This window comes from Kitasatospora sp. NPDC127035 (genome assembly GCF_042726075.1).
Lineage (GTDB): Bacteria > Actinomycetota > Actinomycetes > Streptomycetales > Streptomycetaceae > Kitasatospora.
This window is the reverse complement of the sequence record NZ_JBHXDN010000072.1, coordinates 1-48,213: the sequence shown is the minus strand read 5'-3', so window position 1 is coordinate 48,213 and position 48,213 is coordinate 1. Positions and strand designations below refer to the sequence as shown.

General features: G+C 74.9%; 44 protein-coding genes and 1 pseudogene. 19 read left to right on the top strand and 26 right to left on the bottom strand.

The genetic code is table 11. The features are described from left to right. Window positions 1-66: 66 nt before the first annotated feature. The 5 genes from ACFWIC_RS34055 to ACFWIC_RS34035 all read right to left on the bottom strand — a co-directional run bounded on the left by ACFWIC_RS34055 (window position 67) and on the right by ACFWIC_RS34035 (window position 5,684). Complete coding sequence (locus ACFWIC_RS34055) at window positions 67-1,038, bottom strand: TolB family protein (RefSeq protein WP_380520780.1); 972 nt, start codon at window positions 1,036-1,038, stop codon at window positions 67-69. Continuing rightward, a complete protein-coding gene (locus tag ACFWIC_RS34050) occupies window positions 1,035-2,294 on the bottom strand; it encodes an MFS transporter (protein ID WP_380520782.1) in 1,260 nt (419 codons plus the stop codon). Before ACFWIC_RS34050 ends, ACFWIC_RS34055 begins: the two co-directional genes overlap by 4 nt. A 2-nt stretch (window positions 2,295-2,296) precedes the next feature. Further along, window positions 2,297-3,571: a discoidin domain-containing protein gene (locus ACFWIC_RS34045; protein WP_380362680.1), complete on the bottom strand. Its 1,275-nt coding sequence runs from the start codon at window positions 3,569-3,571 to the stop codon at window positions 2,297-2,299. Window positions 3,572-3,985: 414 nt separating this feature from the next. Then, window positions 3,986-4,195 (bottom strand): cold-shock protein, encoded by a 210-nt coding sequence (locus tag ACFWIC_RS34040; RefSeq protein WP_329951161.1) that lies wholly within the window; start codon window positions 4,193-4,195, stop codon window positions 3,986-3,988. A gap of 178 nt (window positions 4,196-4,373) precedes the next feature. After that, window positions 4,374-5,684, bottom strand: a complete 1,311-nt coding sequence (locus tag ACFWIC_RS34035) for a cytochrome P450 (RefSeq protein WP_380520779.1) — start codon at window positions 5,682-5,684, stop codon at window positions 4,374-4,376. 180 nt (window positions 5,685-5,864) lie between these two features. Between ACFWIC_RS34035 and ACFWIC_RS34030 the strand changes: the two genes are divergently transcribed. The 4 genes from ACFWIC_RS34030 to ACFWIC_RS34015 all read left to right on the top strand — a co-directional run bounded on the left by ACFWIC_RS34030 (window position 5,865) and on the right by ACFWIC_RS34015 (window position 8,187). Continuing rightward, window positions 5,865-6,458, top strand: coding sequence for a DUF4291 domain-containing protein (locus tag ACFWIC_RS34030; RefSeq protein WP_355404144.1), 594 nt, complete (start codon window positions 5,865-5,867; stop codon window positions 6,456-6,458). A gap of 73 nt (window positions 6,459-6,531) precedes the next feature. Continuing rightward, window positions 6,532-6,915: a hypothetical protein gene (locus ACFWIC_RS34025; RefSeq protein ID WP_380520778.1), complete on the top strand. Its 384-nt coding sequence runs from the start codon at window positions 6,532-6,534 to the stop codon at window positions 6,913-6,915. 30 nt (window positions 6,916-6,945) lie between these two features. Further along, window positions 6,946-7,602: a rhomboid-like protein gene (locus ACFWIC_RS34020; RefSeq protein WP_380362687.1), complete on the top strand. Its 657-nt coding sequence runs from the start codon at window positions 6,946-6,948 to the stop codon at window positions 7,600-7,602. Window positions 7,603-7,779: 177 nt separating this feature from the next. Further along, window positions 7,780-8,187 carry an SgcJ/EcaC family oxidoreductase gene (locus tag ACFWIC_RS34015; RefSeq protein ID WP_329881742.1) on the top strand — a complete coding sequence of 136 codons (408 nt, stop codon included), beginning with the start codon at window positions 7,780-7,782 and terminating at the stop codon, window positions 8,185-8,187. Between the two features lie 79 nt (window positions 8,188-8,266). Here the strand turns inward: ACFWIC_RS34015 and ACFWIC_RS34010 are convergent, their stop codons facing one another. Beyond that, window positions 8,267-8,791: a hypothetical protein gene (locus ACFWIC_RS34010; protein ID WP_380362689.1), complete on the bottom strand. Its 525-nt coding sequence runs from the start codon at window positions 8,789-8,791 to the stop codon at window positions 8,267-8,269. A 181-nt stretch (window positions 8,792-8,972) separates the two neighbouring features. Between ACFWIC_RS34010 and ACFWIC_RS34005 the strand changes: the two genes are divergently transcribed. From ACFWIC_RS34005 to ACFWIC_RS33990, 4 genes are all read left to right on the top strand, one after another. Then, the gene (locus ACFWIC_RS34005; RefSeq protein ID WP_329881741.1) at window positions 8,973-9,965 is read left to right on the top strand and encodes a DJ-1/PfpI family protein; all 993 of its coding nucleotides are present in this window, start codon (window positions 8,973-8,975) and stop codon (window positions 9,963-9,965) included. 195 nt (window positions 9,966-10,160) lie between these two features. Beyond that, window positions 10,161-10,796: an isochorismatase family protein gene (locus ACFWIC_RS34000; protein WP_355409110.1), complete on the top strand. Its 636-nt coding sequence runs from the start codon at window positions 10,161-10,163 to the stop codon at window positions 10,794-10,796. Between the two features lie 211 nt (window positions 10,797-11,007). Then, window positions 11,008-11,727 carry a hypothetical protein gene (locus tag ACFWIC_RS33995; RefSeq protein ID WP_355409111.1) on the top strand — a complete coding sequence of 240 codons (720 nt, stop codon included), beginning with the start codon at window positions 11,008-11,010 and terminating at the stop codon, window positions 11,725-11,727. 119 nt (window positions 11,728-11,846) lie between these two features. Beyond that, window positions 11,847-15,203 (top strand): BTAD domain-containing putative transcriptional regulator, encoded by a 3,357-nt coding sequence (locus ACFWIC_RS33990; RefSeq protein WP_380520777.1) that lies wholly within the window; start codon window positions 11,847-11,849, stop codon window positions 15,201-15,203. Here ACFWIC_RS33990 and ACFWIC_RS33985 read toward each other — a convergent pair. After that, window positions 15,191-16,579 (bottom strand): serine hydrolase domain-containing protein, encoded by a 1,389-nt coding sequence (locus tag ACFWIC_RS33985; RefSeq protein WP_380520776.1) that lies wholly within the window; start codon window positions 16,577-16,579, stop codon window positions 15,191-15,193. The two genes, ACFWIC_RS33990 and ACFWIC_RS33985, sit on opposite strands and share 13 nt — an antisense overlap. Window positions 16,580-16,862: 283 nt before the next feature. Here ACFWIC_RS33985 and ACFWIC_RS33980 point away from each other — a divergent pair, with 283 nt between their 5' ends. The 5 genes from ACFWIC_RS33980 to ACFWIC_RS33960 all read left to right on the top strand — a co-directional run bounded on the left by ACFWIC_RS33980 (window position 16,863) and on the right by ACFWIC_RS33960 (window position 22,502). After that, window positions 16,863-17,474 (top strand): TIGR03086 family metal-binding protein, encoded by a 612-nt coding sequence (locus tag ACFWIC_RS33980; protein WP_380364731.1) that lies wholly within the window; start codon window positions 16,863-16,865, stop codon window positions 17,472-17,474. A 631-nt stretch (window positions 17,475-18,105) separates the two neighbouring features. Further along, on the top strand, window positions 18,106-18,498 hold the full coding sequence (locus tag ACFWIC_RS33975) for a transglycosylase family protein (protein WP_380520775.1): 393 nt from the start codon (window positions 18,106-18,108) through the stop codon (window positions 18,496-18,498). A 200-nt stretch (window positions 18,499-18,698) separates the two neighbouring features. Continuing rightward, complete coding sequence (locus ACFWIC_RS33970) at window positions 18,699-19,115, top strand: SHOCT domain-containing protein (RefSeq protein ID WP_355405293.1); 417 nt, start codon at window positions 18,699-18,701, stop codon at window positions 19,113-19,115. Between the two features lie 150 nt (window positions 19,116-19,265). Next, window positions 19,266-20,894: a ricin-type beta-trefoil lectin domain protein gene (locus ACFWIC_RS33965; RefSeq protein WP_329947667.1), complete on the top strand. Its 1,629-nt coding sequence runs from the start codon at window positions 19,266-19,268 to the stop codon at window positions 20,892-20,894. Between the two features lie 369 nt (window positions 20,895-21,263). Continuing rightward, window positions 21,264-22,502, top strand: coding sequence for an oxygenase MpaB family protein (locus ACFWIC_RS33960; RefSeq protein ID WP_380520774.1), 1,239 nt, complete (start codon window positions 21,264-21,266; stop codon window positions 22,500-22,502). Between the two features lie 87 nt (window positions 22,503-22,589). Here the strand turns inward: ACFWIC_RS33960 and ACFWIC_RS33955 are convergent, their stop codons facing one another. Together ACFWIC_RS33955 and ACFWIC_RS33950 are read right to left on the bottom strand one after the other, a co-directional pair. Next, window positions 22,590-23,780 (bottom strand): agmatine/peptidylarginine deiminase, encoded by a 1,191-nt coding sequence (locus ACFWIC_RS33955; RefSeq protein WP_380520781.1) that lies wholly within the window; start codon window positions 23,778-23,780, stop codon window positions 22,590-22,592. Between the two features lie 363 nt (window positions 23,781-24,143). Further along, the gene (locus tag ACFWIC_RS33950; RefSeq protein WP_380361292.1) at window positions 24,144-24,698 is read right to left on the bottom strand and encodes a TetR/AcrR family transcriptional regulator; all 555 of its coding nucleotides are present in this window, start codon (window positions 24,696-24,698) and stop codon (window positions 24,144-24,146) included. A gap of 170 nt (window positions 24,699-24,868) precedes the next feature. Here ACFWIC_RS33950 and ACFWIC_RS33945 point away from each other — a divergent pair. Continuing rightward, window positions 24,869-25,114: pseudogene (locus tag ACFWIC_RS33945) on the top strand (serine/threonine protein kinase); the annotation flags it as partial. A 131-nt stretch (window positions 25,115-25,245) separates the two neighbouring features. Here the strand turns inward: ACFWIC_RS33945 and ACFWIC_RS33940 are convergent. The 4 genes from ACFWIC_RS33940 to ACFWIC_RS33925 all read right to left on the bottom strand — a co-directional run bounded on the left by ACFWIC_RS33940 (window position 25,246) and on the right by ACFWIC_RS33925 (window position 29,195). Beyond that, window positions 25,246-25,731 (bottom strand): ATP-binding protein, encoded by a 486-nt coding sequence (locus ACFWIC_RS33940; RefSeq protein ID WP_380361287.1) that lies wholly within the window; start codon window positions 25,729-25,731, stop codon window positions 25,246-25,248. Between the two features lie 75 nt (window positions 25,732-25,806). Next, on the bottom strand, window positions 25,807-26,328 hold the full coding sequence (locus ACFWIC_RS33935; RefSeq protein WP_380520773.1) for a hypothetical protein: 522 nt from the start codon (window positions 26,326-26,328) through the stop codon (window positions 25,807-25,809). A gap of 117 nt (window positions 26,329-26,445) precedes the next feature. Continuing rightward, window positions 26,446-28,833, bottom strand: coding sequence for a SpoIIE family protein phosphatase (locus ACFWIC_RS33930; protein ID WP_380520772.1), 2,388 nt, complete (start codon window positions 28,831-28,833; stop codon window positions 26,446-26,448). Continuing rightward, entirely contained in the window at window positions 28,830-29,195 is a 366-nt protein-coding gene (locus ACFWIC_RS33925) for a response regulator (protein WP_380520771.1), read from the bottom strand. The genes ACFWIC_RS33930 and ACFWIC_RS33925 overlap by 4 nt, the downstream gene beginning before the upstream one ends. A gap of 217 nt (window positions 29,196-29,412) precedes the next feature. Between ACFWIC_RS33925 and ACFWIC_RS33920 the strand changes: the two genes are divergently transcribed. Continuing rightward, a complete protein-coding gene (locus ACFWIC_RS33920; RefSeq protein ID WP_380520770.1) occupies window positions 29,413-29,736 on the top strand; it encodes a plasmid stabilization protein in 324 nt (107 codons plus the stop codon). Window positions 29,737-29,804: 68 nt separating this feature from the next. Here the strand turns inward: ACFWIC_RS33920 and ACFWIC_RS33915 are convergent, their stop codons facing one another. From ACFWIC_RS33915 to ACFWIC_RS33905, 3 genes are all read right to left on the bottom strand, one after another. Beyond that, complete coding sequence (locus ACFWIC_RS33915) at window positions 29,805-30,296, bottom strand: ATP-binding protein (protein WP_329879849.1); 492 nt, start codon at window positions 30,294-30,296, stop codon at window positions 29,805-29,807. A gap of 11 nt (window positions 30,297-30,307) precedes the next feature. After that, window positions 30,308-30,745 (bottom strand): STAS domain-containing protein, encoded by a 438-nt coding sequence (locus ACFWIC_RS33910; RefSeq protein WP_380520769.1) that lies wholly within the window; start codon window positions 30,743-30,745, stop codon window positions 30,308-30,310. A 354-nt stretch (window positions 30,746-31,099) separates the two neighbouring features. After that, window positions 31,100-32,101: a SigB/SigF/SigG family RNA polymerase sigma factor gene (locus ACFWIC_RS33905; RefSeq protein WP_380361281.1), complete on the bottom strand. Its 1,002-nt coding sequence runs from the start codon at window positions 32,099-32,101 to the stop codon at window positions 31,100-31,102. 329 nt (window positions 32,102-32,430) lie between these two features. Here ACFWIC_RS33905 and ACFWIC_RS33900 point away from each other — a divergent pair, with 329 nt between their 5' ends. Then, window positions 32,431-32,784, top strand: a complete 354-nt coding sequence (locus tag ACFWIC_RS33900) for a cupin domain-containing protein (protein ID WP_329879845.1) — start codon at window positions 32,431-32,433, stop codon at window positions 32,782-32,784. A 152-nt stretch (window positions 32,785-32,936) separates the two neighbouring features. Here ACFWIC_RS33900 and ACFWIC_RS33895 read toward each other — a convergent pair whose 3' ends face one another. The 9 genes from ACFWIC_RS33895 to ACFWIC_RS33855 all read right to left on the bottom strand — a co-directional run bounded on the left by ACFWIC_RS33895 (window position 32,937) and on the right by ACFWIC_RS33855 (window position 43,502). Further along, window positions 32,937-33,458: a hypothetical protein gene (locus ACFWIC_RS33895; RefSeq protein ID WP_380361280.1), complete on the bottom strand. Its 522-nt coding sequence runs from the start codon at window positions 33,456-33,458 to the stop codon at window positions 32,937-32,939. A gap of 102 nt (window positions 33,459-33,560) precedes the next feature. Continuing rightward, window positions 33,561-35,264, bottom strand: coding sequence for an amidohydrolase (locus tag ACFWIC_RS33890; RefSeq protein ID WP_380520768.1), 1,704 nt, complete (start codon window positions 35,262-35,264; stop codon window positions 33,561-33,563). A 75-nt stretch (window positions 35,265-35,339) separates the two neighbouring features. Further along, a complete protein-coding gene (locus tag ACFWIC_RS33885) occupies window positions 35,340-36,296 on the bottom strand; it encodes an aldo/keto reductase (RefSeq protein ID WP_329947654.1) in 957 nt (318 codons plus the stop codon). A gap of 263 nt (window positions 36,297-36,559) precedes the next feature. Further along, a complete protein-coding gene (locus ACFWIC_RS33880) occupies window positions 36,560-37,669 on the bottom strand; it encodes a zinc-binding dehydrogenase (protein WP_329947653.1) in 1,110 nt (369 codons plus the stop codon). Window positions 37,670-37,724: 55 nt separating this feature from the next. Further along, window positions 37,725-38,597 (bottom strand): branched-chain amino acid ABC transporter permease, encoded by an 873-nt coding sequence (locus ACFWIC_RS33875; protein WP_329947652.1) that lies wholly within the window; start codon window positions 38,595-38,597, stop codon window positions 37,725-37,727. Between the two features lie 103 nt (window positions 38,598-38,700). After that, window positions 38,701-39,861, bottom strand: a complete 1,161-nt coding sequence (locus ACFWIC_RS33870; protein WP_329947651.1) for an ABC transporter substrate-binding protein — start codon at window positions 39,859-39,861, stop codon at window positions 38,701-38,703. Between the two features lie 145 nt (window positions 39,862-40,006). Further along, the gene (locus tag ACFWIC_RS33865) at window positions 40,007-41,791 is read right to left on the bottom strand and encodes an ATP-binding cassette domain-containing protein (RefSeq protein ID WP_380520767.1); all 1,785 of its coding nucleotides are present in this window, start codon (window positions 41,789-41,791) and stop codon (window positions 40,007-40,009) included. After that, window positions 41,788-42,555, bottom strand: a complete 768-nt coding sequence (locus ACFWIC_RS33860) for an ABC transporter ATP-binding protein (RefSeq protein ID WP_329879835.1) — start codon at window positions 42,553-42,555, stop codon at window positions 41,788-41,790. The genes ACFWIC_RS33865 and ACFWIC_RS33860 overlap by 4 nt, the downstream gene beginning before the upstream one ends. Further along, window positions 42,555-43,502: an alpha/beta hydrolase gene (locus ACFWIC_RS33855; RefSeq protein ID WP_329879833.1), complete on the bottom strand. Its 948-nt coding sequence runs from the start codon at window positions 43,500-43,502 to the stop codon at window positions 42,555-42,557. The genes ACFWIC_RS33860 and ACFWIC_RS33855 overlap by 1 nt, the downstream gene beginning before the upstream one ends. Window positions 43,503-43,617: 115 nt before the next feature. Here ACFWIC_RS33855 and ACFWIC_RS33850 point away from each other — a divergent pair, with 115 nt between their 5' ends. Continuing rightward, a complete protein-coding gene (locus tag ACFWIC_RS33850) occupies window positions 43,618-45,087 on the top strand; it encodes an amidohydrolase (protein WP_380520766.1) in 1,470 nt (489 codons plus the stop codon). 148 nt (window positions 45,088-45,235) lie between these two features. On the opposite strand, the gene ACFWIC_RS33845 is transcribed toward ACFWIC_RS33850, so the two are convergent. Beyond that, a complete protein-coding gene (locus ACFWIC_RS33845) occupies window positions 45,236-46,279 on the bottom strand; it encodes an aldo/keto reductase (RefSeq protein ID WP_380520765.1) in 1,044 nt (347 codons plus the stop codon). 96 nt (window positions 46,280-46,375) lie between these two features. Between ACFWIC_RS33845 and ACFWIC_RS33840 the strand changes: the two genes are divergently transcribed. Together ACFWIC_RS33840 and ACFWIC_RS33835 are read left to right on the top strand one after the other, a co-directional pair. After that, entirely contained in the window at window positions 46,376-47,377 is a 1,002-nt protein-coding gene (locus ACFWIC_RS33840; protein WP_329947647.1) for a methyltransferase, read from the top strand. Then, the gene (locus ACFWIC_RS33835) at window positions 47,374-48,120 is read left to right on the top strand and encodes an SDR family NAD(P)-dependent oxidoreductase (RefSeq protein ID WP_329879829.1); all 747 of its coding nucleotides are present in this window, start codon (window positions 47,374-47,376) and stop codon (window positions 48,118-48,120) included. The genes ACFWIC_RS33840 and ACFWIC_RS33835 overlap by 4 nt, the downstream gene beginning before the upstream one ends. Window positions 48,121-48,213: the final 93 nt, after the last annotated feature.

The following is a 48,213-nucleotide window of genomic DNA, read 5'->3' as shown; positions in this document are numbered from 1 at the left end:
CCACCGATCAGGGTGGCCACCGCCCGTCCGCGTACCGCCGCTCCGCCGTACCGCCGGTCCGGCGGGTCAGCCCGGCGCCGCCGGCACGGCCACCGGCGACGAGCCGCCGGGCACCAGCAGGTGCGGCGCCCCGCCGCCGTCCGCCGGGACGGCCCAGACGTCGGTGCCCTTCCCGTCCCGGCCCGGCAGCGCGTAGCCGAGCGTCTCCCCGTCGAGCCAGGCCGCCTGATCGTCCACGCTGCGCGACTCGGCCAGCGGGTGCTCGCGCATCCCGTCGAGTTCCAGGACGTGGAGCCGCCAGGGCGCGGCCGGGTCGGCCGAGACCTTCTTCTTGAAGGCGATCCGGGTGCCGTCCGGCGACAGCGACGGGCACTCGACGTTCTCCCGCAGCGTCCGGGCCGTCCACGCCCGGAGGTCGCCCTCGACCAGGTGGGTCCGGCCGCCGGTCGAGACGGTGGCGTAGAAGCGGTTGTCGTCGGCGGCGAAGGTGACGCCCCAGTAGTTGACGTCGGCGGCGTGGTAACGGGTGCCGCCGACGGTCAGCGGGACGGACTCGATCGACTTGACCAGGTAGCCGGTGCGCAGGTCCAGGATCGACGTCCGGGTGGAGAAGGTGCCCGCCGCGTACGAGTCCCCCACGGCGAAGGTGGTCCAGGAGAGCAGCTGTCCGGAGGCCGACACCCGGGCCCGGTTCGGGATGCCGGGCACCGTCACCGTCTGGAGCTCGGTGAACCGCCGGTCGTACACCACCGCCTGGGTCCGCGCCGGGACACCGGGCAGCGCCCGCAGGCACAGTGCCCGGTCCCCCGCGGCGTAGAACCGGGCGCAGGACGGCCCGTCCGGCGCCCCCTGGCTGCGGGCGACCCGGCCGGTGGCGGTGTCCCGGTAGTAGAGTCCGGGTTCGTTCAGGCTGAACGAGCTCTCGGCCGCGACGAGTTGGGGCCCGCCGCCACGCTGCCTGGCATGCAGGACGTACCCGAGCGAGCCGCCCAGCAGCACCAGGACGGCGAGGACCAGCACCGTCGAACGCGCTTTCACGCGACCTCCCTTCCCGGCAGGATCCGCCAGGCGGCGGCGAGTGCGGCGGCCAGCGCGAGTGCGCTCACCGCCAGGGCCGGACGCGGACCCCACCACGTCCAGGCCGCGCCGAACCCGGCCGCGCCGACCAGCCGGGCCAGCGCCTGGCCGGTCTGCAGGACGGCGAGCCCGCCGGCCCGTCCCTCCGGCGGCAGCACCGGCCCGGCGAGCGCCATCAGGACGCCGTCCGTGGCCGCGTAGAAGACGCCCAGGAGCACCAGGGTGAGCACCGCGGCCGGCCACCCCGGCGCCAGCATCAGGGTGAGGTAGGCCGCGAGCAGGGCGCCGTGCCCGCAGAGGAACGGGACGCGCCGCCCGGCCCGGTCGGCGATCCGGCCCGCCGGTACGGCCAGCAGCAGGTAGCACGCCGCCGCGCCGAGCGGCAGCAGCGGGAAGAGCACGGGCGGCAGGTCCAGACCCCGCTGGAGCAGCAGGTAGACGAAGGAGTCGCCGATGGTCGCGGCCCCCAGCAGTGCGGCGGCCGTGACCACCCGCCGGAACACCGGATCGCGCAGTGCCCCGCCCCTCCTCCGGGCGGGCTTCGTCCGGGCGGGCTTCGGGACGACCGCAGGCACCGCAGGCACCGCCGCCCCGGCCGGGACGAACAGCACCAGCACCAGCACGCCGAGCAGTCCGACGGCGAAGCTGACCACGAACACCGCGTCGTACGCGTCCGCCGTCGCCCACAGCACCACGAACGCGACGAGCGGTCCGAGCATCGCCCCGGTGGTGTCCATCGCCCGGTGCACGCCGAACGCCCGGCCGAGGGCCTCCGGCGGTGCGCTGAGCGAGATCAGCGCGTCCCGCGGGGCCGTCCGGACGCCCTTGCCGAGCCGGTCGGCGGTCAGCGCGGCGGCGATCCCGCCCGCCGCACCACCGGCCAGCAGCAGCCCGAGCCGGGAGAGTGCGGAGAGCAGGTAGCCGACCCCGGCGACGGTCCGGTGCCGGCCGCCGCCCCGGTCCGCGAGCCTGCCGCCGAGCAACCGGACCAGCGCCGTGGCCCCGTTGAACAACCCGTCGAGGAAACCGAACTGGAGTGGTGAGAGGCCGAGCCCCAGCACCAGGTAGAGCGGCAGCACGGCGGTGACCATCTCCGAGGAGACGTCCGTGACCAGGCTGACCGCTCCGAGCGCGATGACCGTGCCGGGGACGCGCCGCCCCACCCCCGCGGGGCGGGGCGGCGCGTCCGGACGGCGGCCGGTGGTGGCCAGGTACATCATCAGTGGCAGCTGTACTTCGGGCTGCTGTCCTTGACCTGGCCGTCGGTTCCGACGTAGCTCCAGCCGTACCCGGAGTCGGTGAAGTCCAGCTTCAGCACGCCGTAGTCACCGCTGATCCGCTTCTGGCTGTTCGGCTGGACCTGCTCGATCGGGTACGGTTCGGCACCGCCCATCCCGCCGACGATCTCGACGATCCCGTCCGCGGTGGCCTTCCCGTCCGGGTCCTGCGGGGCGAACCGCTCGTAGTGGTGGTCGTGCCCGTTCAGCACCAGGTCGGCCCTGGCGCCGTAGAGGATCTTCCACACCGGCCGGGAGACCGGGTCGTTGCCGTGCCCGCCCGAGGAGTACAGCGGGTGGTGGAAGTAGGCGGCGACGCACTTCTTCGCGTTGGCCGCCAGGTCCGCCTTCAGCCAGTCGATCTGGGCGCTCTGGTCGAAGGCGTTGGAGTCCAGCGCGACGAAGTGCCAGTTGCCCTCGTCGAAGCTGTACCAGCTCTTCCCCTGCGGGTAGGCGATGCTGCCGAAGTAGGACTTGTACCCGGCGAGCGAACCGGCCGGGTCGTAGGTCTCGTGGTTGCCCGGCACCGGGCGGGTCTTCGCCTTGAAGGCCCCCCAGGTCTTGTCGTAGTAGTTCCGGAAGTCCGACAGCCGGGCGTCGTCGTACTGGTTGTCACCCATCGTCAGGTAGAACTTCGGGTTGATCTGCTGGGCGAGCGCGGCCGTCTTCGGGTGCGCGCAGCCGCTGTCCGAGGCGGTGCACTGCGCGGCGATGTCACCCGCCGCGACCACGGTGAACGCCCCGCCCGGCGGCGGCCCGCCGTCCAGCACCCCGTAGACCTCCATCTCGAACAGCGAGTACCCGTAGGACGTCCCGCGCGCCGTTCCGTGGATCCGGACGTAGCGGCCCTTGGCCGCCAGCCCCGTCCACTCGTCCGTCCCGCCGTTGCCGGCCTTCTCCTCGGCCACCGTCGTCCAGGTCACCCCGTCCGACGACACCTCCAGCCGGTACGCCTTCGCGTACGCGGCCTCCCAACTCAGCTTCACGCGGCCGACGCCGGCGTTCCCGCCGAGGTCCACCTGCAGCCACTGCGGGTCCTTCCCCTCCACGCTCGCCCACCGCGTGGTGGCACTCCCGTCGAACGCCTTCCCCGCCGCGTACGACGACCCCTCCGTGGACGAGGCCGTCGCGGGCTTCCCCTGCGAGATCAGCGGATCGGCCGCCGCTCCCGCCCGCCCGGACCAGCCGAGCAACAGGCCGCCGAGCAACGTGAGCACGGCGGCGAACACTCCGACACGAACAGGCCTTGCCGAGACACCCAGACGCATCCCTGGACTCCCTGACCTTGAGAAACGGTGAGAGCTGGACACCGGCGCGCACCACACACGACGCCACCGGCCAAGCGGCAACCGCACCACCGCGGCGGCCGGGACAGAGCTCTCACTGAGCGCGTCACGCCCCGTCCGGCAGGGGCGCCGCGCCAAGCCGCCAGCCGACAGCGTAGTAGAAAGTAAAGTTTCCTACCAATAGTCGAGGAGCACCGAACTTCCGTACGATTCAGCAGCGTTGGCACCCCGCCGGCTCGCCCGGCCCCTCCTGCCCCTCCGGTCCCACGGGTCCGTCGGTGACCGCCACCCCCACCCGGCCGGCCACCCCGCCGGTCGGCGGGTGACGGCGGGCCGGTCGGCGGGCTATTCCGGCCGGACCTCGCCCGCCTGGAGCCCCTTCTCGCCCTCGACCGCCACGAACGTCACCTGCTGGCCCTCGAACAGGGACTTGAAGCCCTCCGCCTGGATCGCCCGGAAGTGAACGAACAGGTCCGGTCCGGACTCCGGAGTGATGAAGCCGTAGCCCTTCTCGTCGTTGAACCACTTCACCGTGCCGTTCTGCCGCTCTGCCACAGCCACTCCACTCCACTCAGAAGATCCACCGAACCCGACACGGCGATGATGGCAGAGCCCGGGTTCACCGCGAGGCTGCGACGCAGGGCCGGCAACCCCTTCGGCGGGCGGCTGCCCGGACCGGTGGCGCGCCGACGGCCGGCCACCCCGGGGGCCGGCCGGCGTCCGGACGCCGCCGTCAGTCGCGCAGGTGCCACCGGACCGGCAGCTGCTTGAGACCGTTCTGGAAGTTCGACACCAGACGGGCCGGCGCCGCACCGGGGACCAGCGCCAGGCCGGGCAGTTCGGTGAGGACCTGACGGAGCAGCGCCGTCATCTGCAGGCGCGCCAGCTGCGCGCCGACGCAGAAGTGCGGGCCGTGACCGAAGCTGACGTGGTCGTTCGGGGTGCGGGTGACGTCGAAGCGGTCCGGGTCCGGGAAGACCGCCTCGTCGCGGTTGGCGGACGCGTGGTAGACCACCACCTTGTCGCCGCGGCGGATCCGCCGGCCGCCCATCCCGACGTCCCGGGTGGCGGTGCGCCGGAAGTCCACCACGGGCGGCCAGTAGCGCAGCATCTCCTCGACCGCCGAGGCGGTCAACTCCGGTCGGCTCACCAGCAGTCGGTACTGCTCGGGGTGGCTGAGCAGCGCGTGCACACCGCCCGGCAGCCCGTTGCGCACCGTCTCGTTGCCGGCCACCGCGAACAGGAAGAACATGGTCTCGAACTCCGCGACGCCGAGCCCGCCCTCCCGCATCCGGGCCAACAGGCTTCCCGGACGCGGCCGTTCGGCGAGGGCGTGGGCGTAGGCGAACATGTCGGCGAGGGCGGCACGCGAACGCGGGTCGACCGGGCGCCCGTCCGGGGCGGTCCGGCCGACGGGGCGGTGGGCGAGCGCCGCCCGGCCGAGGTCGGTGAGCGTCTCCGGGTCGACCGTACGGGAGTCGGCGTAGTCGGCGTCCTGGTAGCCGATCACCCGGTTCGCCCAGTCCTGCAACAGCTGCCGGTCCTGCTCCGGGACACCCATGACCCGGGCCAGCGTCCGCACCGGCAGGTCGGCCGCGAGCCGGACGAAGTCCGTCCCGCCCCGGGCGCGCACCTGCCGGACGGCGTCCGCGGCGTGCCGCTCGATGTCGGCGGCCAGCTCGCGGAGGGTACGCGGGGTGAACGCTCCCGCGACGATGCGGCGCAGCCGGGAGTGGTCGGGCGGGTCCTGGTTGAGCATCATCGTCCGGGCGAAGTCGAGGTCCGCCGCCGTACCCGGATCCCGGATCTGCGTCGCGCCCAGGTGCGAGGAGAACACGTCCGGGCTGCGGAGCACGTGCTTCACGTCCGCGTGCCGCAGCACCGCCCAGTACCCGGGGCCCGACGGCCACGCCCCCACCGCCGGCTCCTCGACCCACCACACGGACCCCTGCGCGCGCAGCTCCCGGAAGAGCTCGTACGGCACGCCGTCGGCGTAGGTCCCGGGGAGGAAGATCCGGTTCACGTGTGCCTGGTCGGGGGTCACACCGACCGACCGTACGGCAGCCCCGGCCCGCCCGCCAGGACGCCGTGCGCGCCCGGTCCGGCGGGCCCCCGGTCCGCCGGGCGGAGGCGTCCGGGGCTCCCGCCGGCCCCCGGTGGCGGCGGGCCGCGCGCCCGGTAATTCGCTGGCACCCGGCACGGCGGCGCCGCCAGGGTGGGTGCCATGGCAGAACCCCCGTACCGGATCCGCGCCGCCCACACGGCGTCCACCGTCACCGTCTACCAGGCGTACCCGCCGGAGATCGGCCTCCCGGCGGCCCGCGACGGCCGCTTCCCCGCCCAGTGGAAACGGGACCGCATGACGTGGGTCAAGCCCTCCTTCCTCTGGATGATGTACCGCTCGGGGTGGGGGACGAAGGAGGGCCAGGAGACCGTCCTCGCCGTCGAGATCGGCCGCGAGGGGTTCGAGTGGGCGCTGGAGCACGCCTGCCCGACGCACTACGAACGCGGGCTGCACCCGGACCGCGCCACCTGGAAGAGCCTGCTGCGGCGTGCGCCCGCCCGGGTCCAGTGGGATCCCGAACGTGATCTGGACCTGCAACCGCTGCCGTACCGTTCGCTCCAGCTCGGCCTCGCCGGGATCGCCGCCCACCGGTACGCGGAGGAGTGGACGGTCGCCGTCACCGACGTGACGGCGCTCGCCCACCGGATCCGGCAGTGCGTACGCGACGGCGATCCGGAGGGCGCTCGCCGGCTCCTGCCGGTGGAACGCCCCTACCCCGTCCCCGCCGGGGCCCTGGCCCACCTGCACCGGTGACCCCGGCAACCGGGAGGGCCGCGCCCGACCCGCCGTCATGACGGCGCGTGGAACGGCGGCATACGATCGGCGAATGTCGCAACGCAACGCATCCTCGCCCCCGGTCACGGCACCGGTCACGGCACCGGCGGCCCGCTCGGCGCGCCGGCCCAGGGGCTCCGTGCTGTCCGTCGGCTCGGTGGGCTCGGTCCTCTCGATCGGCTCGGTCGGGTCCGTGCTGTCGATCGGCTCGGTCGGCAGCGTGCTGTCCGTCGGTTCGGCCGGCTCGGCACTGTCCGCGCTCTCGGCCGGGTCATGGCTGAGCCTCGGCTCGCTGCTGTCGGCCGGCTCCCGCTGGTCGGTGCTGTCCTGGCGCTCCCGGCGCGGGCTGATGGCCTCCGGCGCGGTGGCGGTCTGCGCGGTCACCGCCGGGGCGGCCGTGGCCGTCGGCGGCCGGCCGCGGCGGCGTGCCCGCTAGCCGGGCGGCCGGGCGGGGAGTGAGGCCGTCGTGATCCGCCGGATCGTTCGCAATCCCGGGGCCTGGTACGTGGCCGCCCTGTCCGTCATGTGCCCCGTCCTGGTGCTGCTGCCGCCCGATCGGGTGCTGGCGCTGCGGGAATGGGCGTCGACCAATCTGGCGAACCTGCACCCCTGGCCGTCCGGCCATCCGGTCGAGTCGCTGGTGGTGTCGGCGTTCGTGCCGCAGGACAGCCCCTGGGTGTGGCCGGTGTTCGCGCTGTCCGTGTGCACGGTCGTCTCGGCGCTCGGCGCCCGCCGCGCGGTGGTGTCGCTGGCGCTCGCGCAGGTCGGTGCGACCCTGCTGACGGAGGCGCTGGTCTGGTGGCGCATCGACCACGGCGCGCTGCCCGCCTCCGAGGCCCACACGCTGGACACCGGCCCGTCCTACGTCGTGGTCGCGGCGATGACGGTGGCTGTCCTCCGGGCCCGTCCGGTGTGGTGGCGGGCGGTGTGGCTGGTGATGCTGCTCGTGGCCGCCCCCGCCCTGCTCGACGGGCTCGGCGAGGGAGCGGTGGCGGCCGTCGGCCACGTGCTCGCCTTCGCCGCCGGACTCGTGATAGCGGCCGTGCACCGGTTCCGCCACTCGCCTCCGGCCCGCCCCGCACCGGAGGCCGTCCCCTCGCCCCCGGCCCCGGCCCGCACCTGACCGCGCGCCCCGGTCCGACCGTTCCGGGGCCGTACCGCACGCCCCCGCGGTGCGGCCCGACGCGGTACGGCGCGGGCCGGGGCGGTACGGCGCGGGGCGGTCGGACCGGCAGCGGGAACCGGCAGGCGGCTCCCGCTGCCGTTGCGGGCCGACCGCGCGGGGCGCAGCATCCTGACCATGACGACCGAGGAAGACCGGATCAGGGCGCTGGTGCAGGACTGGGCCTCGGCGGTCCACCGGGGCGATCTCCCGGGCGTCCTCGCGGACCACGCCCGGGACATCGTGATGTTCGACGTGCCGCCGCCGTACGAGGGTGTCCGGGGCATCGACGCGTACCGCGACACCTGGCCGCCGTTCTTCGAGTGGCAGGCCCAGGGAGCCGCGTTCGAGATCGAGGCGCTCGACGTCACGGCCGGCGCGGACGTCGCCTTCGCCCACGCCCTGCTGCGCTGCGGCACACCGGCGGACCTCGCCGAACGGCCCGCGCAGCGCCTGCGGCTCACCCTGGGCCTGCGCAAGGAGGACGGCCGCTGGGTCGTCGCGCACGAACACCACTCCTTCCCGGACGCCACCGGAGCGGAGTAGCGCCGGCCCTGCGTCGGCCCGGCGCAGCCGGACCGGGGCCGGGGCGGCCGGGGAGCGGTGAGCGGCGCACCGACCTCGCTCAGCCGGTGATCAGCGGTTCGTAGGAGGTGCCCTCCGACGTGAGGATCAGGACGAAGTCGCCGCCCGCCCCGGTGGCCACCTCGCGGAGACGGGCCAGGACCTCGGTCTCGCCCGGAAGGTCGAGGCCGAGCGCCGCAGCCGCGTCGTCCCGGCGCGCCGCCAGGTCCGGCAGGTCCGCCAGGTACTCGGCGGCCGACTCCGCGCTCTCCTCCGCGGTGAACGAGGGGCAGTCGCGCCACCAGGGAGCGACCAGGAGGAGCTTCAGCAGCTCGGGCAGGCCGATCGCGACCAGCGCCGCACCGCCTTCGGAATCCGCGTAGAGCACCGGACGTTCCTCCCCGCCGGTCCCGCAGAAGAAGTACGTGCCGCCGGCGCCGTCGCCCGCGAAACCCTCCAGGGCCGCGCCCGACGCGAGGTGGACGTCCTCGACGTGGTCCCTCCGGTCGAGCTCGAAGTCGCCCGGCCAGGCCAGGAAGCGGGCGGCCTCGTCGTGCTCACGGACGGCGTCGATCAGCGATGGCATGAACGGCACCCTAGCGGCCGGGCACGACAGCCACCCCCGGCCGGACGCCCCTGGCCGGACGTCGGCGGCCGGACGCCCCTGGTCTGCGGGGAGGGGCGGAGGGGCGGCGGCGCGGACCGTGTCCGAATGTGACAGGGAACCGTCATTGCCGCCACCGGCCGCACCGGGCGAGGATGAACGCATGCCCACTCCGCACCGTGTCGTCATCGCGGTCTTCCCCGACGTCGACCTCCTCGACGTCACCGGCCCGGCCGAGGTCTTCGCGCTGGCCAACCGGGAGACCGCGGGCCGCGCCGGCTACCGGGTCCGCCTCGCCGGGCCGACCGTCGGTGCGGTGCGCACGTCGGCGGGAGTGCGGCTGCTGACCGACGTGGCCTTCGAGGACGTCGGCGGGCAGGTGGACACCCTGCTGGTGCCGGGCGCGGTCGACATGACCGACGACGGCCCGCGCGCCCGGATCGACGACGCCGTCGTGTCCTGGGTCAGGGAGACCGCCCCGCACGCCCGGCGGGTGGCGTCGGTCTGCGTGGGCGCGCACCTGCTGGCGGCGGCCGGCCTGCTGGACGGGAGGACCGCCACCACCCACTGGTCGACCGCCGACCAGCTCGCCGCCGACCACCCGGACGTCACGGTCGACCCGGACCCGATCTTCGTCCGCACCGACCGCGGCCGGCTGTGGACCGGGGCCGGGATCAGCGCCTGCCTGGACCTCTCGCTGGCCCTGGTGGCCGAGGACCTGGGCGAGCAGGCCGCCCTGGCGGTGGCCCGGCAGCTGGTGGTGTACCTGAAGCGGCAGGGCGGGCAGAGCCAGTTCTCCGTCCCGCTCAGCCGCCCTCCCGCCGGCCGGCGGGACATCGACGAGCTGTGCCTCTGGATCGCCGACCATCTCGACGAGGAGCTGTCCGCGCCGGCGCTGGCCGCCCGGATGTGCCTCAGCGAGCGGCACTTCGCCCGCGTCTTCAAACAGGAGACGGGCACCACTCCCGGCGCGTACGTCGAAGCGGCCCGCGTCGAGGCGGCCCGGCGCGCGCTGGAGGCCACCGACGATCCGCTCGACCTGGTCGCGTCCGCGTCCGGGCTCGGCTCCGCCGAGACGCTGCACCGGGCGTTCCGGCGGCAGCTCGCCACCACCCCGGCGGCCTACCGCCGCAGCTTCCGCACCCGGACGGTCTGACCACCGGCCCGTCCGACCACCACGCCGGCCACCGCCCCGTCCGCCCCCGCGCCGGCCTGACGCGCGGCGGGCCGGCCCGCCATGTCCCCCTCCGGGAAGGCCCGTCTCCGGGCCTGCCCCCACCCGGCCTGCCCCTTCCCCGGGCGCACCCGCGCCCGGCCCCTCGTATCCACTCGTCCGACGAAAGGCCCCACGATGACCACCGGCACCCCCGCCACGACCCCCTCCACGACCCTGCGCGACGTGATCGGCCTGGACAACCGGCCGCCGCGGCTGGGCGAATCGGCCCTGATCATGATCGATTTCCAGAACACCTACCGCACCGGCGTCATGGCGCTGGAGGGCGCCGAGGAGGCCCTCGCAGCCGCCGCCCGCCTGCTGGAGCGCGCCCGCGCCGCCGGCACACCGGTCGTCCACATCGTCAACGACGGCGGCGAGGGCACCCCCTACGACATCCGCGCCGACATCGGTTCCCTCAGCGACGAGGTCGCCCCGGTCGACGGCGAGCCGGTCGTGGTCAAGCAGTTCCCCGACGCGTTCCACGCCACCACGCTGGAGGAGACCCTCACCGACCTGGGCTTCGCCCCGGGCGGCGGGAAGGACCTCGTCCTGGCCGGGTTCATGACCCACATGTGCGTCACCTTCACCGCCCAGGGCGCCTTCCACCGCGGCTACCGGCCCACCGTCGTCGCCGCGGCCACCGCCACCCGCGCGCTGACCGGTCCGGACGGCACCGTGCTGCCGGCCGCGGCGCTCCGGTCCGCCGCCCTGACCACCGTCACCGACCTGTTCGGACTCAGCGTCCCCACCGCCGAGGACCTCCCCGCCTGACCCCGCCCGGACCCGGACGCGGCCGTGCGGGCGGGCGGGCCTCCCGCACGGCCGCGTTCATGTCACATTTCCGGCCACAATGGGCACTCCACTCCATGAGCACACCACAGGCACAGGATCTCCGCGTAGGGTGAGGCCGTTCCACCGCCCGGTTTCCCGACCAACGAGCCGTATCGAGCGTGCTCTTCGACAGGACTGGAGTGAATTGACCATGCACGAGCGTCAATTGTGGAAGCGTCTGGCGACCTCGACCCTCCGCGGGATCGCCCGCCGGGGACTCGGCGCCACCCTGGGCGTCCTCGCGCTCATGGCCGCCTTCGTCCTCGCCGGCACCACCACCGGGGTGTCGAGCGCGGCGGCCCAGACGTCGGCGGCCTCCGGCAGGTGGGCCTGCTCCGGCGAGGCCATCACCCCCGGATGGGTCGTCACCGCGTGGGAGCGCGGCGGCTGCAGCGGCCGCGGCTCCTGGTACCAGGAGCCCGCCAAGGACGGGATCTGGACCTGTTCGGGCTCGCCGGTCGTCACCGGGTACGTCACCACCGACCACACGCAGAGCGGCTGCAACGGCATCGGGAACTGGCGCCACAACCTCGTCCGCGAGGGGATCTGGACCTGCGGCGGCTCGCCGGTCGTCACCGGGTACGTGATCACCGACCACATCCGCAACGGCTGCGCCGGCGTGGGCTCCTGGCGCCACAACCTCGCCAAGGACGGGATCTGGACGTGCGGCGGCTCGCCGGTCGTCGCCGGGTACGTCAGCACCGACTACATCCAGAACGGCTGCTCCGGCGCCGGATCGTGGCGCCACAACATCGCGCGCGTCGGCCTGTGGACCTGCCCGGGCTCGCCCATCCCGCCCGGCTTCCGCTCCACCTCCTACCAGGCGTCCGGCTGCGGCGGCCTCGGCGCGTGGGTCCTCGCGCGCGCCTGACCCGATCGAAGGCCCGGAGGCACCGCACCCACGGCGGTGCCTCCGTCCCGTTCGCACGGATCCGGCCGCCCACCGGACCGGCTTGACCGTCGAACAGGCGCTGCTGCGATAGTGGGCGCGTGCGTGTCGATCTCCTCGGACCTCTGGTGCTGGACCTCGGCGCCGGCCCGACACCGGTCGGCGGTCCCCGGCTACGGGCACTCCTGGCACGGCTCGCGCTGGACGCCGGGCGCGGCGTCCGGCCGGAGACCCTCGTCGAGTCCCTGTGGGCCGGGGAGCCGCCCGCGGACCGGGCGAACGCGCTGCAGTCGCTGGTGTCCCGGTTGCGTCGCGTCCTGGGTGATCCCGCGCTGCTCACCGCGGGGCCGGCCGGCTACCGGCTCACCGTCGAACCGGACGCGGTGGACGCCGTCCGGTTCGAGCGGCTGGCGCGTTCCGGGCGGCAGTCACTCGCCCAGGACCGGCCCGCCGAGGCCGTCGCGACGCTGCGGGAGGCCCTGGGGCTGTGGAGCGGCCCGGCCCTCGCGGACGTCCGCGAGGCACCGTTCGGCGACACCGAGGCCGCACGGCTGGAACGGGTGCGGCTGGCCGCCACGGAGGACCGGATCGAGGCCGAACTCGCGCTCGGCCCCGGCCCCGACCTGGTCGCCGAGCTGGAGTCGCTGACGGCGGGCCACCCGCTCCACGAACGGCTGCACGCCCAGCTGATCCGCGCGCTCGCCGCCGCAGGCCGACCCGCCGAAGCCCTGGCCGCCTACCAGCGGCTGCGCGACCGGCTCGCCGACACCTTCGGCAGCGACCCCGGGCCCCGGCTCCAGGCGGCCCACCTCGCCGTGCTGCGCGGCGAGGTCCCCCCGCAGCGACAGCGCCCGGACGCGCACCGGCCGTTCCGCCGATCGCGGGTCCACGGGAACCTGGACGCTCCGCTGACCAGCTTCATCGGCCGTCAGGAGGACGTCCGCCGGGTCGTCGACCTGCTCGACCGGACCAGGCTGGTCACCCTGGTCGGTCCCGGGGGCTCCGGCAAGACCCGGCTCGCCGGCGCCGCCGGACACCGGCTCACGCCGTCCTGCGGCGTGTGGTTCGTCGCCCTGGCGCCGGTCGGCCCGGACGGGGTGGCGCGCGCCGCACTCGACACCCTCCGGGCGCGCGACGTCGACCCGCCCGAACGCCCTCCGGCCCCGGACCGGCCGTCCGGGGCGTCCCCGGACACCGGTCCGGGCTCGCCCGGGGAGATCCTGGACCGCCTGGCCGAGACCGTGGCGGACGACGACCTGGTCCTCGTCCTCGACAACTGCGAGCACGTGATCGAGACCGCGGCCGCGCTGGCCGGCTCCCTGCTCGGCCGCTGCCCCCGGCTGCGGATCCTGGCCACCAGCCGCGAACCGCTGCGGATCGACGGCGAGACCCTCCACCCGGTGCTCCCCCTGGACCTGCCCGAACCGGGTGCGCCGGCCCCGCAGGCCCGGGCCTGTGCGGCGATCCGGTTGTTCCAGGACCGGGCCGGCGCGGTCCGCCCCGGCTTCACCGTGGACGACGACCTGCCCGCGGTGATCGAGATCTGCCGCCGCCTGGACGGCCTGCCGCTGGCGATCGAGCTGGCGGCGGCCCGGCTGCGGACCCTGCCGATCGAGGTCGTCACGGCCCGCCTGGACGACCGGTTCCGGCTGCTCACCGGGGGCAGCCGCACCGCGCTGCCCCGCCACCGGACCCTGCGCGCCGTGGTGGCCTGGAGCTGGGACCTGCTGGCCGACGACGAGCGGGCGCTCCTGGAGCGGCTCGCGGTGGTCCCCGGCAGCTTCGCCGAGGACGCGGCGCGGGCGGTCTTCGGGTCCGACCCCCATCGGGCGGACGACGTCGAGGAGTTGCTGTCGGGTCTCGCCGACAAGTCGCTGCTCCACCCGGTCTGGTCCGCCGACACCGGCGAGCTGCGCCACCGGATGCCGGAGACCGTCCGGGAGTACGGTCTGGAACAGCTCGCCGGGCGCGGGGAGACCGGCGCCGTCCGCGCACGCCTCACCGGATTCCTCCTCGACCTGGTCGAACGGGCCGAGCCCCGGCTGCGCACCCGCGACCAACTGCGCCTGCTGGCACGGCTGTCGGCCGAGCGGGACAACCTGTTCACCGCCGTGCGCCGGACGGTCGAGGCCGGGGACGCCGCCACGGCCGTCCGGTTCGGCGCCGCACTGTGCTGGTACTGGACCATGCGGGGCAACCCGCCCGAGTCGCTGGACCTGCTCGGCCAGGTGCTCGCGATGCCCGGGCCGGCCGATCCGGTGGCCAGGGCACTGGTGGTCGTGACGCACACGCTGGGCACCGAGGCCGTCGGCCCGCCCCACGAGGCCGAGGCCGCCTTCCACCGGATGGTGCGCGCGGTGGAGGGCATCGACCCCGGTGTCCATCCCCTGCTGGAGATGGCCCGGTCGGCCGTCGCCGCCGCCCGGCCGGCACCGCCCCCGGGCCCGGCGGGCGGCCCGGACGCCGCGGACGCAGGGTGCTCCTCCCGTCCGCCGGCGGAGGGGGGAGGGGCTGGAGGGGACCCCTGGAGCCGGGCGTTCGGGCTGATGGTCCGGGGCCTGCTGGCCATGCGCACCGGCGACCTCGCCGGCGCGACGGAGCTGCTTGCCCGCGCACGGACCGGTTTCGAGGAGCTCGGGGAACGGTGGGGCGCGGCGACCACGCTGAGCACCCTGGGGTCGATCCGGCAGCGGTCCGGCGACCCGTCCGGCGCACTGGCCCTGAACGAGGAGGCGGCCCGGTACTTCCAGGAGCTCGACATCCGGGAGTACTCGATCGAGAACGACGTGCAGACCGGGCTGGCGATCGCCCAGGCCGGGGACGTGGAGGGCGGGCGGCGACTCCTGGAGGGCCTGCTCGACGAGGTGACACGGGCCGGGGCGGCCGAGCCGCGGGCGCACGTCCGGCTGGGCCTGGCCCGGCTGGAGTGGCTGGCCGGACGGCCGGGGCCGGCCCGCGAACACGCGCGGATCGCGCTGGCCGAGTCCCCCGACGGCCGGGCGGTCCCGTCGCACCTCACCGCCCTGCTGCTGGCGGTCCTCGCCCAGGCGGACACGGCGGAGGGCCGCCCGGAGGACGCCGCCCGACGGCTCGACCACCCGGCGGTGCACCTGATGCTGGCCCGGGACACCCCGGCCGCGGCCGGGATCGTGGCCGCGGTCGCCGGGATCGAGCTCGGCCGCGACCGGCCGGCGAGCGCGGCCCGGCTGCTCGGGGCCGCCGCCGTGCTGCGGGGCCCGGACGACCTGGGCGACGCCGTCGTCCGCGGGGTCGAGCGGCGGGCCGCCGCCGCGTTGGGCGACGGGTTCGCGGCGGCGCGCGCCGCGGGCGCGGCGATGCCGCGGACCGAGGCCAGGGGCCTCGCGTCGGCGGTCGTCGCCGCGCCCGGAGCCCGCCCGGGGCTGACCGGTCGGGCCGGTCGGCCCGGGCAGTCCGGTCGGCCGGATCAGCCCGTCTGAGTCACGCCCGTGACGGACGGCACCGCACCCGCCGGGGTCTCGGCCGCGGCCCCGGCCTGGGCCTGGGCCGGAACCGGCTTGCCGAACATCGTGCAGATCACCGCCGTCCGGAGCGCCCGGTCGGCCTCCAGCAGCCGCTGATCGGCACCGAACTCGAACAGGAACTCCGTCGGGACGAGCACGGTGGAGGTGCGCCCACCGGTCCCGTCGGTGAGGTTGCCGCTGCTGTACCCGGTGATCCCCCCGCCGTGGCCCCAGACCGTGCCGCACGGGGTGGCCCCCGTCTCGATGCCCAGCCCGTACCCGGCTCCCTCCGGATCCTCCGGATCCATCGGCACGGTGGTGCGCAGCTCGTCGAGCTGGGCCGCCGGCAGGAGCCTGCCGGACATCAGCGCCGTGTAGAAGCGGGACCAGTCCTGCGCCGTGGAGACCACCGCCCCGGCGGCTCCGCCCCAGCTCGGGTTGTTGCCGGAGGTGTCGACGTGGCCGTCCCGGCCCGGCCCGGCGACCACCCGGAACTCGGCGGGCACGCCGGCCGGCATGTGGGCGGCGTCCGGTTCGTACCCGCGGGCGTACCGGCCGCGCCAGCGGGAGTCCGTGGCGAGGTAGGTGTGCCACAGGCCCAGCGGCCGGGCGATCCGGTCACGGATCAGGTCGGCCGGGCTCGCGCCGGTGACCGCTTCGAGGACGGCGCCGACCGCGGCGTAGTTCGTGTTGCTGTAGGACCACTTCGCGCCGGGGGCGAACAGCGGCTCGTGCCGTACGCCCAGGGCGAGCAGTTCCGTGGAGGTCCACCGCCGCCGGTCCTGGCCGAGGATCGAGCCCAGGACGGCGCCGTCCTCGGTGTAGTCGAAGAGGCCGCTGGTGTGGTTCAGCAGCATCCGCAGCGTGATCGCCGCGCCGTTCGGGACCCGGCCCGGCAGCCACTTCTCCACCGGGTCGGTCAGGGCGAGCCTGCTCTCGGCGACCAGTTGCAGCACGATCGTGGCGATCATGGTCTTGGTGTTGGAGCCCATCCGGAACTCGTCGCCGGCCCTGAGCCGCTGGTCCCGCGCGGCCCACGGGGCCTGCTCGACGATCTCGACGGGCCGGCCGCGGCCGTCGTCCACCCGGACGATCACCCCCGGCGCTCCCGCCGCCACGAGCTGCCGCGCCAGTTCCGTCAACCGGGCCCGCTGCGACTCGGCGCCCTCCTCGACCACCACCGGTGCCGGTGCGGGAGCCGCGACCGCGGGCGCCGCCAACCCCATGGCCAGACCCGACACCGTCACCACCGCCGGCACCGTCCGCCGCCAGCGCGACCACGCCGTTCTCCCCGCCGGGGCCGGACGCCCCGGCGGGGACGCCTGCCGGGACACCGAGTGCTGCTGGGACATGGAACCGTCCTCCTCGTTCTGGCTCTGCTGGAACGGCCCCAGCCTCCGCCCGGCCGCTGGCAAGCCGCGCACAACACGCTGGCAGGCGGCCGGCCGCGGGCGCACCGGTTCCCGGCACCCGGTGCCGGGCCCCGTTCCCGGGTCGCGGCGGTGACCCCGGGCGGGTTCCGGTGACCCCGGGTGGTTGTCGGGGCGGCCCGCGGCGGCGTCCCCGCAGCCCTGGCATGTCGCAGCCGGTAGCGGTTCACTGGTAGTGAGCAGGGCAGGAGACGGAGGCCCGGCGATGGACTGTCCTCACCCGATCGGGTTCCACGCGGAGGTCCGCACGCAGTACGCCGCCGCCGGAGCGGACGTGGCCAGGCTGGTGCGAGCCGTTCCGGACGACCGGTGGAGAGCGCCGACCCCCTGCCGCGACTGGGACGTGCGCACGCTGGTGAACCACCTCGCCGCTCAGCACCTCTGGGTCTGCCAGGCGGTGGCGGGCTACACCCCGGAGCAGATCGGCCGCCGTTTCGAGGGGGACGTGCTGGGCCGCAACCCCCTCGGCGTCTGGACGATGGCCGTCGACAGCGCCGTGCGCGCACTCGCCGAACCCGGCGCACCCGACCTCCTCGTGCACCTGCCGTACGGGATGCGGGACGCCGGCGGTTACGTCCGTGAGCTCACCGCCGAGACCGTCGTGCACGGCTGGGACCTGGCCCGCGCGCTGGGCGAGACCGGACGGATGCCCCGGGACGCCGCCCGGTACGCGCTCGCCGAGTTCCGGAGCTACCGCGACCCGGCGGGCACCGGCCGGTTCGACCCGCCCCGCACCGCCCCTCCTGGTGCCGACTCCCAGGAGCTGCTGCTGGCCCTCACCGGCCGCGACCCGGGCTGGTCCGCCGACCGGATCTGAGCGGACGGCGGTCGCGCGGGTCGCGGCCCTCTGCGGCCCCCAACAGGTACGACGGCCCGTTCACCCCCTCCCCACCGATCCGGCGGTTCCCGTTCAGGGGCCGCCGGTCGTTCGTGCTGCCCCGCCCCGCGTGCGTGCGACGGGCTTCGGACGGCCCGGTGACCTCGCCGAAGCGCCGGAACGCCCCTCTTTCCTGCCGTTCCGGTTCCTCCGCGGCCACGCAGGGTGAGGGCTGTGGTGCGGGCCACCCGGAGGCGGGTGACCCGCCACCCTTTCCACCACCCCCGGCAGAGACACCGTCACCCACCGTCGACCATGTGCGCGGCCTCACAGCCCCACCCCTGTGGCCCGGACCACTTCCCACCCCCCAACGATCTTGAAAATAGGGACATTCACCTTCAAAACACCCCATTTCCTTGATCCTTACGACCGGTAACCACCCCCTGACATGCCTAAACCTCAGAATCCTTGAAACCCCCACCACCACCCCCGTAACTTCGAACCCGTTGCACCGAGCACACCGCTCACCAGGGCCCCACCGCCCCGCAACCACACGCACCACACCCCCACAGAACCACCCGCCCCCAGGGCCTGGTTCCGCACGCCCACACCCCCCTCCGAAAGGACCCACATGACCCACCGCAACCAGACCACCACCGCCACCACCACCGCCACCAAGCGCCGCAACCGCATCCGCACCACCCTCATGGCCGGCGCCCTCACCGCCCTCCCCATCGCCGGACTCATCACCGCCACCACCGCCTCCGCCGCCCCCGCCGGCGTCTGGGACAAGGTCGCCGCCTGCGAAGCCACCGGCAACTGGGCCATCAACTCCGGCAACGGCTTCTACGGCGGCCTCCAGTTCACCCCCAGCACCTGGGCCGCCTTCGGCGGCACCAGCTACGCCCCCCAGGCCCACCAGGCCACCAAGGCCCAGCAGATCGCCATCGGCGAAAAGGTCCTCGCCGCCCAGGGCCCCGGCGCCTGGCCCGTCTGCTCCGTCAAGGCCGGCCTCACCAAGTAACACCCCACCCACCGGGCAACCCACCCACCGGGCCCACGACAACGCCGCTGCACCGACCACACCACCGGTCAGGTCCAGCGGCGTCGTGCATCCCCCCACACCCCCACGGATGCGCAAAACCCACACCACGCGCAGCATGAGGATGAACCCACTCATCCTTCGGGCCGGCCCAGGCCGTTCCGGGACGGGAGATCAGCGCCATGAACTTCGCGGCGAACCTGGCGGCCGACTACCCGCTGCTCAACATCTTCTGGACCATGCTCTGGTTCTTCCTGTGGATCCTCTGGTTCATGCTGCTGTTCCGGATCATCGCCGACCTCTTCCGCGACGACTCGCTGAGCGGCTGGGCCAAGGCCGGCTGGGCCGTTTTCGTCGTGCTGCTGCCCTTCCTCGGTGTCTTCGTCTACCTCATCGCCCGCGGGCGGGGCATGGGCGAGCGCGAGCTGAGCCGGGCGCAGCAGAGCGAGGAGCGGTTCCGGACGTACGTCCGCGACACCGCGGCCGGCTCGGACCAGCCGTCCACCGCGGATCAGCTGGCCAAGATCAGCGAACTCCGCGCGGCGGGCCACATCACGGACGAGGAGTTCGCGCAGGCGAAGGCCAAGATCCTGGCCTGACCGCCGCCCCGGTCCACCGCTCCGGCCCACGGTCCCGGCCGACCGGGCCCGGATCCCCCCGAGGGTGCGAAACCCGGGCGGACCGGCGGACCGTTCGCACTACAGTCTGATCCCGTCGGGACACACCCGTCTCTCACAGGGGGAACAGACTTGAGGCTTCATCACCATGCCGGAACGGCCGGACGCACGGGCGGACTCCCGTCCGTCCGGCCGTTCCGGCGGCGCGCGCGGGCCGTCCTCGTGACGCTCGCCCTGGTCGGCGGACTGCAGGGCGGCCTGGTCACGGCGGCGCAGGCGGACCCGGCGGCGTCGCTGTGCTCGTCGGTCAACGGGCCGTTCGGTTCGGCGGTCGTCGGCGGGGGCCGTTACCGGATCATGCCGGACGAGTGGAACTCCGCGGCCGAGGTCTGCATGACGAGCGACGGCGGCCCGAACTTCACGGTCACCCGCAGCGACCTCAGCAGCGCCACCAACACCAAGCCCGGGGCCCCGGGAGCGTACACCCGCATCGAGTACGTGCCGCGTCCCGGTGAACTCCCCACGCCCGTGGCCACGATGGGGGACGCCCTGACCGGCTGGCGGACCACCACCGGCGTCCCGGGGCAGTACAACGCGGCCTACGACCTCTGGTACGCGGACGCGGCCGAGGCGTGCGGTCCGACGACCTCGCACGAGCTGATGATCTGGCTCGACCGGCAGGGCGGACCCGTCCCGCTGGGCACCGCCACCCAGCAGGTCGCCCTCGGCGGCCGGACGTACCAGGTCCACCAGTACCAGAACGCCGCCAACGGCAAGCAGGTCATCAGCTACCTGGCGACCAGCCCGGTCGGCTCGGTCTACGCCCTGAACCTGCGCGCGATCACCAACGACGCCGTGGTCCGGGGCTACGTGCCCGCCGACGGGAAGCTCTGCTCCGTCCAGGCGGGCTTCGAGATCTGGAACGGCGGCGCCGGACTCGCCACGAACTCCTTCTCCTACCAACCCGCCGTCGGCCTCCCGACGGGCAACGTGACGTCCGGGCTCCCCGGCAAGTGCCTCGACGCCGGGAACAACTCGGCGGGCCCCGAGACCTTCAGCATGCCCGCCGACATCTGGGACTGCGCCACGACGCCGAACCAGACCTGGACGGTCGGCAACGACGGCACCGTCAGGGCCCTCGGCAAGTGCCTCGACGTCACCGGCGGCGGAACCGTCAACGGGACCCCGGTCCAGCTCTACCCCTGCAACGGCACCGGCGCCCAGGTGTGGAGGCAGAACGCCAAGGGCCTGCAGAACCCGCAGTCCGGTCTCTGCCTGGCCGACCCCGCCGCCTCGACCACCAACGGCACCCAGCTGATCCTCTGGACCTGCGGTGCGAGCGGACAGGACTGGCGCCACCCCTACAGCGGGCAGCCGCTGTGGACCGCCTTCACCAACAAGGCGACCTCCTACTGCCTGAGCGGCGGGGTCGAGAACGCCGGCTCGGTCAGTCTCCACACGTGCGGCGCCGGCACCACCCCGCCGCAGAACTGGCAGCTGGTCAAGGACGGCACCCTGCGCGTCTCCACCGGGGCGTGCCTGGACGCGGGCAGCGCCGGCACCGCCGGCAGCCCGGTCCAGCTGGCGCCGTGTTCGGGATCGGCCACGCAGCAGTGGCTGCTGTCGCCCACCGGCTACCTGCTGAACCCCGTGTCCGGCAAGTGCCTGGACGACCCGCAGTCGACCGCCGTGCAGGGCGTCCCGCTGAACCTGTGGACCTGCAACGGCACCGCGGCCCAGGTCTGGTACTCGGCGGCCTGACCGGGCCGGGCCCGACAGGGCCCGACAGGGCCCGACAGGGCTTCCGGTCGGGCTTCCGTTCCGCCTCTGGCTGAGCGTCCGGTGGCTCAGCGGGCCCCTCCCTCTCGACCACGCCCGCCGGCTGCTCGGCGAGGCGATCGACGCGGAGCTCGCGGACGCCCGGCCGGAGCGCCGCCTCGCGGTCGACTGACTTTTCGGTCACGCCGTGTGGCAACGGGCCGGCCTGTCCGGAGCTGTGCGACCGGACTGGGGCCGGCGTCGACGAACGGCCGGGGCGGCCGACAGCGGTGCCCCGGGTGGTGGCATGACGGCAGCCCTCTCCGCGTGGCTGACCGGGTTTCGGGTGGCCAGCCACTATCCATGGGCCACATGGACCACTTCGTCGCCCGGCGCACCGCTCTGACCGCCGCACTCGCCGCAGGTGCGGCCGTCGGCCTGCCCGCCACTGCCACCGCCCGCGCCTCCGCCCGCCCTGTGGCACCCGACCCGGCCGCCCGGCCCGGCCCCCGGCCGGCCTGGGAGCTGCCGACCGATCAGGCCGCGCAGGAGGGCGACCCCGAGGCCGACGAGATCGTCAAGGAGCTGGTGAGCGCCGGTCAGATGCAGCTGGCGAACCGGGTCTTCCACGACTGGACCCGCAACGACCAACCGGTGCCGGACGCGGCGCCGTCGGTGCTGCACGACTTCCTGACCCGCAACGCCGTCCTGACCGAGGAGGAACGGGCCGCGATCGACCTGATCAAGAACGGTGACTCGGGCAAGCTCGTCCAGGGCAATTTCGAGGCCATCACCATGACCGAGGCCTTCGGTGGGCTCTTCACCGCCCTGGCAGACCCACTGCTGGCCAAGTCGGTCTGGTACGCCAAGTTCGACCTGGTGATGGACATCGGCCGGCGCTTCTCCCGCACCATGAACACCCTCTGGGACGGCATCGACGGCGGCAACTGGGATCCGTCGGGCAACGCCGTGATCAGCCTGGTCAAGCTGCGGCTGGTGCACGCGGCGGCCCGGCAGGCGGGCCTGGCCCACGGCTGGAACGCGGCCCGGGACGGCATGCCGATCAGCCAGCGGCTGGAGGTCGAGGAGCTCATGTACGTGGGTGCCAACAACGTCCAGCTCGCGGCCAAGTTCGGCTTCCACCCCAACCCCCGGCAGATCGACGAACTGGTGCAACTGATCCGCGTCGGCGGCCGGCTGCTCGGCATCCAGGAGAAGTACAACCCGCGCACCCTCGACCAGTGCAACCAGGTCCTCGCCGATGCCGCCGCCCACCACCGGGCCCCCTCCGACGAAGGCATCAAACTGGCCCACAACATGCTGGACTGGATGGACCGGAAGATCTTCCCCGGCGCCGGCGCCGTCGGCGCCTCCATGATCCGGATGATGGACGCCCACGTCGGGGACGTCCTCGACATCAAGCCCAACCCGGCTCTGGACATCCCCGTCGCAACCCTCGGCCCCCACCTCTACCGGCCCGTGTACGAGATCCAGCAGAGGTTCCCGCTGCTCGTCCCCGTCCACGAGAAGATGTTCAAGGTCGCCTCGAAGACCGTCGCCTGGTACGCCGTCGACTTCCGCGACTACGACCTCCAGATGCCCGTCCGCTGACCGGCCGACGAAAGTGCGCCCGGTGGACGACGAGCAGCCCGCCCACCGGGCACCCGGTCGCCCTACGGCGACCGGCAGGGGAAGGGGTCAGCCCCCGTCCGGCTTGCCGGGCTGGTCGCGGGTCGAGCAGTGGATGCCGCCACCCCCGGAGGCGATCCCGTCGATCCTCACCTGGACGATGTCGCGGCCGGGGAAGTGGTCGCGCAGGATCTGCTTCGCCCGGTCGTCGGCCCTGGCGTCCCCGAAGCGCGGCATGAACAACGACTTGTTGGCCACGTAGAAGTTGATGTACGAGGAGACGAAGGCGTCACCCTTCCCGGTGATCCGGTCCGGATCGGGCTGCGGCAGGTCGATCACCCGCAGCGCCCTCCCGTGGGCGTCGGTCGCGGACTTCAGCACCTCGCGGGCCCGCGTGGCCGAGCGCGACCAGACGTCGGCGGGCGCACCGGGGAACGGCTGGTCCAGCAGCACGACCCCGGGCGCCGCGAACCGCACCAGGCAGTCCACATGGGCGTCGGTGATGTCCTGGTCGCGCACGCCCGCGAACCAGATCACCTTGGTCACGCCCAGGGCCTTCCTGAGTTCGGCCTCGATCTCGTCCCGGCTCCGGCCCGGATTGCGGCGCTGGTTGACCACCGAGCTCTCGGTGACCATCAGGGTGCCCTCCCCGTCGGTCTCGAAGGACCCGCCCTCCGCGACCAGCGGCGTGGCGACCCGTTCCAGCCCGTACCTCCCGAGGGCCGCGGCGGCCAGCGCCGAGTCGTTCGCGTGTTCCTTCTGCTGGTTGCCCCAGCCGTTGAAGTTGAAGTCGACCCCCTTCAGCGTCGATCCGTCCTCGACGAACACCGGCACGGTGTCACGGGCCCACAGGTCGTCGACGGGCAGCGGGACGACCTCGACGTCGTTGCCGCACGCGTTCTGCGCCGCGGCCACCTGCGCGGGGCGGGCGAACATCACGACCGCCTCGTAGCCGGCGACGGCGCGCGCCAGCCGCGCGATGTCCGCGCGGACCTCGGGGAGCTGGTCCTCCCAGATGCCGGTGGACGCCGGCCAGGACATGAAGGTCCGGGTGTGGCTCTCCCACTCGGCGCCGAACCGGCGACCGGGGGTCGCGCCGCCGCCGGGCGCGGGCGGCTGCGACCCGCCCGGCGCGGGCGACGCCGGCGGGGCGGGCGGCTCCGAGGGGCCCGGGGGAAGCGCCTCCTGCGGGCCCTCCGGCGACGCGCAGGCCGCCGCGCCCAGGGAGAACAGGCCGGCGCCGGCCGCGGCGCGCAGCATCGTCCGGCGGGACGGGACCGACCCGCGCGGGGCCCGCACTCCGAAGAGTCGGCCGAACAGGGATCGGCTGTCACCGTGGGTGTCGCTCATGCGGGTCTCCGAATCGAGTGTTGCCCACCAGGTGGCCGGACGCCCGCCGACAGGGGCGGTCCGTCGGCAGGCACGCGCCCGGCGCGGCCGGTGGCCTTGCACGGGGCGCCCGGGGCGGATGTCGCCCGGCGCCGCTCCCTTCACTCTCGCATTGACTGAATTTTCAGTCAACAATCGAGGCACACGCCTGCGCGTCGGCCCGGGCAGCGACACCGGAGTCCGGAGACGACGAGGCCCCGGACCGTCCCGGCCCGGGGCGGAACGCCGCGCGCGTCAGCCGCGCAGCCTCTCCAGTTCACCGTCGATCGCGCCGACCATCAGCTCGCGCGCGTGCGCCACCGGCAGGCTCCCGCTGAGCCAGCGCACGCTCAGCCCCTCCAGCAGCGCGGTCAACCGCTCCGCGGAGGCGGCGAGCGAGGCGGCCCCGTTCATCGGGTACACCCTGCCGAGCAGGTCGGTGACCTCCTGGACCCACACCAGCGTGGCCCGGGCCAGGTCCTCCCGGAGATCGGGATCGAACACGGCGCTCGCCCGCAGCTCCCCCCACGCCGTGCTGTTCTCGCGCACCTCGGGGGTGTCCTGGAGCTCCAGCAGCAGCGCCTGCCGGAGTTCGCCCCGGGCGTCGAGGGGCGGGGCGTCCGCCGCGCGCTCCGCCGTGTACCGCTCGGCGCGGTCGTTGATGAACTCCAGCGTCGCGCGGAGGATCCCCGCACGGTCCTTGAAGTGGTAGTAGATCAGCGCGGTGGACACGCCCGCCTCGGCCGCCAGCTCCTCCACGCGCAGCCCGCGGACACCGCGCCGGGCGATGACCCGCGCGGCCGCTTCCATGATCAGGGTTCGACGGTCAGCCACAAGCGGTCACCTTACTGGGAGGCCGGCTGATCGCGGACCCCGGGGCCATCCTGACTGAAACTACAGTCGGGACATGATCCGTGCGGTGCACCGCCGCCACCCGCTCGACCCGCTGGAGCCAGCATGACCGCAGAACCCTTCGGTGCCTCTGCGCGCGGCTGGGCGCGGGCGGCACGGGCCGCGTCTATCTCGCGTACACCCCCGGCGGACGCCCGGTCGCGCTCAAGGTCGTCCGGCCCGAGCTCGCCACCACCCTCGTGGCCGGCCCCTCCCTCCAGCAGGTCGTGCACCGCCAAGGTCCGCTGCCCGAACGCACCGTCCTGCTGCTCCTGGCCGGGGTCGCCGAGGCCCTGCAGGCGATCCACGCCGCCGGTGTCGTCCACCGCGACCTCACCGGAGCTTCTGCGTCCGGGCGGCCGGGAGTTCGCCGTCGTCCGCCCACTCGCGACCGGCCCGGACAGCGGCCCGGTCACCGTCAGCGTCACGTACTACCGCCGCTCCACCTGGGCACCGGCGCGGGGCGTCACGGCTCCGGCAGCCGGAACTCGAACCACACCACCTTGCCCCGGCCCTGCGGGTACCAGCCCCAGCACAGGGCGAGCCGGTCCACCAGGAAGAGGCCGAGGCCGCCGACGTCGTCCGGACCGTGCGTCGTGCGGAGCCTCGGCGGGCGCGGACTGCCGTCGGACACCTCCGCGCGCAGCCGTCCCGGCCCCTGGACGAGCAGCAGGTCGTGCGGGGTCCCGGCGTGCCGGCAGGCGTTGGAGACCACCTCGGAGACCAGCAGCACGGCGTCCCCGACCACGACCGGGTCGGCTCTGCCCGCCAGCCGGTACGCCGTGAAGTCCCTCGCCGCGGAGACCACGCCGGGGTGCGCCGACAGCGGCAGCCGGCCGGCCTCCCACGGGGGGCCGGTGCCGGGGTCGGCCGTGCTCGACGCAGGGGTGCCGGGTTCGGCGGTGCCGAGCCCGGCCGTGCCGGGCCCGTCGTACAGCCGGCTGCAGGTCATCAGAGTCGATCCCTCCTGGTTCGTCGTCCTCTCCGGGGCACCGTCGGCGCTCGGCCGGCGCCCCGGACTCGTGTGTCAGCGTCCGGGGAAGCGGCGGAGTCCGCCGCCGGGCGAGGCCTCCTCGCCCGGTGCCGCGGCGGCGCGGCCGCCCGCCCCGTCGACGGACGGCGAGCGCGGTGCGTCCCCACCGGCGGGCGGCTCGCCCCTGACGTCCCGGCCGTCCGGGACGTCCCGGACGGCCGGGTCCGCACGGACGCCGGAGTCCGCACGGATCGCGGAGTCCTCACGGCCCGCAGGCTCCTCGCGGACGGGCGGCCGGTCCTGACGGACGTCCTCGGCCGGGTGCTTCCCGGACCGGGCGGCGTGTCGGGCGCCACGACGCCGACGGAAGACCCGGGCCGTGGCGAGCGCCAGACCGAGACAGAACAGCAGGGCGAGCGCCAGACCGGCCAGGAAGATCCCCAGGGCGTCGAGCGTCACCAGGTCCTGCCCCAGAATCGTGACCTGGTACTCCGGCCCGCCGGACAGGTTGTCCGCGATCAGCAGGCCCGTGAAGGCCCCGGTCGCGACGATCAGCAGAAGTCCGAACAGCAGCATGGCGATGTCCTCCGGTCCCGTTCACCCCGGCTCCACCCCGTCGACCCGCGCCTACCCTCCCCGCCCCGGGGCTAACGCGCGAAGACGGCCGGCCCCTCCACGGGGGCCGGCCTCGCGCTACTCGATCCGGACGGCGACGAGGCAGGTGTCGTCGTCGGTGTCGGCCGGGCTGAGCTCCAACAGGCGGTCCAGATACCGCTCCAGGTCGTGGCCGGGCGGGCCGGCCGCCCGGATCAGCTGGTCGACGGACTCCTCCGTCGGGTGGCCCCGGCGCTCGACGAGGCCGTCGGTGTAGAGCAGCAGGACGTCGCCGGCGACCGGTTGGACGGTCCGCTCCTCGTACACGGCCTCCTCCAGGGCGCCGAGCAGCACCCCGTGCGGCAGCGGCAGCACCTCGGCCCCGGACGGACCCAGCAGGATCGGCGGCAGGTGCCCGGCCCGGGCCCAGCGCACCTCGCCACCGGCCGGGTCGAACAGCACGCAGGCGGCCGTGGCCGTGACCTGTCCCGGTTCGCGCAGGGCGACGGTGTTGGCCCACTCCAGCAGCCGGCCCGGCCCGGCACCCGTGACGGCGAGGCCGCGCAGCGCGTGCCGGAGCGCGACCATGCCGGTGGCCGCGCCGACGCCGTGCCCCGCGACGTCGCCGACGGCCAGCAGCACCCGCTTGCCGGGGAGCACCAGCACGTCGTACCAGTCGCCGCCGACCCGTTCCCGCTTGGCGGCGGGCCGGTAGCGGACGGCGGCCCGCAGGCCCGTGGTGTCGAGCGGCGGCGGCGCGGAGGGCAGGATCGCCTGCTGGAGGCTGAGGGCCAACTGCTCGCTCTCGACCGTCTCCTGCTCGCTGTCGGCGAGCCGCTGCCGGGTGGCGCCCAGCGCGATCTCCGTCCGGTGCTGCGCCGACACGTCGAGGTACGCCCCGCGGACGGCGTCCAGTCGGCCGTCCTCGTCCAGGACCGGCTCGACGACGACCCTGGTGTAGTGCTCGGTGCCGTCGGGGTGGCGCAGCCGGAACACGGCGGAGGAGGTGCGGTGGCGGCGCTCGACGGCGTCCACGAGCCTCCGGACGGCGGGCTCGTCGTCGGGGTGGACGTGCCCGGCCAGGTCGGCCAGCGGAACGGCGGGGGCGTGCGGCGACCGCCCGTACAGCTCGGCCAGGCCTTCGCCCCAGAGGATCCGGCCGGTCCCCGGGTGCTCCTGGAAGCCGGCGACCCGGGCGAGCCGCTGGGCCTGGTGCTGCATGGCGGCCTGGTCGGACTCGCCGGGCCGGTCGGCCGCGGGCTGCCAGGTGACCAACAGGCGGCGGCCGAACGGCGCGACGGCGAGCCGGACGGTGACGGGCACGTCCGTCCCGCCGCTCCGGAAGACCACGTGGAGACGCTCGCCGGACCGGGGTTCGCCGCTCGCGTGGGCGCGCAGCAGCGGTTCGAGCAGGCCGGTGGCGCAGGCGACCGGGTAGACCTCCAGCAGGGAGGCGCCGTCCAGCCCGCTGCGGGGGCGGCCGAGCGGGTCGCGGAACGGCGGGCTGGTGCGGAGGATGGTGAAGTCGACCACCCGGCCGTCCCTGAGGACGGGTTCGAGCAGCAGGGCGGGCGTGAGCAGACCGTCGAGCACGTCGGCCTGCCGGTCCGGTTCGGCCGGGGCGCCCGGATCGCCGAGCAGGGTGCTGCAGAGGTCGGCGAGGGCGCGGAGCCGGCGGTGCTGCGGCGGGGTGAGAACGGGTGCGGGGCCGGGCCAGAGCACTTCGAGCGCTCCCCGCCGCCGACCGTCGTCGACAAGGGGGAGGACGAGCCGCGGCGCGTCGACACCACCGACCGACGGCACGGCCGGGACGGGGCCCGTGGTACCCGCGGTCCCGTCGTCGGGCCAGCACTCGACGCCCTCCGAGACGGCCCGCTGGGCCGGGGTGGCGACCGTCGGCGGGACGCGGCTCCAGGCTCCGGCCTCGTCCGCGCGGAGCCCGGCCTGGGCCACGAGTGCGAGGGCCCCGCCGGGCAACCGCTGCCAGACCACGACGGCGTGGGCGCCGAGCGGTCCGGCGATCTGCCGGAACAGGGCGTCGACGGCGGCCGGCAGGTCGGGTGCGGCGGCGATCGCCCGGGCGGCGACCGATGCGGCGGCCGGCTCGGCGGCCCGCTCGGCAGCGGGGTTCCGGGCGGGCTGCGCCGACGGCCCGGACGGCCCGGACGGCGTCGGCAGCTCCTCCCGGTCCTCCTGCCGCCCGACGATGTCGGCCGCCAGCGTGGCGACCGGTACCCCCGCCGTGCGGGCGAGCCCGGCAAGGCGGACGGCCGCCTCGCCGGGCGGCACGGCCAGCCGTTCGGCGAGCATGCCGGTGGCCAGGTCGACGAGGGTCCGGGGCCCCTCCTCCGCGCGCGCCCGGGCCGCGTCGTCCTGGAGCCGCCGGACGGCGGCGGCCAGCAGCCGGGCGCTGCCGGACGCGGAGTCGCCCTCGTCGGCCCCGGCCCCGCCGTGCCGTCGGTCGCCGTGCCAGGGACCGCCGGTCATGGCGCGTCCGGCCGGTGCCGCATCCGGGCCGGCAGGTGGTCGGTGTCCACCGGCTCGGTGACGTGGTCGTCGGCCCCGGCCGCGCGGCTCCTGTCCCGGTCCCCGGGCATCGCCCTTGCGGTGACGGCGACGACCGGCGGGCGGGCGAAGCGCTCCCCGGCGCGGACGGCGGCGAAGGTGGCGTAGCCGTCGAGGCCGGGCATCATCACGTCCATCAGGACGGGACCGGTCTCGGGGTGGGCGCGCCGCAGGTCGGGACCGGCGCCGCCGGCGGCGTGCAGCACGGTCGGGCCGCGCGGCCCCTGTTCGGCCGGGGTGTTCCGGCCCGCCGGCACCGCTCCCGGCGCCGCCTGTTCGTCCATCCGTCCACCGCCCGGATCGGCTGCGCGGCCGGAGCCCCGCGGGCAGCCCGGCCGGTGGAGGCGGCGGCACCGCCTCACCTCCCACTCTGCCACCGACCGGCGCGGCGTGGCGGGCGGGCCCGGCGGTCGGGCGAAGGCCCGGCCCGGGCGGGTTCGCCCGCGGCCACCCGGGTAGACGCGCCCGGACAGGGACACGACCGTGGGAGGAGAGGCCGCCATGCCCCGAGGATCCAGCCCCAAGCGGGAGCGCCAGTACGAGCACATCAAGGACAGCGTCCTCGACCGGGGCGAGAGCGAGGACCGGGCGAAGGAGATCGCCGCCCGCACGGTCAACAAGGAACGCGCCCGGCACGGCGAGTCGAAGACCGCGAGCCGCAGCTCGACCCAGGACGTCTCCTCCGGGCACCGGGGCGGGAAGCGTTCGCACACGGGCGCCGCCGGGCCCACCTACGACCAGCTGTACAACGAGGCCAGACAGCGCGGCATCAAGGGCCGTTCGACGATGAACAAGGGCGAGCTGGCCCGAGCCCTCGGGCACTGACCGGCCGGCCCCGCCGCCGGTACGGTCGCCCGGACCGGGCTCCTCGCCCGCCGCGGTGCCCGTACCGGTCAGCTCGCCCGGCCGTCGAGGCCCCGGAGGCGGTGGAGCGGGGACGGCACCTCCAGCCAGACCTGCTTGCCCCCGCCCTCCGGCCGGGAGCCCCAGACCCGGGCGAGCCGGTCCACCACCCGCAGCCCGTGCCCGCCCGGCCGGCCCGGATCGGCGTGCGGGCGCAGCCTCGGCGGCACCGGGCTGCCGTCGCTGACCTCGACCCGGAGCCTGACGCTGTCCCAGCGGAGCCGGAGTTCGCGGGGGCCGCCCGGGGCGTACAGGCAGGCGTTGGTGACGAGTTCCGACACCATGAGCAGCACGTCCTGCGCGACGGCGAGCCGTTCCTCGTCGGGCTGCCGCTCGTCCCCGTCGGCCGGCAGCCACCGCCAGTCGAGCAGCGCCCGCCGGCTGAAGTCCCGGCAGCGCTGGACCGCACCGTCACTGCCGCGCAGGGCCAACCGCCGGAGCTCGTCCCGGCGGGACGGCGGGCCCACTCCGGGAACGGTCATCACGGCGCCCCTCAGCCGTGACCGGAGGGCCGGTCCGGTGTCTGCGGGTCCGGCGGCTCCCCGGCGCCCATCGCGGCGTCGAGCCCGGGGTGGATCCGCAGCACGGAGTTCACCCCGGTGATCTCGAACAGCCGGGCGACGACCCCGCGCGGCCCGGCGAGTTCCAGCCGCAGCCCGGCCCGCTCCGCCTCCGGGCGGGCCCGCAGGAGGGTGTTCAGTCCGGTGGAGTCGCAGAAGCGCAGGTCGGTGAGGTCGACCACGATCCGGGTGAGGCCGCCCTCCGGTGGCGCGGCGAGCGCCGTCCGCAGACCGTCCGCCGAGGCGTGGTCCAGCTCCCCCGCCAGGGCGACGATCAGCACGGACCCCTCACGGCGCGCCGCGACCTTCAGCACCCCCGGCTCCAGCGCGTCGTCCGCCGGCCCGCGCCCTTCCCCGGCAGGCAGCTGCATGATCGGCTCCCGGTCCGTTCGGGACGGCACGGTGCCGTCCCGACCATGATGCCGCGCGGGAGGCGGGGCCGCGCGGACGGCGCGGAGCGGCCGGACCGGCACGGTACCGCTCCGGACCGGCGAACCCCGGACCGATGCGTTCATGCCCGGCGTCTGCCCACGCCCGGCCCGGCTACACGCGGACTCCCCCGCCCAGGACGGCGAGGCGGTGCGCAGGGCGAACACCTCGGCGGTGTTGGCGAGTTCGGGCATGCGCGCGACGCGCGGCCGGGGCCGGGCGCGTTCGACCGGGCTGCCGTCGGCGGCGGCCCGGACACCGGGCACGGCCGGGGCGCCGGCCCGGCACGGCCCCCGTCAGCCCGTTCCGGCGGGGTCCTCCGTCCAGCCCGGGGCGTCGCGGTCCTCCAGTTGCTCGCGCAGGCGGGTGAGGGTGGCGGAGAGCAGCCGGGAGACGTGCATCTGGGAGACGCCGACCCGTTCGGCGATCTCGGACTGGGTCCGGTCGTCCCAGAACCGCAGCTTGAGCACGGTCCGCTCGCGTTCCGGCAGCCGGCCGAGGAGGGGCCGGACGGCGGTGCGGAAGTCGGCGAGTTCGATGCCGGGGTCGCAGGAGCCGAGCCGGTCGAGCATGGCGCTGCCGGTCTCGTCGGTGTCGTTGTCCCGCAGCGCGTCCAGCGAGTCGGGTCGGTAGACCCGGCCGGCGACCAGCCCCTCGATCACCTCGTCGACGGTGAGGTGGAGGTACTCGGCGAGCTCCGCGGGCTGCGGCAGACGGCCCAGCCGCTGTTCGAGCCGGTCGGAGCCGCGCACGACGCTCAGGTACAGCTCCTGCATCCGCCGGGGGACGCGCACCGGCCAGGAGGTGTCGCGGAAGAACCGCTTGATCTCGCCGGCGATGGTGGGGATGGCATAGGTGACGAACTCGACGCCGCGCTGCGGGTCGAAGCCGTCCACGGCCTTGATCAGGCCGACGGTGCCGACCTGGAGGATGTCGTCCATCTCCTCCGGGCGGTGACGGAAGCGGCCCGCGATGAAACGCACCAGCGGCATGTTGAGCTCGATGACGGTGCCGCGGACGTAGCTGTAGGCGTGGCTCTCGCGGGCCAGCCCGGTGAGGCGCTCGAAGAGGGCGTCGCTCAGCTCGCGGGCCTCGGTCTTGCCCATCGCGCGCAGTTCCTGCTCGGTGGGGCGCGGCGGCAGTTCGGACACCGGCGGATCGGACGGGGCCTGCGGGGTCGGGCTCCCCGGACCGGTGGTCGGACCGGCTGCGGGGTGGTGGGCCGGACGGGGCGGCGCGGCGGTCGGCAGCACGCCGGGAAGGGTGGTGGGCACAACTGGCTCCAGGGCAGCGGGCATCCCTCGGACCGCGCGGGAGGCGGATCGCGCCCGCGCGCCGCGGGTTGTCTTCCCGAGGGCCACTGCCCGGCTTCTTCAAGCGACGGTCCCGGTGGCACCCCGACGGGGTGCCGGAGCGGGGTGCGGACTTCCGCGACCGCTCCGTCTTCGGTGATACCCACCCTTCGGACGATTGATGCCGATCTGACCCGTTTTGCCGGAGGCGGGTCGGACGCGAGGACCGGCCGGCGGCACCGAGGGGAGGCCGGTTGGCGACCTGTCAGGCACGCCGCCGAAGAGCGGACAGGTTGCGAGGTCCGCCGCCCGGCTCCGCCGGATAGCGTCGGGGCATGATCCACAGCTTCGCCCTGCACGTGGCCGACGTCGACCTCCTCCCCGACCCGCTGGACCCGGACCAGATCGTCTCCGGTGACCCGCAGGTCACCGGCCGGGTGCTCTGGGAGTCCCCCGACGGCCGGCGGCTGCGCGGCGTCTGGCAGATCACCCCCGGGGTGGTCACCGACACCGAGGCCGACGAGCTGTTCGTCGTGGTCAGCGGCCGGGCCACCGTCGAGGTCGAGAACGGGCCCACCCTGGAGGTCGGGCCCGGCGACGTGGCCGTCCTGCGGGAGGGCGACCGGACCACCTGGACGGTGCACGAGACGCTCCGCAAGGTCTACGCGATCGACCTCGGCGCCGTCTGACCGGCCACGGCCGGTCACCCCCGGCCGACGCGCGGGCAACTCCCCGGACCGCACGGGCCACGCGTCGGACCGCACGGGGGTGCGCACGGGCTCGGTGCGGGGTGCGTACGGGTGCGTGCGGGGTGCGTACGGGTGCGTGCGGCCCTCGCCGCTCAGTGGCCGAGGGCCGCCTTCGCCGCCACCAGGACCAACCCGAGAACCAGGTTGATCACACCCTCGACCACCACCTCCGTGCGGGTGGCCCCGGCCTGCGCGGCCCCGACGCAGGCCCAGCCGACCTGCTGCGCCACCGCGATCCCCAGCGCGAGCCACGCCGCGCCGCTCAGCCCCAGCCCCAGGAGGGGGCTCACGGCGACGGCCGCCGCGGGCAGCAGGGCGGCCTCCACGATGGGCCACTCGTGCCGCCCCACCCGCCGGACCTCGGCCCAGCCGGGCCGCCGGCCGACCCGGCGTTCGCCGGCGAGGTTCGCGTAGACGTGGGCGGCCCAGAAGACCAGGCCGGTCACGAGGAGCAGCACGACGGCCTGGACGCGCGGGAAGTCGCCGACCACACTCGCCGAGGCGATCACGGAGGCGGCGAGGAGTGACCCGTAGAGGGCCCCGGCGTAGTCGGTCCGCACCGGCGGCCCGCCGGCCGGGTCGGGTCTGTGCGGCCACGGGAGTAGGCGGTTCACACGCACCACCCTAGGGATCCGGGCCGCGCTCGGCCCGGTCCCACGCGGCGGCGCGCCGCCCGTGGGGGAGGCGCCCGGAGTCCCTCCCCCACGGGCGGACGCTCAGTGGGCGCCGTGGACCAGCCGGCCGTCGAAGTAGGTGAGGTCGACCGGCAGCCCCGGCAGGTCGTGCGGGGAGGTGTCGGCGAGGCGCCCGCCGAGCACGCACAGGTCGGCGACCTTGCCGACCTCGACGGTGCCCTTCCAGCGCTCGGCGAAGTCCTGGACGGCGGGTTCGGCGGTGTAGGCGCGGACGGCCTCGCGCAGGCCGACCCGCTCCCCCGGGCCGCTCGCCCGGCCGGTCGCCTTGGACTCCCGCAGCAGCATCGAGGCGACGCCCTGCCGCCAGTCCGGTTCGGTGATCGGTGCGTCGGAGCTGGCGCAGACCCGGACGCCCGCCGTGAGGGCGGACCGCACCGGCCACATCCGTCCGGACCGTTCCTCGCCGACCACCTCGTCCATCAGGTCGGAGATGGTCCACTTGATCGCCGGGTTCATGTTGACGCCGTAGCCGTGCGCGGCCAGCACGGCCAGGCTGTGCGGGGTCGCGAAGTCGCCGTGGATCAGGTAGTGCCGGGCGTCGGGTCGCGGGTGGGCGAGCCGGGCGGCGGCGAAGGCGTCGACGACCGTGTCGATCGCCCGGTCCCCGGTGACGTGCACGCCGATCTGGTGGCCGGCCGCGTGGACGGCGTCGATCATGGCGGTGAGTTCGGCGGCCTGCAGCGCCGGTGCGGCGCCGTGGACGCAGAGCGCGCCGTGGCCGCCCCCGGGGTAGGCCTCGTGCATCCAGGCGGTGCGGTTCGGCGGCACCCCGTCCGCGAACAGCTTGACGCCGAGGACGGCGAGCCGGCGCGGGTCGATGCCGTCCAGCGGCACGCCGGCCAGCTCGGCGAGGCCGGCCCGCAGGTCCCGGACGCCGCCGCCCATCGGGGAGGGCAGCAGCAGGACGCCCACCCGGGCGTCCAGTTCGCCGGCCCGGGCGAGGTCCAGGTAGGTGTGGAGCGCGCCGGTGCCCATCGCGCCGGACATGATGCCCTCGCCGCCGGGGCCGAGGCCGGGTTCGGTGTAGCTGGTGGTGCCGAGGGCGTGCAGGGCGCGGACGGCTCCGGTGATCGCCGCGCGGCGGCGGCGCTCGTCGGCCCGGGGGATGTGCGCGTGGACGGCGCGCTGGGCGGCCTCCCGCAGGATGCCGGTGGGGTGGCCGGTCGGGTCCGTGTCGATCGTGCCGCCCGGCGGGGGCCGGGTGCCGCGGTCGATGCCGGCGGCACGCAGGGCCGCCGAGTTGACCCAGGCCATGTGGTCGGAGAAGTCGGTCAGGCAGACCGGGTTGTCCGGGGCCGCGGCGTCGAGGTCGGCACGGTCGGGCAGGTCCCGGCTGCCGTCGCGGCACTCGGCGAGGTAGCCGACGTCCCAGCCGCGGCCGACGATCCACTCGCCGGGGGCGGTGGCGCGGGCCGCGGCGGCGACGGCCGCGACGATGTCGGCGATCGAGCGGACGGCGGGGAAGTTGAGGTCGAGGGCGAGGGGCGGACGGTTGAGGCCCCAGGCGTGGCCGTGCAGGTGGGAGTCGTTGATGCCGGGCAGGACGGTGCGTCCGCGCAGGTCGACGACCCGGGTGGCGGGTCCGGCGTGGGCGAGGACGGCGGCGGTGCTGCCGACGGCGGTGATCAGGCCGTCACGGACGGCCAGGGCCTGGGCGGTGGTGAACTCCGCGTCGGCGGTCAGTACGTCGCCGTCGACGAGGACGAGGTCGGCGGGCCGGTCCACGGTCTCTCCTGGGGGCGGGCCCGGGGTCGGGCCGGTTCGGGGAACGCCGGTCGGGGCGGGGCGGGCCACGGGGTGTCAGGGCCCCTCGGGGTCGACGGCGTCGCGGTCCGCCCAGTACGGGGCGACCAGCTCGCGCAGCCGGTCGGCGCCGACCCGGTCGAGCAGGTCGAGGGCGCCGACGTTCTCGGTCAGCTGCCGCATCCGGCTGGCGCCGAACAGCACGGTGGCGGTGGCGGGGTGGGTGAGGGTGAAGGCGACGCAGAGCTGGGCGGGGGTGGCGCCGAGCTCGGCGGCGACGGCGGCCAGGCCCGGGGCGGCCCCGGTGATCCGGTCGCGGATCCCGCCCGGGTCGCGGCCGATCTCGCGCGACGGGCTGGTCCGGCCGGCGAGGATGCCGCCCTCCAGGACGTCGGAGGCCTGCATCGTCAGGCCCTCGGCGAAGAGCGCGGCGAACGGCCCGCCGTCCGGGATGGCGCGGCGGCAGGGGCTGTACTTGAGCTGGGCGAGCTGCGGGCCGGGCGAGCCGGCGGCCCGGGCGTGGTCGCGGACGGTGCGGATCGCGGTGGCGGACCAGTTGTTGACGCCCCAGCAGCCGATCAGACCCTCCGCCTCCAGGACGGCGAGTTCCTCGGCGATGCCGCGCAGGTCGAGGTCGTCGCGGCGGATGTCGCCGAGGACCGCGACGTCGGCGTGCTCGGCACCGGCCCGGAACAGCGCGTTGGCCAGCTGGTCGCGCAGCGACTGCGCGGGGTAGGGCTCCAGCCACAGCTTCACCGACAGCAGGTACTCCTCGCGGGCGAGGCCGGCCGCCCGGACGATCGCGGAGAACAGCACGTCGGTGAAGACCGGCGGATGGCCGGGCAGGCCGTAGACGGCCACGTCGAAGAGGTTGACGCCGAGGTCCACGGCGTGGCGGACCATGGCGACGGCGTCGCCGAAGTCCATCCGGTCGTAGGTGTGCCAGGAGCCGAGGGAGAGGGCGGACACCTCGGGGCCGGCGGTGCCGAGCCTGCGGCGGGGGACGATGGGCATGGCGGTCCTCGTGGGTTTCGGGAGCGGTCGGCGGGCGTACGGCGGGTGCGGTGGCCGGCCGGAGTACGGCCGGCGGGCACCCGGCGCCCCGGGCTGGGACACACGGAGGGTGGGGTCCCGGGGCGCCGGGCGGCGAGGGGGCCGGGCGGCGGGGCGCCGGTGGTGCGGCGGTCCGCGCGGCGGGTCCGCCCGGACGGGCGGACGGGTGTGGACGGGGCGGTCGTCCCGGCCGTGGTGCGGCCGGGCGGGGACCGGACGGCGGGTCAGGGCAGCCAGGGGTGGACGACGGCCTTGGTCTGCTCCAGCCTGGCCATCGCCTCGATGGCCGCGGAGGCGCCGCTCAGGCCGACCGGGGCGCTGAACAGCGCGTCCCAGTCGAACCGGGAGCGGAAGTCGCGCAGGAACCCGATGGCCCGGTGGTAGTCGCCGACATCGCCGTTGAGCGAGCCGAGCACGGTCAGCTCCTTGCCCATGACGGTGCCCAGCGGCAGCTCCTGCGGAGCCGGACCGGTCGATCCGACGATCACGAACCGGCCGCCCCAGGCGGCGAGGTCGACGGCCTCGGCGCCGACGCCGGGGGCACCGGCAAGGTCGATCACCAGGTCGGCGCCGCGCCCGCCGGTCGCGGCGAGCACCGCCTCGCGACGGGCCTCGGGGCCGTCGGCCAGACCGAGGGTCAGATCGGCGCCGAACTCCTCGGCGAGTGCGAGCCGGCTGTCCGGGGCGCCGATGGTGATCACCGGTCCGGCGCCGCCGGCCTTGGCCACGGCGGTGGCCACGATGCCGAGCGCGCCGGCGCCCTGGATCACCACCGAGGAGCCGGGCCGGGTGCCGCCCGCCCGGTCGAAGGCGTGCAGCACCGTCTTGACGGCGCAGCCGGCCGCGGCGGCCCAGGTGGACTCGACCTCGTCGGGCAGCAGGTACTTCTGCGCCTGCGGGACGACGTAGTTGTACTCGGCGAGCCCGGCGGTGGCGTACGGGTACCGGTCGGCACGCTGGCGGAAGCCGTAGCCGCGGTCCTCGCAGGCCACCGGGGTGCGCAGCACGGTGCAGCCGTGGCAGTACCCGCAGGTGGACTCCGACCAGCCGATCCGCCGGCCGACCCCGACCGGGCGGCCCAGCGCGTCGACGGTGCCCTCGCCGACGGCGACGACGGTGCCGACCATCTCGTGGCCGAGGACCAGGGGCAGCATGCCGGGCATCGACATCGCCCCGCTCCACAGGTGGACGTCGGTCGCGCAGAGGGTGGCGCAGTCGATCCGCACGAGGGCGGCGCCCGGTTCGATCCGCTCGGGCAGCGGGAGTTCCTCGATCTCCAGCGGCTTGCCGTGGGTGCGCAGCACGGCGGCCCTGGTGCTGGTCACTCGGGTCATGGTCGGTCTCTCCTTCGTTCCCCCGGTCCGGGGTCCGGGCTGGTGCCCGGACCGGTCATCGGCTGTGCGCGGTGTCCCAGACCTCGTTGCGGCTGCGCCACCAGAGCAGCACCACGATCACCAGGAAGGGCACCACGCCCTGGTACTTCTGGATCGCCTCGACGGAGGCGGAGAAGCCCTCCAGGCAGCCCAGTACGAGGCCGCCGAGAAGGGTGAGCGGCAGGCTGCGGAAGGCGCCGAGCATGGCGACCGCCAGCGCGGTGTTGATGAGCTTGCCGAGGGTGGAGAAGTCCCCGCCGAGGCGCGGTGCGGCGAGCACCACGACCAGCGTGGTGACGGCGCCGATCGCGGCCCAGACGGCGACGGCGAGGCGGGCCACCGGGATGCCGACCACCTCCGCGGTGGCGGGCCGCTCGGAGAGCGCCTGGAGGCGCAGGCCGAGCCGGGTACGGCCGAGCAGCAGGCCGACGCCGACGGTGATGACCGCGGCGAAGGCGATGGTGACCAGCACCGACTGCGGGATCACGACGCCGCCGAGGGTGAGCACGGGCCTCTCGAAGGGGCTGGGGAAGCTGTGCGCGCCGGTGGTGGTGGAGCCGAACAGCCGCAGGCCGACGGCCATCACGGCGACGTAGACGGCGACGGTGACGGCCGCCTTGGTGTTCTGCGAGTGATCGGCGAACCAGCGCACCAGGACGGTACCGAGCAGGGCGGACAGCGCCGCCCCGGCCAGCACGCCGACCGGCAGGGCGAGCCAGGGGCTCACTCCCCCGTCGGTCAGGCCGACCATGACGAAGGCGCCGATCGCGCCGACGGCGGCCATCGCGAAGTTGACCGTGGCGACGAGCCGGTAGGTCAGCACGACGCACAGGCCGAGGAGGGCGTAGACGCCGCCACCGGTCAGGCCCGCGAGCGTGGAGTTGAGCATGGGACACCTCCTGGGGTCCTGGGGTCCGGTCGTGCACCGGGGCGCGGCGCACGGTCCGGGGTGGGGGGACGGCGGGCTGCGGCCGGGTCAGGGCCGGCCGGGGTCACTTCTTGCCGGGGACGACGAAGCCCTCGGGGAGCACCTGCCAGCTGCCGTTGACGGCCTGGACGAAGCGGCTGCCCTGGACGGGGTTGTGGGTGTCGCCCTCGCCGAAGACCCAGGGGGTGCCGACCATCGGGTAGTCGATCGGCTTCATGGACTTGAAGGCCTTGGTGACGGACTCGCGGGTGATCGGCCCGGAGATGCCCTTGAGGACCTGGACGAAGACGTCGGCGGCCATCACGCCGCCCTGGCTGAAGGCGGTCTTCTGGATCTTGTTCTTGTCGACCAGCTGGGACCAGCGCTCGTTGCCCGGCAGGGTGGTGTCGGTGTAGGGCTGCCACTCGGTGCCGGCGTAGACCTTGAGGCCGGCCGGGATCGCCTGCGCGTTGGCGTCGGTGTAGGTGTTGGCGCCGACGATGAAGTCGACGTCGTCCATGCCCTGGGTCCTGGCCTGGGCGAAGTAGGGGCCGACGATGCCGTTGTAGAGGACGGCCTGGCAGCCGGCGCCCTTGTCGGCGACGAGGTACTTGGTCGGGTCGCCCTCGGCGATGGCGAGCTCCTTGTGGGCGAGCTGCTTGCCGGTGAGCTCGGTCCACTTCTTGATCGCGTCCTCGATGCCGCCGCCGCTGCCGGGCAGCACGGTGTAGTCGAGGCAGACCTTGTCCCGCTTGAGCACCTCGGAGGCGTAGTAGAGGTTGGCGGTCAGCAGGTTGAACGGACCGGGGTTGACCGGCGCGATGTTGGGGCTGGTGAAGCAGGCGGGGTCGACGCCGACGGCGGGGATCGAGACGACCTGGGCCTTGCTGTAGGCCGCGCGGTTGAGGCCGCAGTCGACGGCGCTGGAGGAGCCGACCAGGGCGACGACGTTCTTGGACTTGACGAGGTCGACGGCGGCCTCGGTGGCGCGCTGCGGGTTCATCGCGTCGTCCATGCTGAGCAGTTCCAGCTTGCGGCCGTTGATGCCGCCGGCGGCGTTGACCTCGTCGAAGACGGCCTTGACCGCCTGCGGGACCTCGGGGGTCTGGAAGAGTCCGGTGATCCCGTTGATCGCACCGACCTTGATCGGGCCGGTGTCCGAGCCGGATCCGCTGTCACAGGCGGTGGCGCCGAGGGCCAGTGCGGTGGCGGCGGCGAGGGCGGCGGTCAGCCGTGCATGCTTCATTGGTGCACTCATTTCCGTCTGTGGGGGCGCGCCGGAACGGGGTTGCGCGGTTCCGCACGAGGGTGGGGGTGGGTGTCGCGGGGGGGGTGCGGGGGTGGTACGGGCCGGGCCGGTGGAGCGGCGGGCGGCGGGCGGCGGGCGGCGGTCAGCCGACCGGGAGGTCCGCGGTGCCGAGGTAGGCGGCCATCACGGTCGGGTCGGCGAGCACCTCGCCGGTCGGGCCGGTGGCGATGACGTGGCCGAAGTCGAGGACGGTGACCTCGGAGCAGGCGGCCTGGACGAGGTCCATGTCGTGCTCGACGAGCAGGACGGAGACGCCGAACCGGGCCGGGACCTGCGCCAGCCGGCGGCCGAGCGCGAGCGACTCGGCGGCGGACTGACCGGCGGCGGGCTCGTCGAGCAGGGCGACGGCGGGCCGGGCGGCGACGGCGGCGGCGACGTCCAGCAGGCGGCGGGCACCCGCGTCGACCATCGAGACCGGCAGCCGGCCGGGCGGGCAGCCGAAGAACGCGAGCAGTTCGTCGGCCTCCTCCGTGGAGAGCCGGCGCCCGGCGCCGATGGTGAGGTACTCGTACTGGGTGAGTTCCGGGGCGATGGTGGTGGTCTGGAAGGTGCGGCGCAGGCCGCGGGTGGCGCGGGCGCTGGGGCTGAGCCGGTCGATCGGGGATCCGACGAGCGCCACGCTCCCCTCGTAGCCGCCGACGAAACCGGTGACGGCGGCGATGAAGGTGGACTTGCCGGCGCCGTTGGGGCCGATGAGTCCGACCACGGCGCCCCGCGGGACGGTCAGGTCGACGCCCTCCAGGGCGGTCACCGACCCGTAGCGGACGGTCAACCCCCGTACGGTCAGGGCCGGTTCGCCGCCGGCCGCGGCGAGAGCGGATGCCACGGGGGCGGATGCGGCGGGCGGCCCCGGCAGGTCCTCGGCGGCCGGGAGCCCGGCGGCCGGCCGGGCCTCGTGGGTCTCCAGGAACCTCCGCGCCGCGCGTTCGCGCTTGCGGGCCCGGGTGAAGTCGGTCTGGCTGACCCCGCTGCGCAGGGCCAGGACGGCGCCGACCCCGAACAGCATGCCGCCGAGGTCCTGCGGCAGGTCCAGCTTCTCCAGCACGGTGGCCATCACCGCGCCGAAGACCCCGCCCATCACGGCGCCCTCGGGGTTGTGCGGGCCGATCAGGACGGCGACCGCGAACAGTGCGAGCGACTGCATCATGGCGAAGTTGCCGGGCACGACCAGGCCGAACTGTCCGGCCATCAGACCGCCGCCGACACCCGCGACGAAGGCGCTGATCGCGAACGCGGCCAGCTTGGCGCGGGCGACCGAGACGCCGTGCGCGGCGGCGGCCCGCTCGGAGTGCCGCAGCTCGGCCCAGGACATCCCGAGCCGGGTGCGGTTCAGCAGGGCGAGCCCGAGGGCCAGCACGGTGAAGACGATCACGACCAGGACGAAGTAGCCGCCGTCGTCCTCGAACAGGGCGGGCCGCTCCAGGGTCTTGAGCTCGGACATGCCGGGGAACTGGTTGGCGTTCAGCACGATGTCGGCCGAGACCGCGAAGCCGAAGGTCACCACGGCCAGGTTGACGCCCCGGATCCGCAGCGCCGGGAGCCCGATGGCGACCCCGACCGGGACGGCGGCCAGACCGCCGAGCACCAGCCAGACCAGGAACCCGCCGGGGGCCTGCGCGACGTTGAGCCTCAGCACCACCCAGGCGCCGATCGAGGCGAAGGACATCTGGCAGAGCGACATCACGCCGACCCGGCCGACGATGACGCCGTAGCTCTGCATGATGACGGCGCTGACCACGGCGGTGATCGCCAGGTACACCCAGTAGGGCGGCAGCAGGGCCGGCACCAGGACGCAGGCGGCGACGGCGGCGCCGAGGCCGGTGACGAGCGCCCGGCGGTCGGTGGCCGGTCTCTCGGTGAGGCTCATGCTCCCTCGCTTTCCGCCGGGGCGCTGCCCGGGCTGTGGGCGCCCGCCGCCGCGGCGGCGGGTGCCGGGGTCGCGCCGAAGTAGAAGTCGTGCAGGCGCTCCGCGTCACCGCGAAGCTCGGCGCACGGGCCGTCGAAGGCCAGCCGGCCCTTGCTGAGCACGTACGCGCGGCTGCCGATCTCCAGCGCGAGATGGGCGAACTGCTCGATGAGCAGCACCGCGATGCCGAGGTCCACCAGGTCGGCGACGGCCTTCATCAGGCGGTGGACGACCACCGGCGCGAGGCCGGAGGACATCTCGTCGATCAGGATCGTCTTCGGCCCGGCGACCAGGGCCCGCCCGAGGACGAGCATCTGCTGCTCGCCGCCGGAGAGGTGGCCGGCCTGAAGGCCGCGCCGCTTGTCCAGCTCGGGGAAGAGCCGGTACGCCGTGTCGAGGTCGGCGCCCTGCCGCTGGGCGACCAGCAGGTTCTGCTCGACCGTCAGGGTGCGGAAGACGCTGCGGGACTGCTCCACGTAGGCCAGGCCGGAGGTGGCGCGGCGGTAGGTGGAGAGTTTGTCGAGGGGTTTGCCGTCGAGGGTGACGGTGCCGGAGGTGCAGCGGACCAGGCCGGCGATGCCGTCCATCAGGGTGGTCTTCCCGGCGCCGTTGGCCCCGAGCAGGACGGTCACCGAGGCGGGGGCGACGTCCAGGCTGACCCCGTGGACGACCGGGGCCTCGGCCCGGCTGATGCTGACGTCGCGCAGTGCGAGCGCGGGCGTCATCACGCGGCTCCGCCGCAGGCGGAGCGGATGGCGTCGGCGACCAGGGCGTGGGCCCGGGCGGCGTCGGTGAGGTCGGTGGCGAGCAGGCCGAAGAAGCCGTGGATGAGGCCGTCGAACCGGACCAGGGAGGTCTCGACCCCGGCCGCGGCGAGCGCCCGGGCGTACTCCTCGCCCTCGTCGCGGAGCACGTCGTACTCGGCCTCCAGGACGAGTGCGCGGGGCAGTCCGGAGAGGTCGCGGGCGCGCAGCGGGAGCAGGTACGGGTCGGCGAGGTCCGCCTCGTCGCGCGGGTACTGGGTGAAGAACCAGTCCATGCTGTCCTTGGACAGGAAGTAGCCGTCGGCGAAGTCGCGGTAGGAGAGCCGGCCCTCGTCGGGGTGGGCGACCACCGGGGAGATCAGGACCTGGAGGGAGATCCGGGGGCCGCCGAGGTCGCGGGCGCGCAGACCGGTGACGGCGGCGAGGTTGCCGCCCGCGCTCTCCCCGCCGACGGCGAGCCGCCCGGGGTCGACGCCGATGGTGGCGCCGTGCTCGTGGAGCCAGGTGAGGACGGCGTAGCAGTCGTCCGCGGCGGCCGGGTAGGGGTGTTCCGGCGCGAGCCGGTAGTCCACCGAGACGACCACCGCGCCGGAGGCGGCGCAGACGGCGCGGCAGGAGTACTCGTTCTCGTCGAGACAGCCGATGGTCCATCCGCCGCCGTGCAGCCAGACGAAGGCCGGGAAGGGGCCCTCGCCCTCGGGGGTGTAGATCCGTACGGGGATGTCGCCCGCCGGGCCCGGCACGGTGGTGTCGGCCACCGAACCGACGGCCGGGAGCGTCTCGGGCATGGTCCAGGTGGTGCGGAACTGTTCGCGCATGGTCTGGGCATCGAGTTCGACGGGCTGGGCGGGCTGCTCCGCCGCACCGGCCCGGTCGATGATCAGCTGTGCCTCGGGGTGCAGGGGCATCGTTTACCTCCGATTGCCCGGGTGCCGTCGTAGGGGTCCGGCACTCGCAAATCGTATCTGATTCCATGTACGTTAAGAGTCACAATCCACGGTGTCCAGAGCTGGGAGCAAGAAGATGCGCAACGGACTCCAGACCGGAATCACCACGGCTGACCTGGTCATGAGGGGTGGCCGTGTCCACACGATGGACGGCGCCCGGACGGTCGCCCAGGCGCTCGCGGTCAGCGGGGGGACCATCCTCCGGACCGGCACCGACGCCGAGGTCGCGCCGCTCGTCGGACCCGGTACCCGCGTGGTGGAACTGCGCGGACGCTCGCTGATCCCCGGGATCAACGACTCGCACCTGCACGGGGCGTGGCTCGGCACCATGTGGCCGGACACCCTGATGGCCCAGCTCGCCGCGGCCGCCCCGACCGGCGGCGGGCCGGACCACCCCGGAGGCGGGCACGGGCACGACGCGCACGGGCACGACGGGCACGGGCACGACCACGCGGGCGAGGGGCCGGCGCTCGCCGCCCTCACCACCCCCGCCGAGCGGCGCCGCGCGATCCTCCGCACCGGCGACCTGCTCGCCTCGCTCGGCGTCACCAGCTACACCGAACCGGGCCTCGGACCCGGCGAGGACGCCGGACCCACCGGCTGCTTCTCCTCCGCCGTCCTGCACGAGTACGCCGAGCTGGCCGCCGAGGGACTGCTGCGCGCCCGGGTCACCGCGCTGCTGCTGTTCGGCCTGCTGGACGGCGCGAGCAGCGCCACCGACCTGCTGCGCGGCCTGGCCGGGTTCCGGGCGCCGGCCGAGGTCCCCGGCTGGTTCCGCGTCGCCGGGGTGAAGATCTTCGCCGACGGCATCCCGCCGATGGGCAGCGCGTGGAGCGAGGAGCCGTACGCCGACGGCGGCCACGGCGCCCTGCTGGTGGACGGCGCCGACGCCGGCGAGCGCGAGGTGAACCTGCGCTCGATGATCCGCGCCGCGCACGCGGCCGGTCACCAGATCGGGGTGCACGCCACCGGCAGCCGAACCACCCGGGTGGTCACCGGGGCCTTCGCCGAGGCCCGCGCGACGGACGGCCGGGACGGCCGCCACTACCTCATCCACGGCGACGTCGTCCACCCGGCGACGCTCGCCGCGATGGCCGCCGCCGGGGTCGGGCTGAACACCCAGCCGGGCATCGCCGCCGCGACCGCCCCGATGCTCGCCGGGGCCCTCGGCCCGGACGCCCTCGCCCACGCCTGGCCGGTGCGCGACGCGCTGACCGCCGGTGTCCCGCTCTGCCTCAGCTCGGACGCGCCGGTGCTCGCTCCGGACTGGCGGGCCGGCGTGGCGGCGGCGGCCACCCGGGCCGGGGCCGACGGCACCGCGGGAGGCCGCGGGCAGCGGCTCGCGCTCGACGAGGCGCTGTACGCCTACACCGTGGCGCCGGCCCGGCAGGACGGCGCCGAGCGCTGGAAGGGCACCCTGGAGGCCGGGAAGGTCGCCGACCTCTGCCTGCTCGGCGCGGACCTGCGGGACGTCGACCCGGGTGCGCTGCCCGAGGTCCCGGTGGCGATGACGGTGGTCGACGGCCGGGTGGTGCACGAGGTCTGAGCCCGGAGCGGTGACCGCCGCGGCCCGGCGGACGCGACGGGCAGGACGGACGGAACGGACCCGACGGGCGCGCCCCGGACCTCGCACGGTGGAGGTCCGGGGCGCGCCCGTCGCCGCTGCGGAGCCGCCGGGCCCTGCCGGACGGGCGTCAGCGGGCCGGGGCGTCGGTGCCCCAGGAGGCGCCGGGGTGGACGACGTCGCGGTCCAGCCAGAGACCGGCGACCGCCTCGCGCAGTTCGCCGCCGTGGCGCTCCAGCAGGTCCAGCGCGCCGAGGTTGGTCTCGAACTGCTCGATGCTGCTGGCGCCGAACAGCACGCTGGCGGCCGCCCGGTGGGTGAGCGTGAAGGCGACGGCCAGCTGGGCCGGCGTGGCGCCGAAGCGTTCCGCGACCCGCAGCACCTCCGGGTAGGACTCCCGGATCCGCTCGCGGATGCCGCCCGGGTCGGCGCCGATCTTGCGCTGCGGGTGCAGCTTGCCGGCCAGGATGCCGCCCTCGAAGACGTCGGAGGCCTGGAGGCCGAGCCCGGCCTCGTCGAAGAGCCGGCCGTAGGGCTCCCCCTCGGGCACCGAGCGGCGGGCCAGGCTGTACTTGAGCTGGGCGAAGGACGGCGGGACCATGCCCTCGGCGAGCGCGAACCGGCGGGCGGCCCACAGGTCGTCGGCGGACCAGTTGTTGACGCCCCAGGCGGTGAACCGCCCGGCCCGCACCAGCTCGGCGACGTCGGTGACCACGGAGTGGACGTCCAGCTCGCCGAGGTGGTCGCCGGCCACCACGAAGTCGGCGCGGTCGGTGCCGACCCGGGCCAGCGAGACGTCCAGCTGCTCCGCGAACGACGCCTTCGGGTAGTCCCAGAGCCAGAGCTTCCCGCAGAGCAGGTAGTCCTCGCGGGCCAGGCCGGCGGTGCGGACCGCCTCGCCGAAGATGATGTCGGTGACCGCGTTCTCCGCGTGCGGCCCGAAGTTGTAGTGGGCGACGTCGAACAGGTCGACCCCGCGCGCGACGGCGCGGGAGACCAGCTCGGCGGCCTCGTCGGTGGTCATCCGGTCCCAGGTGTTCCACGAGCCGAGGCCGAACACCGGCACCTCCGGGCCGTCGGCGCCGAGCCTGCGCCGGGGCACGCGGTCCGTCGCGGACGCACCGTCCGGCGCGCCCGCACCGCCGTGGGGGGAGTCAGCCTGCGAGAGCTCCACGTCAACCTCCTGGGATCCGAGTAGTCCGGCTCTGGCCGCCGGGAAGACGATCGTATAGCATCCGGCATATTCTTTGACCGTCAAGGAGGACGCGATATGTCCCTTCGTCCGGAATCCCCCCGTTCCGCGGACCCGACGCCGATCGTCGACGTGGCCGTCGGCTACATGGCCGCCAAGCAGCTCTTCGCCGCCGCCGACGCGGGCCTGTTCGCCGCGCTCGCCGACGGCCCGCAGGACGTCCCGCAGATCGCCGCCCGCACCGGCCTGCCGGAACGCACCAGCCGCATCCTGGCCGACGCGATGGCCGGCCTCGGACTGCTGGAGCGCACGGCCGGACGCTACGCGAACTCCGCGAGCACCGCCGCCTACCTCACCGGCGCCGAGGGCGAGATCGACCTGCGCCCCTTCCTGACCTTCCTCGACGAGATCAGCTACGGCCACTGGCTGGGCTTCGGCGAGACCAGCCGGACCGCCGAGCCCAACCGGCTGGACCTCGGCGGCGACCGGATGACCACCTTCCTGGCCGGCGTGATGACCTACAACGCGCTGCACGCCCGCCAGCTCGCCGAGCACTACGACTTCACCGCGCACGAGCGGGTGCTGGACCTCGGCGGCCTCTCCGGCTCGTTCCTGGCCGAGGCCCTCAAGGCCGCCCCCGGCCTCAGGGGCACCTTCCTCTCGGCCGGCGAGCTGGTCGGCCACGCCCGGGGCGTGCTGGCCGGCGCCGGGGTGGACGACCGGGTGGAGATCGTCGAGGGCGACGCCGTCACGGGCGACGTCCCGGGAGGCTTCGACCTGGTGCTGCTGGAGCACGTGGCCCACCGCTTCGACGCCGAGCAGAACCGCGCCATCGTCCGCCGGGCGCGCGCGGCGGCGGCCGAGGGTGCGAAGCTGGTCCTGCTCGACTTCTTCCTCGACTCCGACGAGCAGCAGCGCGGCATCGACGCCCTGCACGCCGGCGAGTACCTGGTGATCGACGGCACGATCGTCTACCCGGAGGACGAGGTCCGAGGCTGGCTGCGCGAGGCCGGCTGGGAGCCCGTCGAGACCCGCGCGCTGCCCGGCAGCCCGCGCATCCTCATCGCGGAGGCACGATGAGCACCGAAGGGCGCGTCGTCCTGGTCACCGGGGCGGGCAGCGGCATCGGCCGCGCGGTCGCCGAGGCGTTCGCGGCGGCCGGCGACCGGGTGGTGGTCGCCGACCTGAACCGTGCGGCGGCTGACACGGTGGCGGAGGGGATCGGCGCCGGCGCGCTCGCCGTCACCATGGACGTCACCGACCGGGAGAGCGTGACCGCCGCCCTGGCCGAGGCCACCGCGCGGTTCGGCCCGGTCGAGGTCCTGGTCAACAACGCGGGCCTGGCCGGCGGCGGCGGTCCGCTGCTCGACCTGCCCGCCGAGATCTTCGACCTGGTCGTCTCGGTCAACCTGCGTGGCACCTTCACGGTGACCCAGGTGGTCGGCCGGCAGATGGCCGACACCGGCCGGGGCGGGGCGATCGTCAACATCAGCTCGATCGGGGCCCGCCAGCCGACCCCGGGGCTCGGCCACTACGAGGCCACCAAGGCCGGGGTGGACGCCCTCACCCGGACCGCGGCCCTCGAACTCGCCGGGCACGGCATCCGGGTCAACGGCGTCGCCCCCGGGCCGGTGCACACGCCGATGACGGCGCCGCTGATGGAGGACGAGACGGCGCGCGGTCTCTGGGAGACGCGCATCCCGCTCGGCCGGATCGCCGAGACGTCCGACCTGACGCCCCTGGTGCTGTTCCTGGCCTCCGGACAGGCCCGGCACATCACCGGCGCCGTGGTGCAGGTGGACGGCGGCCAGCTGCTGGTGTGACCCCTCGCAGAACCCGGAAGGGGGGGGGGGGCGGCGGCGCCCCCCCCGGACGGGGGGCGCCCCCGCCGCGGGCGCCGCGCCCCCCACCGCCGG

Coding starts and splice junctions, on each gene's coding strand:
- ACFWIC_RS34050 (WP_380520782.1), bottom strand. CDS start 2,294: ATGTACCTGGCCACCACCGGCCGCCGTCCGGACGCGCCGCCCCGCCCC.
- ACFWIC_RS33980 (WP_380364731.1), top strand. CDS start 16,863: ATGGACTGTCCTCACCCGATCGGGTTCCACGCGGAGGTCCGCACGCAG.
- ACFWIC_RS34000 (WP_355409110.1), top strand. CDS start 10,161: ATGACCACCGGCACCCCCGCCACGACCCCCTCCACGACCCTGCGCGAC.
- ACFWIC_RS34015 (WP_329881742.1), top strand. CDS start 7,780: ATGACGACCGAGGAAGACCGGATCAGGGCGCTGGTGCAGGACTGGGCC.
- ACFWIC_RS33905 (WP_380361281.1), bottom strand. CDS start 32,101: ATGCCCGCTGCCCTGGAGCCAGTTGTGCCCACCACCCTTCCCGGCGTG.
- ACFWIC_RS34030 (WP_355404144.1), top strand. CDS start 5,865: ATGGCAGAACCCCCGTACCGGATCCGCGCCGCCCACACGGCGTCCACC.
- ACFWIC_RS33925 (WP_380520771.1), bottom strand. CDS start 29,195: ATGGACGAACAGGCGGCGCCGGGAGCGGTGCCGGCGGGCCGGAACACC.
- ACFWIC_RS33860 (WP_329879835.1), bottom strand. CDS start 42,555: ATGACGCCCGCGCTCGCACTGCGCGACGTCAGCATCAGCCGGGCCGAG.
- ACFWIC_RS33960 (WP_380520774.1), top strand. CDS start 21,264: ATGGACCACTTCGTCGCCCGGCGCACCGCTCTGACCGCCGCACTCGCC.
- ACFWIC_RS33855 (WP_329879833.1), bottom strand. CDS start 43,502: ATGCCCCTGCACCCCGAGGCACAGCTGATCATCGACCGGGCCGGTGCG.
- ACFWIC_RS33885 (WP_329947654.1), bottom strand. CDS start 36,296: ATGCCCATCGTCCCCCGCCGCAGGCTCGGCACCGCCGGCCCCGAGGTG.
- ACFWIC_RS33835 (WP_329879829.1), top strand. CDS start 47,374: ATGAGCACCGAAGGGCGCGTCGTCCTGGTCACCGGGGCGGGCAGCGGC.
- ACFWIC_RS33920 (WP_380520770.1), top strand. CDS start 29,413: ATGCCCCGAGGATCCAGCCCCAAGCGGGAGCGCCAGTACGAGCACATC.
- ACFWIC_RS33940 (WP_380361287.1), bottom strand. CDS start 25,731: ATGACCTGCAGCCGGCTGTACGACGGGCCCGGCACGGCCGGGCTCGGC.
- ACFWIC_RS33865 (WP_380520767.1), bottom strand. CDS start 41,791: ATGAGCCTCACCGAGAGACCGGCCACCGACCGCCGGGCGCTCGTCACC.
- ACFWIC_RS33970 (WP_355405293.1), top strand. CDS start 18,699: ATGAACTTCGCGGCGAACCTGGCGGCCGACTACCCGCTGCTCAACATC.
- ACFWIC_RS33900 (WP_329879845.1), top strand. CDS start 32,431: ATGATCCACAGCTTCGCCCTGCACGTGGCCGACGTCGACCTCCTCCCC.
- ACFWIC_RS33955 (WP_380520781.1), bottom strand. CDS start 23,780: ATGCTGCGCGCCGCGGCCGGCGCCGGCCTGTTCTCCCTGGGCGCGGCG.
- ACFWIC_RS33880 (WP_329947653.1), bottom strand. CDS start 37,669: ATGACCCGAGTGACCAGCACCAGGGCCGCCGTGCTGCGCACCCACGGC.
- ACFWIC_RS33930 (WP_380520772.1), bottom strand. CDS start 28,833: ATGACCGGCGGTCCCTGGCACGGCGACCGACGGCACGGCGGGGCCGGG.
- ACFWIC_RS33985 (WP_380520776.1), bottom strand. CDS start 16,579: ATGTCCCAGCAGCACTCGGTGTCCCGGCAGGCGTCCCCGCCGGGGCGT.
- ACFWIC_RS33950 (WP_380361292.1), bottom strand. CDS start 24,698: ATGGAAGCGGCCGCGCGGGTCATCGCCCGGCGCGGTGTCCGCGGGCTG.
- ACFWIC_RS33840 (WP_329947647.1), top strand. CDS start 46,376: ATGTCCCTTCGTCCGGAATCCCCCCGTTCCGCGGACCCGACGCCGATC.
- ACFWIC_RS33870 (WP_329947651.1), bottom strand. CDS start 39,861: ATGAAGCATGCACGGCTGACCGCCGCCCTCGCCGCCGCCACCGCACTG.
- ACFWIC_RS33915 (WP_329879849.1), bottom strand. CDS start 30,296: ATGACCGTTCCCGGAGTGGGCCCGCCGTCCCGCCGGGACGAGCTCCGG.
- ACFWIC_RS33995 (WP_355409111.1), top strand. CDS start 11,008: ATGCACGAGCGTCAATTGTGGAAGCGTCTGGCGACCTCGACCCTCCGC.
- ACFWIC_RS33975 (WP_380520775.1), top strand. CDS start 18,106: ATGACCCACCGCAACCAGACCACCACCGCCACCACCACCGCCACCAAG.
- ACFWIC_RS33850 (WP_380520766.1), top strand. CDS start 43,618: ATGCGCAACGGACTCCAGACCGGAATCACCACGGCTGACCTGGTCATG.
- ACFWIC_RS33910 (WP_380520769.1), bottom strand. CDS start 30,745: ATGCAGCTGCCTGCCGGGGAAGGGCGCGGGCCGGCGGACGACGCGCTG.
- ACFWIC_RS34025 (WP_380520778.1), top strand. CDS start 6,532: ATGTCGCAACGCAACGCATCCTCGCCCCCGGTCACGGCACCGGTCACG.
- ACFWIC_RS33935 (WP_380520773.1), bottom strand. CDS start 26,328: ATGCTGCTGTTCGGACTTCTGCTGATCGTCGCGACCGGGGCCTTCACG.
- ACFWIC_RS34010 (WP_380362689.1), bottom strand. CDS start 8,791: ATGCCATCGCTGATCGACGCCGTCCGTGAGCACGACGAGGCCGCCCGC.
- ACFWIC_RS33875 (WP_329947652.1), bottom strand. CDS start 38,597: ATGCTCAACTCCACGCTCGCGGGCCTGACCGGTGGCGGCGTCTACGCC.
- ACFWIC_RS34005 (WP_329881741.1), top strand. CDS start 8,973: ATGCCCACTCCGCACCGTGTCGTCATCGCGGTCTTCCCCGACGTCGAC.